The sequence below is a fragment of the Streptomyces herbicida genome, assembly GCF_032656585.1.
In the GTDB taxonomy this organism is placed as follows: Bacteria; Actinomycetota; Actinomycetes; order Streptomycetales; family Streptomycetaceae; genus Streptomyces; species Streptomyces herbicida.
In genome coordinates this window covers 1-57,671 of record NZ_JAUYWJ010000036.1, presented here as the reverse complement: position 1 = coordinate 57,671, position 57,671 = coordinate 1, and the positions used below count along the sequence as shown (strand labels likewise).

41 protein-coding genes and 15 pseudogenes (1 of these 56 running past the window's edge) are annotated in these 57,671 nt (G+C 67.8%); 28 read left to right on the top strand and 28 right to left on the bottom strand.

Going from position 1 to position 57,671, the window contains the following annotated elements:
* The 3 genes from Q8A52_RS44750 to Q8A52_RS44740 form a co-directional block, all read left to right on the top strand.
* On the top strand, positions 1–898 hold the 3' portion of the coding sequence (locus Q8A52_RS44750; protein WP_316763477.1) for an MFS transporter. The gene continues 266 nt to the left of window position 1, outside the view; 898 of the gene's 1,164 nt are visible here — the last part of the coding sequence; the start codon falls outside the window, past its left edge; the stop codon is at positions 896–898.
* A gap of 659 nt (positions 899–1,557) precedes the next feature.
* On the top strand, positions 1,558–1,761 hold the full coding sequence (locus tag Q8A52_RS44745) for a cold-shock protein (protein WP_316763475.1): 204 nt from the start codon (positions 1,558–1,560) through the stop codon (positions 1,759–1,761).
* Between the two features lie 172 nt (positions 1,762–1,933).
* Positions 1,934–3,418 (top strand): DEAD/DEAH box helicase, encoded by a 1,485-nt coding sequence (locus Q8A52_RS44740; RefSeq protein ID WP_316763472.1) that lies wholly within the window; start codon positions 1,934–1,936, stop codon positions 3,416–3,418.
* A gap of 36 nt (positions 3,419–3,454) precedes the next feature.
* Here Q8A52_RS44740 and Q8A52_RS44735 read toward each other — a convergent pair.
* A pseudogene (locus Q8A52_RS44735) lies at positions 3,455–3,752 on the bottom strand (SAM-dependent methyltransferase); the annotation flags it as partial.
* Positions 3,753–4,162: 410 nt separating this feature from the next.
* Here Q8A52_RS44735 and tnpA point away from each other — a divergent pair.
* From tnpA to Q8A52_RS44705, 5 genes and pseudogenes are all read left to right on the top strand, one after another.
* Positions 4,163–4,638 (top strand): annotated as a pseudogene (tnpA, locus tag Q8A52_RS44730) (IS200/IS605 family transposase).
* Positions 4,622–5,829: pseudogene (locus Q8A52_RS49360) on the top strand (RNA-guided endonuclease InsQ/TnpB family protein). The pseudogenes tnpA and Q8A52_RS49360 overlap by 17 nt, the downstream one beginning before the upstream one ends.
* 197 nt (positions 5,830–6,026) lie before the next feature.
* Complete coding sequence (locus Q8A52_RS44715; RefSeq protein ID WP_316763470.1) at positions 6,027–7,262, top strand: CmpA/NrtA family ABC transporter substrate-binding protein; 1,236 nt, start codon at positions 6,027–6,029, stop codon at positions 7,260–7,262.
* 170 nt (positions 7,263–7,432) lie between these two features.
* Entirely contained in the window at positions 7,433–8,155 is a 723-nt protein-coding gene (gene ntrB / locus Q8A52_RS44710) for a nitrate ABC transporter permease (protein WP_316763466.1), read from the top strand.
* Entirely contained in the window at positions 8,152–8,940 is a 789-nt protein-coding gene (locus Q8A52_RS44705) for an ABC transporter ATP-binding protein (RefSeq protein ID WP_316763464.1), read from the top strand. The genes ntrB and Q8A52_RS44705 overlap by 4 nt, the downstream gene beginning before the upstream one ends.
* A gap of 229 nt (positions 8,941–9,169) precedes the next feature.
* Here Q8A52_RS44705 and Q8A52_RS44700 read toward each other — a convergent pair.
* The 3 genes and pseudogenes from Q8A52_RS44700 to Q8A52_RS44690 form a co-directional block, all read right to left on the bottom strand.
* Positions 9,170–9,462 (bottom strand): annotated as a pseudogene (locus tag Q8A52_RS44700) (PPOX class F420-dependent oxidoreductase); the annotation flags it as partial.
* Between the two features lie 119 nt (positions 9,463–9,581).
* A complete protein-coding gene (locus tag Q8A52_RS44695) occupies positions 9,582–9,998 on the bottom strand; it encodes a DUF4345 domain-containing protein (protein WP_316763463.1) in 417 nt (138 codons plus the stop codon).
* A 40-nt stretch (positions 9,999–10,038) separates the two neighbouring features.
* Positions 10,039–10,800: an SDR family NAD(P)-dependent oxidoreductase gene (locus Q8A52_RS44690; protein ID WP_316763462.1), complete on the bottom strand. Its 762-nt coding sequence runs from the start codon at positions 10,798–10,800 to the stop codon at positions 10,039–10,041.
* 136 nt (positions 10,801–10,936) lie between these two features.
* Here Q8A52_RS44690 and Q8A52_RS44685 point away from each other — a divergent pair, with 136 nt between their 5' ends.
* Positions 10,937–11,545, top strand: a complete 609-nt coding sequence (locus Q8A52_RS44685) for a TetR/AcrR family transcriptional regulator (RefSeq protein ID WP_316763460.1) — start codon at positions 10,937–10,939, stop codon at positions 11,543–11,545.
* Positions 11,546–12,533: 988 nt separating this feature from the next.
* On the opposite strand, the gene Q8A52_RS44680 is transcribed toward Q8A52_RS44685, so the two are convergent.
* The 5 genes from Q8A52_RS44680 to Q8A52_RS44660 form a co-directional block, all read right to left on the bottom strand.
* The gene (locus tag Q8A52_RS44680; RefSeq protein ID WP_316763457.1) at positions 12,534–15,029 is read right to left on the bottom strand and encodes a SpoIIE family protein phosphatase; all 2,496 of its coding nucleotides are present in this window, start codon (positions 15,027–15,029) and stop codon (positions 12,534–12,536) included.
* 276 nt (positions 15,030–15,305) lie between these two features.
* Positions 15,306–15,434: a hypothetical protein gene (locus Q8A52_RS44675; protein WP_316763455.1), complete on the bottom strand. Its 129-nt coding sequence runs from the start codon at positions 15,432–15,434 to the stop codon at positions 15,306–15,308.
* 142 nt (positions 15,435–15,576) lie between these two features.
* Positions 15,577–16,236: a cation transporter gene (locus tag Q8A52_RS44670; RefSeq protein ID WP_316763452.1), complete on the bottom strand. Its 660-nt coding sequence runs from the start codon at positions 16,234–16,236 to the stop codon at positions 15,577–15,579.
* Positions 16,237–16,896: 660 nt separating this feature from the next.
* A complete protein-coding gene (locus Q8A52_RS44665) occupies positions 16,897–18,126 on the bottom strand; it encodes an MFS transporter (protein WP_316763449.1) in 1,230 nt (409 codons plus the stop codon).
* Between the two features lie 252 nt (positions 18,127–18,378).
* Entirely contained in the window at positions 18,379–21,378 is a 3,000-nt protein-coding gene (locus Q8A52_RS44660; protein ID WP_316763447.1) for an NACHT domain-containing protein, read from the bottom strand.
* 369 nt (positions 21,379–21,747) lie between these two features.
* On the opposite strand from Q8A52_RS44660, the pseudogene Q8A52_RS44655 reads away from it, so the two are divergent.
* A pseudogene (locus Q8A52_RS44655) lies at positions 21,748–21,977 on the top strand (DDE-type integrase/transposase/recombinase); the annotation flags it as partial.
* Positions 21,978–23,031: 1,054 nt separating this feature from the next.
* Positions 23,032–24,735 (top strand): annotated as a pseudogene (gene dnaK / locus Q8A52_RS44650) (molecular chaperone DnaK); the annotation flags it as partial.
* A gap of 632 nt (positions 24,736–25,367) precedes the next feature.
* On the opposite strand, the pseudogene Q8A52_RS44645 reads toward dnaK, so the two are convergent.
* Positions 25,368–25,526: pseudogene (locus tag Q8A52_RS44645) on the bottom strand (DDE-type integrase/transposase/recombinase); the annotation flags it as partial.
* A gap of 92 nt (positions 25,527–25,618) precedes the next feature.
* Positions 25,619–25,885 (bottom strand): annotated as a pseudogene (locus Q8A52_RS49355) (IS3 family transposase); the annotation flags it as partial.
* Positions 25,886–26,561: 676 nt separating this feature from the next.
* Here Q8A52_RS49355 and Q8A52_RS44640 point away from each other — a divergent pair.
* Entirely contained in the window at positions 26,562–28,877 is a 2,316-nt protein-coding gene (locus tag Q8A52_RS44640) for a discoidin domain-containing protein (RefSeq protein ID WP_316763445.1), read from the top strand.
* A 110-nt stretch (positions 28,878–28,987) separates the two neighbouring features.
* On the opposite strand, the pseudogene Q8A52_RS44635 reads toward Q8A52_RS44640, so the two are convergent.
* Positions 28,988–29,499, bottom strand: a pseudogene (locus tag Q8A52_RS44635) (IS5 family transposase); the annotation flags it as partial.
* 669 nt (positions 29,500–30,168) lie between these two features.
* Here Q8A52_RS44635 and Q8A52_RS44630 point away from each other — a divergent pair.
* Positions 30,169–30,948, top strand: a pseudogene (locus Q8A52_RS44630) (transposase); the annotation flags it as partial.
* A gap of 80 nt (positions 30,949–31,028) precedes the next feature.
* Here the strand turns inward: Q8A52_RS44630 and Q8A52_RS44625 are convergent.
* Positions 31,029–31,244 carry a hypothetical protein gene (locus tag Q8A52_RS44625; RefSeq protein WP_316763524.1) on the bottom strand — a complete coding sequence of 72 codons (216 nt, stop codon included), beginning with the start codon at positions 31,242–31,244 and terminating at the stop codon, positions 31,029–31,031.
* Between the two features lie 8 nt (positions 31,245–31,252).
* On the opposite strand from Q8A52_RS44625, the pseudogene Q8A52_RS44620 reads away from it, so the two are divergent.
* The 4 genes and pseudogenes from Q8A52_RS44620 to Q8A52_RS44605 all read left to right on the top strand — a co-directional run.
* Positions 31,253–31,560: pseudogene (locus tag Q8A52_RS44620) on the top strand (transposase); the annotation flags it as partial.
* A 668-nt stretch (positions 31,561–32,228) separates the two neighbouring features.
* A complete protein-coding gene (locus tag Q8A52_RS44615) occupies positions 32,229–33,239 on the top strand; it encodes a L,D-transpeptidase (RefSeq protein ID WP_316763443.1) in 1,011 nt (336 codons plus the stop codon).
* Between the two features lie 72 nt (positions 33,240–33,311).
* Complete coding sequence (locus tag Q8A52_RS44610; RefSeq protein ID WP_316763441.1) at positions 33,312–33,818, top strand: SigE family RNA polymerase sigma factor; 507 nt, start codon at positions 33,312–33,314, stop codon at positions 33,816–33,818.
* The gene (locus Q8A52_RS44605) at positions 33,811–34,533 is read left to right on the top strand and encodes a hypothetical protein (RefSeq protein ID WP_316763438.1); all 723 of its coding nucleotides are present in this window, start codon (positions 33,811–33,813) and stop codon (positions 34,531–34,533) included. The genes Q8A52_RS44610 and Q8A52_RS44605 overlap by 8 nt, the downstream gene beginning before the upstream one ends.
* A 195-nt stretch (positions 34,534–34,728) precedes the next feature.
* Here the strand turns inward: Q8A52_RS44605 and Q8A52_RS49350 are convergent, their stop codons facing one another.
* A complete protein-coding gene (locus Q8A52_RS49350; protein WP_408649364.1) occupies positions 34,729–35,595 on the bottom strand; it encodes a replication-relaxation family protein in 867 nt (288 codons plus the stop codon).
* A 47-nt stretch (positions 35,596–35,642) separates the two neighbouring features.
* Here Q8A52_RS49350 and Q8A52_RS44595 point away from each other — a divergent pair, with 47 nt between their 5' ends.
* Entirely contained in the window at positions 35,643–36,479 is an 837-nt protein-coding gene (locus Q8A52_RS44595; RefSeq protein WP_316763437.1) for a DUF6328 family protein, read from the top strand.
* A gap of 147 nt (positions 36,480–36,626) precedes the next feature.
* Here the strand turns inward: Q8A52_RS44595 and Q8A52_RS44590 are convergent, their stop codons facing one another.
* The 3 genes from Q8A52_RS44590 to Q8A52_RS44580 form a co-directional block, all read right to left on the bottom strand.
* Complete coding sequence (locus Q8A52_RS44590) at positions 36,627–36,785, bottom strand: hypothetical protein (protein WP_316763434.1); 159 nt, start codon at positions 36,783–36,785, stop codon at positions 36,627–36,629.
* Positions 36,786–37,052: 267 nt separating this feature from the next.
* Positions 37,053–37,613, bottom strand: a complete 561-nt coding sequence (locus tag Q8A52_RS44585; RefSeq protein WP_316763431.1) for a hemerythrin domain-containing protein — start codon at positions 37,611–37,613, stop codon at positions 37,053–37,055.
* A 627-nt stretch (positions 37,614–38,240) separates the two neighbouring features.
* Positions 38,241–38,561: a hypothetical protein gene (locus tag Q8A52_RS44580; protein ID WP_316763428.1), complete on the bottom strand. Its 321-nt coding sequence runs from the start codon at positions 38,559–38,561 to the stop codon at positions 38,241–38,243.
* Between the two features lie 766 nt (positions 38,562–39,327).
* Here Q8A52_RS44580 and Q8A52_RS44575 point away from each other — a divergent pair.
* The 5 genes from Q8A52_RS44575 (at position 39,328) to Q8A52_RS44555 (ending at position 42,339) form a co-directional block, all read left to right on the top strand.
* Positions 39,328–39,822, top strand: a complete 495-nt coding sequence (locus tag Q8A52_RS44575; RefSeq protein ID WP_408649362.1) for an Asp23/Gls24 family envelope stress response protein — start codon at positions 39,328–39,330, stop codon at positions 39,820–39,822.
* Between the two features lie 30 nt (positions 39,823–39,852).
* Entirely contained in the window at positions 39,853–40,044 is a 192-nt protein-coding gene (locus tag Q8A52_RS44570) for a hypothetical protein (RefSeq protein WP_316763424.1), read from the top strand.
* 564 nt (positions 40,045–40,608) lie between these two features.
* Entirely contained in the window at positions 40,609–41,103 is a 495-nt protein-coding gene (locus Q8A52_RS44565) for a DUF6286 domain-containing protein (protein WP_316763421.1), read from the top strand.
* A 31-nt stretch (positions 41,104–41,134) separates the two neighbouring features.
* Positions 41,135–41,626 carry an alkaline shock response membrane anchor protein AmaP gene (locus Q8A52_RS44560; protein ID WP_316763418.1) on the top strand — a complete coding sequence of 164 codons (492 nt, stop codon included), beginning with the start codon at positions 41,135–41,137 and terminating at the stop codon, positions 41,624–41,626.
* Between the two features lie 539 nt (positions 41,627–42,165).
* Entirely contained in the window at positions 42,166–42,339 is a 174-nt protein-coding gene (locus tag Q8A52_RS44555; RefSeq protein ID WP_316763415.1) for a hypothetical protein, read from the top strand.
* Positions 42,340–43,291: 952 nt separating this feature from the next.
* Here the strand turns inward: Q8A52_RS44555 and Q8A52_RS44545 are convergent.
* The 3 genes and pseudogenes from Q8A52_RS44545 to Q8A52_RS44535 all read right to left on the bottom strand — a co-directional run.
* Positions 43,292–43,852 (bottom strand): hypothetical protein, encoded by a 561-nt coding sequence (locus Q8A52_RS44545; RefSeq protein ID WP_316763412.1) that lies wholly within the window; start codon positions 43,850–43,852, stop codon positions 43,292–43,294.
* Positions 43,853–43,882: 30 nt separating this feature from the next.
* On the bottom strand, positions 43,883–44,443 hold the full coding sequence (locus Q8A52_RS44540) for a hypothetical protein (RefSeq protein WP_316763409.1): 561 nt from the start codon (positions 44,441–44,443) through the stop codon (positions 43,883–43,885).
* Positions 44,444–44,694: 251 nt separating this feature from the next.
* Positions 44,695–44,880, bottom strand: a pseudogene (locus Q8A52_RS44535) (HAD-IA family hydrolase); the annotation flags it as partial.
* On the opposite strand from Q8A52_RS44535, the gene Q8A52_RS44530 reads away from it, so the two are divergent.
* Entirely contained in the window at positions 44,811–45,215 is a 405-nt protein-coding gene (locus Q8A52_RS44530; protein WP_316763406.1) for a DUF6328 family protein, read from the top strand. The pseudogene Q8A52_RS44535 and the gene Q8A52_RS44530 overlap by 70 nt on opposite strands.
* Complete coding sequence (locus tag Q8A52_RS44525; protein WP_408649361.1) at positions 45,212–45,478, top strand: hypothetical protein; 267 nt, start codon at positions 45,212–45,214, stop codon at positions 45,476–45,478. The genes Q8A52_RS44530 and Q8A52_RS44525 overlap by 4 nt, the downstream gene beginning before the upstream one ends.
* A 39-nt stretch (positions 45,479–45,517) precedes the next feature.
* Here Q8A52_RS44525 and Q8A52_RS44520 read toward each other — a convergent pair.
* From Q8A52_RS44520 to Q8A52_RS44505, 4 genes and pseudogenes are all read right to left on the bottom strand, one after another.
* Positions 45,518–46,367 (bottom strand): annotated as a pseudogene (locus Q8A52_RS44520) (IS5 family transposase).
* Between the two features lie 186 nt (positions 46,368–46,553).
* The gene (locus Q8A52_RS44515; RefSeq protein WP_316763515.1) at positions 46,554–47,126 is read right to left on the bottom strand and encodes a GNAT family N-acetyltransferase; all 573 of its coding nucleotides are present in this window, start codon (positions 47,124–47,126) and stop codon (positions 46,554–46,556) included.
* Between the two features lie 678 nt (positions 47,127–47,804).
* Positions 47,805–48,878, bottom strand: a complete 1,074-nt coding sequence (locus Q8A52_RS44510; RefSeq protein WP_316763403.1) for a hypothetical protein — start codon at positions 48,876–48,878, stop codon at positions 47,805–47,807.
* Between the two features lie 608 nt (positions 48,879–49,486).
* Positions 49,487–50,218, bottom strand: coding sequence for a DUF4386 family protein (locus tag Q8A52_RS44505; RefSeq protein WP_316763401.1), 732 nt, complete (start codon positions 50,216–50,218; stop codon positions 49,487–49,489).
* A 97-nt stretch (positions 50,219–50,315) separates the two neighbouring features.
* Here Q8A52_RS44505 and Q8A52_RS44500 point away from each other — a divergent pair, with 97 nt between their 5' ends.
* Positions 50,316–51,011: a TetR/AcrR family transcriptional regulator gene (locus Q8A52_RS44500; RefSeq protein ID WP_316763397.1), complete on the top strand. Its 696-nt coding sequence runs from the start codon at positions 50,316–50,318 to the stop codon at positions 51,009–51,011.
* A gap of 522 nt (positions 51,012–51,533) precedes the next feature.
* Here the strand turns inward: Q8A52_RS44500 and Q8A52_RS44495 are convergent.
* Together Q8A52_RS44495 and Q8A52_RS44490 are read right to left on the bottom strand one after the other, a co-directional pair.
* Positions 51,534–52,185: pseudogene (locus Q8A52_RS44495) on the bottom strand (transposase); the annotation flags it as partial.
* Positions 52,186–52,192: 7 nt separating this feature from the next.
* Complete coding sequence (locus Q8A52_RS44490) at positions 52,193–53,296, bottom strand: AraC family transcriptional regulator (RefSeq protein WP_316763394.1); 1,104 nt, start codon at positions 53,294–53,296, stop codon at positions 52,193–52,195.
* A gap of 112 nt (positions 53,297–53,408) precedes the next feature.
* Here Q8A52_RS44490 and Q8A52_RS44485 point away from each other — a divergent pair, with 112 nt between their 5' ends.
* Positions 53,409–54,308 carry a sterol desaturase family protein gene (locus Q8A52_RS44485; protein ID WP_316763392.1) on the top strand — a complete coding sequence of 300 codons (900 nt, stop codon included), beginning with the start codon at positions 53,409–53,411 and terminating at the stop codon, positions 54,306–54,308.
* A 205-nt stretch (positions 54,309–54,513) separates the two neighbouring features.
* On the opposite strand, the gene Q8A52_RS44480 is transcribed toward Q8A52_RS44485, so the two are convergent.
* Positions 54,514–55,734, bottom strand: coding sequence for an RNA-guided endonuclease InsQ/TnpB family protein (locus tag Q8A52_RS44480; RefSeq protein WP_316763389.1), 1,221 nt, complete (start codon positions 55,732–55,734; stop codon positions 54,514–54,516).
* A gap of 759 nt (positions 55,735–56,493) precedes the next feature.
* Here Q8A52_RS44480 and Q8A52_RS44475 point away from each other — a divergent pair.
* Positions 56,494–56,907: a hypothetical protein gene (locus tag Q8A52_RS44475; protein WP_316763387.1), complete on the top strand. Its 414-nt coding sequence runs from the start codon at positions 56,494–56,496 to the stop codon at positions 56,905–56,907.
* Positions 56,908–56,975: 68 nt separating this feature from the next.
* Here the strand turns inward: Q8A52_RS44475 and Q8A52_RS44470 are convergent.
* A pseudogene (locus Q8A52_RS44470) lies at positions 56,976–57,498 on the bottom strand (transposase); the annotation flags it as partial.
* Between the last annotated feature and the right edge of the window lie 173 nt (positions 57,499–57,671).

Sequence of the window (57,671 nt, the reverse complement as noted above, 5' to 3'; positions counted from 1 at the left end):
ACTGCTTCTCGCACTCGCCGCGGCGCCGGACTATCCGGTCGTCCTGCTGGTCATGGTGGCCGACGGGGTGTGCGTGGGGTGTCTGAACGTAGCCATGAACGCACAGGGAACGGCACTGGAGACCCGGTACGAACGCAACGCCATGGCTCGGCTGCACGCGACGTTCAGTGCCGGCTCTCTGCTTGCGGCGCTGCTCGCCTCCGCTATGAACGCGGCAACCTCCTCCGTCGCGGGACATTTCGGCGTGGCTGCCGTGGTCCTCGTCCTGCTGGCGGCTCTGGCGCGCCCCGGTCTTCTCGAAGACGAGGCTCCCGCGGAGGAAAGGCAGAGCAAGAGCCGCACCGGATGGAGCCTTCCGTCCCGGATGACGCTCTGGATGTGCTGCGCCATGGCGTTCGGCACGGTGACCGAGGGCGCCATGAACGACTGGTCCGCCCTCTACTTGAGGGAAGTCGCCAAGGTCTCCACAGAGTTGGCGCCGATGGGCATCGCCGTGGTGTCCGGCATGATGGTGGTGGCCCGGCTCTTCGCCGACGGCTGGCGCAGCCGCTGGGGCGACGGGCGCGTCGTCCTGCTCGGCAGCGCGGTGGCCGCCGCCGGGTTGGCCTTCGCCTTGGTGAGCGGGGGAGTGGCGGCGGCCCTGATCGGATTCGCCTGCGTCGGACTGGGCTGCGCAGCCGTGACCCCCTGCGTCTACGTGGCTGCGGCGAAACAGGGCTCGCAGGCGCTGGCACTGGTCGCCGCGATGGGCACGACGGGTCTGCTGGCCGGGCCGCCACTCATCGGTTTCGTGGCGAATTCGAGCAGCCTGGTGTGGGGCCTGGCGGTGGTCGCGGCAGCGGCGGCCGTGGTCTCCCTGTCCAGCACGCAGATCCGGTGGACGCCGGTGAGCGGCTGAGCGACGGGCGGTTAACAGACGGGATGTCCGGCCGCTCCAAGCGAGCCTGGGGGCAGTGCGGAGGGACCGCGCGCGGGGACCGTCCGGTCTCGCTGCCCTCGATCGCCCCGAGCGCCCGTGCGTCGGGAAGACCTACTTGCTGCGTCACTCGGCAGGCTCGCCGGCGCGGGGAAGCGGCCACCGCTTGCGTCGACGAGACCGCACCCGACGTCCCGGATGATTGAGATTCCGAGCTTGTCTTTCGCGGAAACGACTCGGGGTAATCCGAGCCGAGCGGTGCGATTGGCTTTCCTCAGTCAACGAAAGGGGCGTGGGAGACGGGTGCTCGTCGCTGGAGAGGGTGAGCTCTCATTGGTCGCACCTCGTGTAATCTGAAAATTCACCTTCCGTATTACTCGAGCCGGCGTCGGCTGATGTACTGATCCGGTGCTGCCGTGAGACCGAGTCTTTACGTCACGGGTGAAAGCAGCACGGATGCCTGTGCCGTGCTAAAATTAGTCCTAGTTGCAGTTGTGGTTCCCGAAACTTCAAGTGCCCTGGCGGCTGTATGTCGTCGGGCGTTTTTGTATCTCCGGTGCTTATCCGGACGGGGTTCATTGTGGCAACGCAGGGGTTCACACGGTGTGAGCCCGCGGGCACTGCCCCCAAGGAGATGTGACATGGCTACTGGCACCGTCAAGTGGTTCAACCCGGAAAAGGGCTTCGGCTTCATCGAGCAGGACGGCGGCGGCCCTGATGTTTTCGCCCACTACTCGAACATCGCCGCCCAGGGCTTCCGTGAACTCCAGGAAGGCCAGAGGGTGAACTTCGACATCACGCAGGGCCAGAAGGGTCCGCAGGCGGAGAACATCACTCCCGCCTGACGTCGAAGCGTATGAGATATCCGGGGCCCCGCCTTGCGGTGGGGTCCCGGCTTACTGTTTTTGCATTCCGATGGAATTCTTTTGGTCTCACACCCGGCTCGTTCTTGCAATTCATCCGGCTCGTTCCTGTCGGGAATTCCTCGATGCGCGCCCCCGTCGAGGAAGGTTCTCCATGAGCCGTTCAGCTCGCACCAACGACCGTTTCCGTCCACGGGGCCAGAGTCGCCCCGACGCCGATCCAGGCGACACCGGGCGCCGTCCCTCCGCACCACAGGGGGAGTTCGCGCTGCCGGTCACCGTCACCCCGCCCCTCCCCGCGGCTGCGACCTTCAGTGAACTGGACATGCCGGTCGAGTTGCTGAAGATGCTCACAACTCTCGGCCTGAACGAGCCGTTCCCGATCCAGGCCGCCACGTTGCCGAACTCCCTCGCAGGGCGCGACGTCCTGGGCCGCGGGCGCACCGGATCGGGCAAGACGCTCGCCTTCGGTCTGGCGCTCCTCGTGCGCACCGCCGGGCAGCGTGCCGAGTCGCGGAAGCCGCTGGCCCTGATCCTCGTCCCCACGCGCGAGTTGGCCCAGCAGGTCGCCGATGCCCTCGCCCCGTACGCCCGGTTGCTGAAGCTGCGGCTGGCCACTGTGGTCGGCGGCATGTCGATCGGCAGGCAGGCCGGCGCACTGCGTGCCGGGGCCGAGGTGGTCGTCGCGACTCCTGGCCGCCTCGTGGACCTCATCGAGCGCAAGGACTGCCGCCTGGACCGGGTCAACATCACCGTCCTGGACGAGGCCGACCAGATGGCGGACATGGGCTTCATGCCGCAGGTCACCGAACTGCTGGACCAGGTACGTCCCGACGGCCAGCGCATGCTGTTCTCGGCCACACTGGACCGCAACATCGACCTTCTGGTCCGTCGTTACCTCCATGACCCGGTGGTCCATTCGGTCGACCCCTCGGCGGGCGCGGTCACCACGATGGAGCATCACGTGCTGCAGGTGCACGGCGCCGACAAGTTTGCCACCGCCACCGAGATCGCTGCCCGCGACGGGCGCGTGATCATGTTCCTGGACACCAAGCACGCCGTCGACCGGTTCACCAGGCACCTGCTGAGCAACGGCGTGAAGGCCGCGGCGCTGCACGGCGGCAAGTCGCAGCCCCAGCGCACCCGCACTCTGGCACACTTCAAGACCGGCGACGTCACGGCGCTTGTGGCCACCAACGTCGCAGCTCGGGGCATCCACATCGACGACCTCGATCTCGTCGTCAACGTCGACCCGCCCGGCGACCACAAGGACTACCTGCACCGCGGCGGCCGCACGGCCCGCGCCGGCGAGTCCGGCAGTGTCGTCACGCTGGTCCTCCCCAGCCAGCGCCGGGACATGGCCCGTCTCATGTCCGACGCGGGCATCAGGCCGCAGATCACGCAGGTCCGCTCCGGCGAGGCCGAGCTGAGCCGCATCACCGGCGCCCAGGCTCCATCCGGTGTCCCCGTCAGCGGCAGCGGGCCGGTCGCGGAGCGCCCCAAGCGCGGCGACGCTCCGTTCCGCGGTCTGGGCACCCGCCCCGGGCGGGCCGGCGGCGGTGGCGCGTCTCGCCGGTCTGTCGAGGCCCGACAGGTTGCCGAGGCCCGCAAGGCCGCCCGGGTCCGTCGTGGCGCATAGCTCGGCAATGGCGCCCTCGTACGCTGTGCGTCTGACTCAAGCCGGCTTGCGCCACACGAAGATGCGCTTCGTGGAGTCGTGGTTGAACGGCGCCCCGTCGCAGTCCGCGGACCCGTCGTTCCAGCTCGAGCACCGCGATCCGTGCCATCAGGTCGAGCTCCGCCGGTCATGCGTACCGGTGCCGGGAGTTGCCGCGGCGGTAGCGGCCGTCTTCGCCGTCGCGGGTGAAGTGGTGCGAGACGAGAATCGGCCCGACCAGGTCGAAGGTGTCGAAGACGAAGTGCCGCTCGGAGACGTCGAACGGCACCGCGATCTGCCCCGGCGGCAGGGATCTCCGCGTCCACGCCGCCCCAACGAGCCGTTCGCCGCGCTGAACCTTGCAGCTGCGCTCAGTCAGCCTGGGCTCGGACGTCAAGGACGGCGTCGGCTCCCGTGATCGTCAAAACACGCTGCACTGTGGTGGGAGCCGGCCGGGCGGCGGTCGTGCCGGAATGGTGGATGTGCAGCAGCAGGTTCGGGAACGACGAGTCCGACGGCGGAGACGTCCACGACGAGGATTGCGTGTTCCCGGGCGGCGTTCGCCATCGCATCGCGGCGCGGCGGCGCATGGGAACCAGTAGCGGCCCTGGCCATCGGATATCTAGCGAGGGGACCCGTGCCTTTAGGCATGGGGGAATCGCTTCTAAAAGCTGCTCTGACCTCAACTGTGCTTACGTATCTGCGCTGTTGACCTCAGCTGGATGTGTGGCGTGTGTATGGTGCTCGTGTGGCCGGACGCGGAAGGTTCGCCGGTACTCCGGTGGCGTGTACGACTTGGGCTTGCATGTGGTGTGGTGCCCGAAGTACGCCGTCGGGTTCTCGGCGGCCGGGTCGCGTTGCGGCTGCGTGAGCTGATCGAGCAGACGGCGGAAGGGGAGGGCTGGGAGATCATCGCCCTTGAGGTGATGCCTGATCACGCGCACCTGTTCGTCAAGCACGAACCGAAGGCTTCCGCCTCATACGTCGCGAACCAGTTCAAGGGCTTCACCTCCCGTGTGCTGCGCGAGGAGTTCCCGCACCTGAAGAGCCGCATGCCGACGCTGTGGTCGTCGTCGTTCTTCGTCGCCTCTCTCGGCGTGCTCAGCGCGGAGACGGTGGAGAAGTACATCAATACCCAGTGGGAACGCCCCTGGACGAAGACGCAGAAGGAGGGGGAGGGGGAGCGTGCACCGGGCGTATAAGTTTCTCCTCCGCCCCACCGTCCGCCAGGCGCGGGCCCTCGGCGAGATGCTGCGTGATCACTGCTCGCTCTACAACGGAGCGTTGCAGGAATGCCGCGACGCCTACCGGCACGCCTCCAAAACGAGCATCAGGTACGACCAGCAGTCCGCGCAGCTCAAGGAGATCCGGGCTTTCGACCCCGAACGTCAGGGACGCTGGTCCTTCTCTTCTCAGCAGGCGACCTTGCGCCGCCTCGACAAGACCTTCGCCGCGTTCATTAGGCGCGTGAAGGCTGGTGAGAAGCCCGGCTATCCCAGGTTCCGGGGCGTGAGCTGGTTCGACACCGTGGACTTCCCCAAGGACGGCGACGGCTGCTGCTGGGACTCCACCCCGCACGAGGCCGTCACCCGCGTCCGCCTCCAAGGCATCGGGCACGTCCGCGTCCACCAGCACCGGCCGGTGAAGGGCCGCATCAAGACGATCTCGGTCAAGCGTGAAGGGCGACAGTGGTATGTGATCCTCGCCTGCGACGAGGTGACCCCTGAACCGTTCCCGGCAACCGGGGCCGTGACCGGTATCGACATGGGCGTCACGCACTTCCTCACCACGTCCGAGGGCGCCCACGTCGAAAACCCCCGGCACGGCCTACGCAACGCCGAAGCCCTCGCCGACGCTCAGCGCGCCCTCACGGCGTTTTCGCGCCGGAAGAGGGAGAACCGCACCGCCGACACCGCCGGGCCGTGGAGAAGGTTGCCAAGCTGCACCGCAAGGTGCGCCGCCAGCGCACCGACCACGCCCACAAGGCCGCGCTCGCCCTGGTCCGGGACTACGACCAGATCGGGCATGAGCGCCTGAGCATCACGAACATGGTCCGCGCACCCCAGCCGAAGCCCGACCCCGAACAGCCGGGCGCGTTCCTGCCGAACGGGGCCGCTGCGAAGGCCGGGCTCAACCGAAGCATTCTTGACGCGGGTTGGGGGGTGTTCCTGGGTATCCTCGCGCGCAAGGCTGAAAGCGCCGGTCGTGTACTGATCCCGGTGGACCCCCGCAACACCTCGCGCACCTGCCCTGCATGCGGGCACGTGGACAGCGAGAACCGCGACGGCGAAAAGTTCCAGTGCACCGCGTGCGGACACAACGACCACGCCGACCGCGTGGGCGCCTGGAACGTTGCACTCAGGGCCGGGCTGGTCCTTCCCGACGTGGCCTAGCCACCGACAGGAGAAGCCCCTGGATCTATCCGGGGGAGGAGTCACGGATCCCGGTTCATGTCACCCAGCGACAGGCCATATGCCCGACTCATTTCAGACCCCTCACGTCGTCTCCACATGCTCAGGCGATGTGCGCGATTTACGCCCTTGACACACGCGCAATTTCGTTGTCTCCATGCGGCCGTACGTTCCTCGCCATGGAGAACAACCTCGGGCGCAGAGGCTTCCTTCGCCTCTCTGGAACAGCCGCCCTTACCGCCTCGCTCGGCACCGCCGCTCTCACCGCGTGCGGTTCGTCCGACAAGAAGTCCACCTCAGCCAAGTCCGGCCGCAAGGTGCGCCTTGGGTTCATCGCGCTGACCGACTGTGCGCCCCTGGTGATGGCGAAAGAGCTTGGTTACTTCGCCGAGCGCGACCTCGACGTTGAACTGATCAAGCAGGCCTCGTGGCCCGCAACTCGGGATAATCTGCTGAACGGGCAGATCGACGCCGCCCATGCTCTTTTCAGCCTCCCCCTGTCCGTCGCCTCGAAGATCGCGGGAACGGGTTCCACCGACCTCAAGATCGCCATGGTGCTCAACAACAACGGCCAGGCCATCACACTGAAAAAGGACTTCGCCGACGCCGGCTACGCGGATCTCAAGGCCGCCCGTGGCCTGCTGGAGAAGAAGTCGCCGACGCTGGCCATGACCTTCCCCGGCGGTACGCACGACACCTGGCTGCGGTACTGGCTCAAGGCCACCAAGGCCGACCTGTCGAAGGTCAAGATCGTACCGATCCCGCCGCCGCAGATGGTCGCCAATATGAAGGTCGGCAACATGGACGGCTACTGCGTTGGCGAGCCCTGGAACGCCGTTGCCGTCCAGCAGGACATCGGCTTCACCCACCTGACCACCCAGGACATCTGGCAGCACCACCCCGAGAAGGCCCTGGTCACCAACGCCACGTTCGCCTCGCAGAAGAAGGATGTTCTGGTCGACGTCATGGGGGCGGTTCTCAAGGCCGCCAAGTGGCTGGACGACCTGGACAACCGGGCCAAGGCCGCCAAGACGATCGGCTCCCCGCAGTATGTGAAGGCACCGGCGAAGGACATCGAGGGCCGGCTGCTCGGCACCTACGAACTGGGTGCCAACCTGGGCGAGAAGAAGTTCAGCGGCGACCAGATGATGTTCTTCCGCGACGGCAAGACGCCCGCACCGCGCCGCGGGCACGCGATCTGGTTCCTGAGCCAGTACCAGCGCTTCGGGCTCGTGAAGGGCGACCTGCCCTACACCAAGATCGCTGACGAGATCATTCTGCGCGACCTGTACGAGGAGGTCGCGAAGAAGGAGGGCATCGACGTGCCGGGAGACGACATGAGCCCGTTCCGCGTGAAGCTCGACGGCACGACCTTCGACCCCACGAAGCCGAAGGAGGAGGCGAAGCGGAAGTGACCCGTTCCCTGACGCCTACGGATCAGGCGGAACCGGCTGTGGCGACCGATGCCGAGCCGGGGCCGCCTGGCCCCCCTGCCCGCCGGGTGCCCGCAACGGGCGCCTGGGGCGGCCGACTCGCCGAGCTGGCCCGCGGCTCCGGATGGGCCGTGCTCGGTAGCACGGCCGTCGTGCTGCTCTGGCAGCTCGCCTCATCCCGCTCGCCCGACGTCCCGGCCCCGCTCGACGGGGCCCGGACCCTGATCGACCTGCTGTCCGATCCGTTTTACGACAACGGACCGAACGACAAGGGCGTCGGCCTCCATCTCGGCACGTCGCTGCAGCGCGTGTTCACCGGCTTCGCGCTGGCCTCCGTGGTCGGCGTGCTGGCGGGCATGCTGATCGGCGCCAGCCGCCGGGCCTGGCTCGCGTTCAACCCGGTGATCCAGGTCCTGCGCCCGGTGTCGCCGCTGGCCTGGTTTCCTATCTGGCTGGCCGTATTCAAGGATGCGTCCCAGGCCTCAGTGTTCGTGATCTTCATTACGGCGCTGTGGCCGACGCTGATCAACACCGCGGCCGGCGCCGCGCAGATTCCGCAGGACCACCGCAACGTCGCGCGGGTCTTCCGCTTCGGCCGCCTCGCCTATATGAGACATGTGCTCATACCCAACGCCCTGCCGTCGATCATCACGGGTCTGCGGCTGTCGATGGGCATTGCCTGGATGGTCATCGTTGCGGTGGAGATGCTCTCCGGCAACTCGGGCATCGGGTTCTTCGTCTGGGACTCGTACAACGCCGGGGACCTCAGCTCGGTCACGGCCGCGATCGTCCTCATCGGTCTTGTCGGACTGATCCTTGACGCGATCCTCGTACGGCTCTCGCGCAAGGTCGCCATCGAGGAGGTTCAGTCATGACGGTCGAGATCCGCGCACTGCACAAGACGTTCAAGCGGAGGGGAGGGCCCGCGCAGCACGTTCTGCGGGGTGTGGACCTGACGGTTGAAGAAGGCGAGTTCGTCTCCTTCATCGGCCACTCCGGCTGCGGCAAGTCCACGCTGCTCAACATGGTCGGCGGCCTGGTCCGCCCCGACGAAGGCGAGATCGTCGTGGACGGCAAGCCGGTCACGGGGCCGGGGCCCGAGCGGGCGATGGTCTTCCAGAACTACTCCCTGCTGCCCCGGTTGAGCCTGCTCGCCAACGTACGCGAGGCCGTCCGGGCGGCACGCCCGGACTGGTCACGTGCCAAGGCCGACGAGATGGTGGAGCGATATCTGACCGCGGTCGGGCTGTGGGAGCACCGCGACAAGCGCCCAGGTCAGGTCTCGGGTGGCATGGCCCAACGCGCCGCGGTCGCCCGCGCCTTCGCCGTGGGCCCGCGCACCCTGCTCCTGGACGAGCCGTTCGGCGCGCTGGACGCGCTCACCCGCTCCCGACTGCAGCAACAACTCGTCGAGCTGTGGGGCAACGAGTCGGAGACGGAGAAGGTGCTCATGGTCACGCACGGGCTCGACGAGGCGATTCTGCTCGCCGACCGGATCGTGGTCATGTCCAATCCGCCGCAGCCGTCGGTGCAAACGATCATCCCGGTGCCGATCCCGCGCCCTCGGGACCGCGCGACGATCAACAAGCACCCGGCATACGCCGGGATTCAGGAGGAGTTGGCAGGCCTACTGCTCGGCGACCGGACGCCTGTCGCATAGCACGGGTGTGAGGTGGTTGCAGGTGGTGGTCTCGGTCCGTGGTGACCTGACGCCTCCTCGCGGGTCGGGATCACCTCCCGTGGCCACCTCACACTCACCGTCTCGATCCCGCTGGACTGGTTTCGGGAACGGTGCTGGAGCGCAAGGTGCGCCGTGACCGTCTGATGGCATTCACCATGGCCATCCGACAGGCGGCCCCTGATGGGGGAGTAGACGGTGCGTCAACTCGTCACGGCGCGAGCCGCACGCGGATGCCCAGCGTCCGGTCCGCTCCCCGCAGCCAGCTGTTGAAGATCATGAGGCGGCCGACGATGCCGTACTTGCGAGCGATGAGTGAGCGGTAGCGGGCGCCGGTCGCCGCGTCGGTGATCTCGGCGGTGGCCGGGACCGGGTCGCCCGTCGGGTCGCCGCGCAGGTCGCAGGGGCCGACGAGGTGTTGCCGCGAGCTCGGATCCGCTTGACTTTCCCGGAGTGGGCGGGGGTCCGCACGCCCAGCGTGTCTCGGTCGCGCACCACCCACACGTCCTGTCCGGCCGCGAGCACCGCCTGGCCCAGCGAAAATCTGGTGAACCGACCCGGGCAACGCAGGGTCCAACTCGACCCACCGTCCGTCTGCCGGTCTGCCGCCCGGGATCGGTGCCTCAGGTGGCGGCCGGCACTCGCCTGGACCTGAGTGCGGTGGAGTGCGCCCAGACGATGACGATCGAGAGGACGAAATCCAGGAGGGCGGAGGCGAGGAAGACTCCCGCCGGGCTGGGCATGCCGTGCCGGGTGAAGGAGACCAGCCGCCCGATGCCACCGAGGAAGATCGGGACGGCCAGGAAGTAGACGAGTACTCCCTGCCATCGGATCGTTGCCGCCACCCAGGCGAACAGGGGAGCCCAGCCAACGTAGACACCCGCCAGGAAGCGGTGCGCGTTGTCCGCGTCCGCCGTGCCCGCTGGGCCTCCCTGCGCCATTTGCCGCAGGCCGTCGCCGAGCGCGATGGCAGCGGCCAGCAGGAGGCAAACACGGACGATGGTGTTGGCTGCTGTCACAGGGGTGCTGACCGCCATCATGGCTCCTTGCTTGTCTCGGAGTTGGGCCCGGTGTTGGTGGTTAGGCCTGCTCGGTGGGGCGTACGAGCAGTTCGGCGACGGCCACGTGCCGGGGGCGGGTGACGATGTAACCGACGGCGTCGGCGATGTCCTCGCTCTGCAGCCGCTCGATGTCGCCGAGGCCGGCGCTGAGCAGTTGCTGGACGACGTCCGAGTTGTGGGTGCGCAGTTCGGTGTCGACGCTGCCCGGCTCGACGACGGACACGCGGACGTGCTGCTTGGCCAGTTCCTGGCGCAGCGCCTCGCTGAAGCCGGTGACGCCGAACTTGGTGGCGGTGTACACGGCCATCATGGCGTAGGCGTTGCGGCCGTTCAGCGAGCTGATGTTGATGATGTCGGCGACCTGGCGCGGCCCCTCGGCGGCGGCCTTGACCAGGTGGGGGACAGCCGCGTGGGTGGTGTGCAGCAGGCCCATGAGGTTGATGTCGACCATGCGCTGCCAGTCGTTCAGGTCGGCGCCGGGGGTGGGGCCGAGCAGCATGAGGCCGGCGTTGTTGACCAGGGTGTCCAGGCGGCCCAGGCCCTCGACGGTCCGCTCCACGGCTTCCGCGGCGGCCTGGGAGGTGGTGATGTCAGCGGGCACGACCAGGGCCTTCCCGCCGGCGTTGGAGATCTCCCCAGCGAGGTCGGTGAGCCGGTCCTCGCGTCGGCCGACCAGGGCCACGGACGCGCCTTCGTGGGCAAGCTCCAGCGCGGTGGCATGGCCGATACCGCTGGACGCTCCGGTGACCAGAGCGACGGTTCCTTCAAGACGACGAGTCATCATTCAAACCTTTCGATGCGCGGCACGGCCACCTTGCTGCGGGCCGTGCGGATAGGGATAGGGGGAATACGGACCTGCTGGTCGGGCCGTACGGGGTGGAGGCCGCTCAAGGCCGAGCCAAGGGCACAATGGGGAAGTGAGCATCACTGGGCAGAAGACCACCAACACCGGACGTCACGGGACCAAGGCTGCGGGAGACCTGCCGCCTCGAGAGCGCCTCGTGCAGGCCGCGTCGCGGTTGTTCTATTACGAGGGCGTCCGCGCGATCGGCGTGGAGCGGCTGATCGCCGAGGCCGGGGTGACGAAGGCGACCTTCTACCGGCACTTCGCCTCCAAGGACGACTTGGTCGTGGCCTATCTGCTGACCAAGGACGCCTACTACAAGGAGGTGGCCGAACCGCTGGCCGCCGGGCACCCGCCCGCGGAGGCGATCGACCTGATCTTCGAGGCGATCGCCGAGCACGCCCGCGAGCGCGGCTTTCGCGGATCGCCGTTCCTGAACGCGGCCGCCGAGTACCCGGACGCCGACCATCCTGTCCGCGGCCTGGTGGCATCCCACCGGGACTGGATCCGCACTCTCTTCCGGGAGTTGCTCACCCGGGTCGGCCGCACCGACCCGGAGTCGGCCGCAGGTGCGCTGCTGATGCTGTACGACGGCGCCATGGCCGCCGGCTACCTGGACGACTCGGCGACCGCCCACAAGACCCTGCTGGACGCGGCCCGGCTGATCCGATCGGGCGGCTGATCCCATCGAGGCCGCGCGAAACACCGGCCCTGTGTCGGAGCCCGGGCGAGCCGGGGCGCGGGTTGGCTTCATGGATCTTTTCATCTCTGTTCGACGTGCACCGGGACCCACTGGCAGTTGCTTCCCTGGTTGACAAGCCCGCCCGGAAGGCAGAGATGCCGTCCGGAAGAGGTAGGAAGACCGGTCGTTCTCCCTGTCGAAGATAGCCCCACTGGCGTCCACGCGCCAGCGGGTGGCCTGTTTGTGGGATCCCTCACCGGGTGTGGACCAGGGGGCCGGAAAGAAGGCATGTCGCCCATTCGCCTCCAGAGGCCCGGAAGCGCATTGCCCGGTCGGGTCCGGCAGGACTCGCAGCGAAAGTTCTACAGCGGGTGTGCGGCGGTGGCCCGGTTTGTGGTGGGCCTGAGTTTGCCCGATTCCGCCCGCCTGGCTGACGTGCGCCCGCATCGGACCCGAGGCGGAGCGGGAGGGCAGGTGAGATTGGGTAGCCTCCGTGCCCGAAAGGCGGGGCAAGCAGGTCCGTTCAATGCCCGCCTGCTCCGCCCGCGTCGTCAGTGGGGCCCGGCGGGTCCGCGACGAAGAGCCCGCCTCGTTTTGGTCGAGGCGGGATTCGGTTCATTGCCTGCATCGATTCAGCAGGGAAGCTCTCATGGGTCAGGGTTTGCCTGGACGTTTTCCATTGCCAGAAGCATGAACTTGACCCACCGGCTCGACCATGGACTCACCGAAGCGGTAGATGGACATTCGCAAGCGCGATGTAACCATCCCAGGAGCCCCGACCACCTCGACCGCCGGAGTCGCCCGCTTCGGGGATGGGGCGGGGACGAGGAAGCGCGGTTCCTCGATGCTCGCGGCCTGGCTGGCCGCGACCACACCGCCTTCCGGCCTGACGATTTTCGGGCGACCCCCAACCGCCGTCACACGAAGATCGACGGTCACGCTGAGTACGCGACCATAAAGAAGTGAACCAGAACCCATTCTCTCTCGGTTACGAAGCCACATGATCAGATGTCACCTCAGCACCGTGACCGGAACGGTACTCGGCGAGCAGCAGGGCGATGTCGTCGGCTCGGTACGAGGAGTCCCGGGCGTTGTGCAGAAGCCGGTCGGCGAGTTCGTCCAGTGAATCCGCAGGGGCGTGGGCCAGGGATGCTCGCAGGCCGTCGATCCCCACGTTGATGTCGGCGTCGCGTCTTTCGACCAGTCCGTCGGTGTAGAGGGCGAGGACGGACCCTGGCGGGAGGTCGATCCGGGTTGCTGGATAGGCGCTTGCGCGATCCACACCGAGGAGTGGGCCGACGTTCAGTTCAAGGGCGTTGGTCGTCGCGTCGGGACGGCGAAGCAGGGGTGGGGGGTGGCCGGCCGTGACGGCGTAGGCGTGGTGGCCGTGGGGTTCGTGGTGGATGTAGCAGCAGCTGGCCAGCAGACCGGGGTCGAGGTCGATGAGGGTCCGGTTGGCGCCCGCCATCACATCGCCAGGCGTATGACCTACTGCGGCGAAGGCCCGTACGGCGCTGCGCAGCTGGGCCATGGTGGCCGCGGCGGCGATGCTGTGCCCCTCGACGTCTCCGATGACAAGACAGACCCCACTAGCGGTGGGGATGACGTCGTACCAGTCGCCACCGATGTCCATTCCGCTGGTGCCGGGCAGATAGCGCGCGACGGTGCGGATACCCGGGACAACTGGCAGCCGGTGCGGCAGGAGCGCCTGCTGCAGGCCGCGCGCGAGGGCGAACTCCGAGTCGTAGAGCCGCGCTCGTTCCAGGGCCTGGGCGATCAGCCCGGCCAGTGCGGTGAGGACGCCACGGTCCTTCTGCGTGAATCGGTGGATCTCGTCGAAGCCGAGGACGCAGGTGCCGACAGGGCGGCTGGAGGCTATCAGCGGCAGATACGCCCAAGAGCTCACTTCGCCCGTGGGGATGCCCGGGTAGCCCTGGGAGAGGTCCTGCTGCGACTCGATGAAAAGCGGAGCGCCGGAGGTCAGGGTTTCCGTACCGGGCAGGCAGGCATGCAGTGGTACGCCCTGCAGCCAGTCGAGGAAGTCTTCGTGGTGGCCGGTGTGGTAAAGCAGATCCATCGCTTTGTCGCGGACCACGTAGATCGCCAGCTGCTGGCCTCCGAAGGCTGGTAGGAGCTGGTCGGAGATGACTTCGCAGACTTCGCGGGCGGTGACCGCCTCGGTCAGCGCGCTGCCCAGCTGCAGGACGTGGTACATGACGCCCAGGCGCGCCGGTGTGGCAGCGGTTGCTGTCTCGGCCGAGGAGGCTGATGGCGTTGAGGTCGAGGGCGGATGGCCGGAGGGCACCACCCGGCCGGTTACTCCGTCCGCCTCCGGATGGAGGGAGAAGGCGAGCCACCGGTCGGGCGGTCGGCAGGCGAGGAAGGAGACCGGCGCCTGCGAGATCATCGCGGACCGGTGCCGGTACTCGACCTCGGGATCGGACAGCCACGGCAGCACGTCCGAGAGAAACTGACCCAGCAACTCGTCGCCGCGCACACCCAGCAACTGCAGGGCGCTGTGGTTGGCGTAGGTGACCCGCCCGTCGGGGGCGAGGGAGAACACCCCGTCCCGCAGCCGTTCCACCGCGGCGACGGCCGCGCTGCCGGCCTGCGCGTCGACGACCGCGCCGACCAGGTGGTTGTGTGCCCGCGCGTTGTCGGCCTTCGGTGCGAGGCCCCACAACTGGACCGTGCGGTACTCCTCGCCGTCGCCCCTGCGATTCCGTATGCGCAGGCGGCGCGCTGTGATCCGGCCCTCGGCGGCTGCCGCGCGGGCGGCCGCTCGAAGGGCGGCGCGGTCGCCGGGGTGCAAGCAGGAAGCCAGCGTTTCGGCTCGTCCGTCGAAAGCACGGGGGGCGAGACCGAAGATCGTGCAGAGCTCGTCGTCCACGGTGAAGGTGCCGGTGACGAGGTCCCAGTCGAACAGGCCGGCCCTCACGGCCGGTGCCGAGGGAGCTGGGGTCTCGACGGGAATCGTCTGTGGGTCGCACTCGACCGGATCGCCGGTACGGGCGCGGAGCTCGGCGAGGGAGGCACCGAGCCGTTTGGCGATGGTCCGCAAGTGGCGGCGCTGGGCCTTGGACAGCCCTTCGCTGCCGGGTGACGCAGCCCAGACGATCGCCAGCGCCCCGAAAGTCTCCCCACCTGCGGCTACCGGCACGGAGCAGGAGCCGAAGGCGTACGGCAGAGCGACCGCTAGCTGAGGAAACCGGCGCATCGTCTCGTCGGCGTCGGCGAGGTGGACCGTGCGCCCGGAGCAGTAGGCTGCGGCGGCCGGGATCGGACTGCTCACCGGAATGAGGTGCCAGCCACCGAGCAGAGAAGGTGGCACCCCGCACGTCGCGGCGAGCACGATCGACCGGCGGTCGCGGGAGCGGAGAAAGACGCTCCCGGCGTACGCGCCGGTGCCTCCGACGGCTTCGACGACGGCAGCAGCGAGGAGATCCTCACGCTCCGCCGTCTCGCCGGCGATCGTTTCGTGCACAGTTCCAGTGTGCGCAGGTCGGCCCACCGGCCCAAGGCGGCAACCCAGCGAGACGCATCGGTCACAGCTCGCAGGGCCCGTCGCCGCGATCCGGCTATGGCTCCGCCTGGGGTCCGCGGGACACCCCGGGCAAGATCGCAAACCGTTGACAGCACGGTGCACCTGTACGGTCCGGCCGCAAGTCGGCACTCCCATACCTGACAGCTACTGAGCGTCACCGAATGCTCAGGATCACCCGGATTTGCTCCGAGGGTGCTCATGATCCGCAGGCAGTGCTCACCGAATCGCGGATCCCACGTCGCGCACCGTCGTGCCCGAGCGGTTGAGGAGCTCGATGATGAGCTGCGTGGTCTTTGTCTCCAGCGAGCAGTCCAGCGCGTGGTTGACGTGCTGTACGCGGGTCATGGCTGTGGCTTGCGCCCGAACAGTGCCGTATGCGGCTGGCGACGTCTACTCTGGTGTAGCCGTCCCGGTGGCGTTCCCCCGTGCCACCGGGACGTCTTTCATGCGGTCCAGCCGGCCTGGCCGGCTTTCCGCGCCGGCACGGTCAATGGCCGGAGAAGATTTCCTTCACCTCGCGGATTGCGTAGTAGACGAGCACGTATCCGGCGGCTGGGTCGGCCCACCACCAGCCGAGTGCGGTGTTGAGGAGCAGCCCGAGCAGGACGGCTGCGGCGAGCAGGCCGTCGATCAGCGTCACGCGGCCCTCGGCAGTCAGCACCGGGTTGTCGAGCGCCGCTCCCGTGCGGGACTTGCCGAAAGCGAGCGCGAACATCACGGCGGCGGTGATCGCGGTCCAGCCGATGCCCAGCGGTGAGGAGCAGGGGTGAAAGGCGGTGGCCACGACCCAGGTGGATTGCATCAGCAGGTACAGGGCCAAGGCCGCGAAGCCGACACCGATCAGCCGCAGCGCGCGACGCCGGCGGGCCTTGCCGGTGCCGGACAACTCCCAGACCACCACGATGGAGGCGCCGATTTCGATCAGGGAGTCCAGGCCGAACCCGGCGAGCGCGACCGAGCGTGCCGACACGGCGGCCACAGCGAGGACCGCGATGCCGATCACGTTCCAGCCGAGTGTTACGTATTCCAGCAGGAAGCCGCGGCGGAGCAAAGCCGCGCGGGTGGCATCATGGGCGAGCACCAGTGGAGTCTCCCAGGCCGCACAGGGCTTGGTCTTGCCGAAGACGACGACGAATCCGTTGTCCATATCTCCGTACCGGTCGGTGTCCCGCTCAACCGTCGGCAGCTGCCCTCTGAGTTGACGCGGACGTCCAGGACGGACAGCCTCACACTGACATCCAGCAGTAGAGCTGATCGCCGGCGTCGCGAGCCCGCCTGGCAAGCAGGATGAGCTCTTCGGTCAGTGGCTGCATGTCTTCGACGCGTGCCCCCCCCGCAGTTGCTCCGCTTGCACCCCACCGGGCAACGATGGTCGCTACTTCGGAGTCGCGTACTCCTGCCAGAGTTTCCCCTGCCAGTGGATGGAGTTCTGATACCCCACGGTCCCGTCACCCACGGGTCGTCCTCGGCCCCGGGGCCGTTTGGGCCGGGAGCTGGGGAGGTCGGCCACACGGTCGTTTCCTTCCCCACGTCCACTCGCCACTCAACCTCATGGATGGCAGCGATCAGCTGGGCCAAAACGACGGTCGGGTCCACGCACTTGGCTTCGACTCCGTCGAACGCAGGCTGGCAACGGACCCGCCCCGGCACTACCTGGCGTAGATGACGGGACGGGGGGCCGTGAATCCGTACGGGTATCACCGCCCGCCGCAAGGTGCCGGGCAAGCCTCCCCGCCGACCGCCCGCCCCTCCTGGCGGAGGCGTGGGCGGTCATACGTCGGGTCATGGGGGCGTTGAGCTTTCGAGGTCATCGGTCGAGATTCACGTCCTTCGTCTCTGGCGTCGTCACGTACGTCAGCAACGACACCAGGCACAGCACGCAGATGTACCAGGGGAACCAGGCGCCGTGGCCGTGTTCTGTCAGTTGTTCCACCAGGTAGGGGGCTGTTCCGCCGAACAGGGCGACGACCAGCGAGTAGGGCATGCCGAGACCGACCGAACGTACCTGGGTGGGGAACAGTTCAGCCATCGCAGTGGGTGCTATGGCCGCGTAGCAGGCGAAGAGCAGCAGCCCGGTGGTCATGGCTACCAGGAGGGACCAGACGGACGACGAGTCGAGCAGAGCGAACAAAGGGACGCTCAGCAGCGCGAAGGCGGCCGCGAAAATACTCAGCAGCGGTTTGCGGCCGATCTTGTCCGACAGGATTCCCAGCAGCGGAAGCGCCACGATCATCGCAGCCTGGGCCACGACCGAGACCCAGAGCGCAGCGGCGGTGGAAATACCGTGGGTATGCTGCGAATAGGCGGGAAGATAGGCGAGGAAGGTGTAGTAGACGACTGTCGCGCCCAAGGTGAATCCGGCCACACGCCACCCGCTCAAGGGATGCCTCCGCAGCACTTCCCAGGCCGGGCGGCGCACCCGAAGGTCCTGACCTACGAGATACGGTCCGGTTTCGTTCAGGGAGCGTCGCATATACATCGCGTAGACGCCGAGAACCGCGCCCAAGGCGAACGGAATACGCCATCCCCATTCCTTCATTCCCGTTTCACCGAGCCGCGCGAGTTCCGCCTCAGCGAGGAGTGTGGCGGCCAGGTTTCCGAGTGTTCCGTTCAGATAGATGAAACTTGAGTAGAAGCCGCGGCGGCCCTGGGGCGCGACTTCGGCGAGGTAGGTCGCGGAGGTTGCCATCTCCCCGCCGGTGGACAGCCCTTGGCAGATGCGCGCAACAACCAGCAGTACTGGCGCCAGCACGCCAGCACTGTCGTACGTAGGGCAGACCGCGACGAGCAGGCTGCCGCCCGCCATGAGGAGCATGGACAGGGTGAGCGCGCTGCGGCGTCCGTGTCGGTCGGCGAAGCCGCCCAGCAGGATCCCGCCCAGCGGCCGGAAGAAGAAGCCGACCGCGAAAATCATCAGCGCGGACAACTGTGCGGCTCCGTCCTTCCCGGAGGGAAAGAAGCGGTCCGAGAAGAAGACGGAGAAGATCACATACGAGTTCCAGTCGAACCATTCCAGAGAATGTCCGACGGAGGCCACCACAAGACCGCGGCGGGACATGCGTCGGTGCCGGTCGTCAGGTATAGGACGAAGTCCAGTCGGACCGTCGCTGTACGGCACGCGGCCTCCCCGCACCCGATGATTTCCCCCCGGCATCGCGAGCCGGGTGTATTGCAGTTCTACCGTTCCGGACAGCGACCCCGCAGCCACATCGACGAAAGACGTCGACAGATCATTATCGAACACCGTTCCGGATTTGGGGTGGGAAATTGATTCGGGTGTCGGATGTGGTCAGAGCTTCGCCAGCACAATCATTTCGCCGGGAGGCCGGTCTCCGTGAGCCCGTTCCTCCAGCAGGGTCGCGCCGATCGCGATGCGGCGGAAATCCGTGCCTGCCTCCGGCGCGCCGAGGGAGTCAGCCTCGGCCGCGAGGCACAGCGCCGCGATCCGCAACTCCCCCGCGATGACGGGAGTGATCGGGGCGCGGCCGTCGAAGGCCGACAGCGCGGCCTGCTCGAACTTCCGGGTCACCACATCCGCCCAGCACAGCTCGGCAAGCCCGCCCTGCGCTGTCAGGTCGCGGCCATGGATCGTCAGGCAGGCTTCCCGCGCACGGTGCGCCAGGTCGTCCGGCGACACGCGCCAAGAGGTGCTTCCGTCCCAGGTCCGCAAAGCGAACCTGCGCGCGAACGAGTCCGTCCAGGAGTCCGGCGGCACGCCCGCACGCAGCATGCGGGTCACCGTGGACGACAGCGCGACGCCCATGCTCTGCTCGAGCGCCCGGTCGAATGCATGGTCACCGTCGGGAATCAGGCCGGGCACCCGGAGGACGGGGAGTACGAGACCGACGGCATCGGTCCGGTCGACCGCCTCTCGGGTCCGCAGCGCGTCAACCAGTGCGTGTTGCAGCCGGGCGGCAGTGGCACCGGCGCGCTCACGCTGCGCACCGCCATCGATCGCGTCCCCGAGCCCGTCGGCAAGGGCCTGTAAGGCCGTATGCCGGTCGCCGGGTTCCGGGTCCAGCGCCCGTATGTGCCGGAGTGTCTGTACGAGGTCGTGGACGTGGTCAAGCGCCTGCTCGACCGCCACCCCGGGGGCCGGGCGGAGACCGGCCGCGCCATTCAGCAACACATGTACGGTGACGAGCGCCCGGAGCAGCAGTAGTCGGACCAGGGCCGGTCGGGTGCGCCGCAGGTCGTCACCGACGCGCCCGAGCATGGTGCCCGCGTCCACTTCGTACGGATCAGGTGTGCCGGGTGCGACCCACAGCCGGGGTCGGTCCTGCTCGCTGTCGGATGCGTGCCACAGTCCTTGGGCCGGCATACTCCGTCGCACGGCGGCGGTGCCGCGCCGGACTGCCGGGTCTTGGACCTCGGGAAGGCTGGGCAGGCGATAGCCCGGGCCATCGCTCGTGATGCCGTTGAGCCAGCGTACGAAGGCGACGACCTGCCCTGCGCGGACCCCGGTGACCGGCAGTTCATTGTCCGGGCCGCCCGGAGCAGGCTCGGGAGCCCCCTCGCGTGCGACCTCGCCGTCGGGCGGCGGGGCCCCGGTGTCCGACCGGAACAGTCTGTAAAGACCCCGGGTCACCGGCCGGAGGCAGACCCGGCCGCCGCCCTGTGTCCGTACGAGGGCGCGTAGTTGGCGCGTCGCCGTGACCTCGGCCATCAGCCGCAGCCGCGCGGCACCGGTGTCGGCGCCGGACCCGTACGTGGAGGTGAGTAGTTCGTCGAGTCGGCTGCGCAGGCGCGGATCGAGATGGCTGTCCTGCTCGACACAGTCGAACGCGAGCGACAGCGCGGTGACGCTGCCCGAGGCCAGACATGCCTCGACAATGGCGTCGGCATCCGACCCGACCACGTACAGCAGCGTGGTCTCGCGCCACCACACGTCGTCGACGGTGGCGGCGAGCAGCTCGGCACGTGCGGTGTCGTGCAAGCGCGCGGCCGCAAGGTACTCCTGGAATGTGTGGTGGGCGAAGGCGTACCGGCCGCTTTCCCGTTCGATCAGTAGGCCGTGGGTGCTCACTTCGGCGAGGAACTCCTCGGGCGACAGGTCGGGGGACATCCGGCGCAGCAGAGGTTCAACCTCGGTGAGGACCGCGGGACGAGGGAGGTCTCGTACGCGCTGTTCCTGCATCGCCAGGGCGAGGTGGCGCAGAAGGATCTCCCTCCGGTCACCGCTCAGCGCGCCGGAGACGCCCTTGCTCTCCTGTCTGCGCCACAGAATGACTTCGCAGATCTCGCCGTACAGCCGCTTGCGGGTCCCGGGCAGCGCCCCGCGATGGCGGTGGACGTTGGCGATCATCGTCAGCAGCAGGGGGTTGATGGTCAGGTCGAGCAGGGCCGGGTTTTCGTTCAGCCGTTCCAGGAGGTTTTCGGCGGCCGTCCGGGCCACGCGCCGGACCGCCGTGTCCTCCGTCCTCGCGATGAATCGCTCGACCGCGAGGTACCAGCCGCGGACGAATGCCTCCACCTGCTCGTCGGTCAGGCTGCGTATTTGCAGGACGGCCGCGCCGTTGACGGGCGTCGACAGATACCCCTGCGGGCGCGAGGTGATGACGTAGTCGTTCTCCGGATACCGCGCGACTTGCCGCTGCACCCAGGAGGCCACGGCCCGCCGGTCGTCCTGGCGCGCGACCTCGTCCAGCCCGTCGAGCAGCACCACGCAGTGGCCGGCCTCCAGTTTCTGCTCGAACCAGCCAGCCGGTTCGTACACGCCTCGATCCAGCGTTTCGCGTACCAGGTCGGCGAGGGTCACCTGTGGTGAGGCCAGTACAGCGGATACATGGTCACGGAGGAAGAGCAGGATCGGGACGGGGCGGCGGCGTCCCCGGGGAGCCTGACAAATCTGCCGGGCGGTGCGGCGCAGCAGGGTGGTCTTCCCGCTGCCGGGGGCTCCGATGATCGCCAGTGCGACGGGACGACGGCTGTCGAGGAAGTCGCCCAGCGCGTGACGGTCGGTCACGTCAGGCGGGAAGTGGTCCAAGACGCTTTGCCCAGCGTCGCTGGGCGCCCGGTAGGTGAGGCTGAGGTGGATGTACACCTCGTCGAGCTCGGGCGTGTAGAAGCCGATCGTCGGCAATCCCGTCAGGTCTACATGACGGACCCTGCCGAGCAGGACGGCACGGTAACGCCGGGGGAAGCGCGACATGCGCCGCCCCAGTATCTGGTCGAGGTGGTCGGCGATCCGGAGCTGCCGTCGCTTGGCCACGTCGCCGACGATCCGCCCCCCGAAGGCGGCGAGGACGACGGCGCATTCGTATGCCACGAGCAGCACCACGGTCGTCATAGGGAGACTCTCCACGGGGGCCCGCCGCAGCCCCGCCACGATGACGGGAGGAACAACGGCTGCGGCCACGAGGCCGACGATTCTGCTCTGCACAGACGCCAACGCTCCTACAGCAAAGGGTGCTTCGCCGACCCGGCCTGCGCCGAGCCGTATCGTGTTTCATTACCGTCAGGGGGTTGGGGGTAACTCTTCCTGGGGGAGCACATTTTTGCGAGGGAACAGCATCGGGGTGGGGGCAGCTTCGTTCCAGTGAGGGAGTTATCAAGTTGAGGGGCGCGATGCGATGATCTTGGTGGAGATCGTTGTGGGAGGGGCCTGCTCGTGGACACTGCTGCACCGTCGTACAAGGGTTTCCAATTCCCGCCTGAGATGATCGCGCAACGCGGTCTGGCTGTCGGCTGCGCGGCCGCCAGCCGAAGCCCGGCGACCGGTGGCACATGGACGAGGTATTCAGCAAGGTCAACGGGAGGATGCGCTACCTGTGGCGGGCCGTCGACCAGGACGGCAACGTCCTGGACATCCTGGTCCAGAACAAGCGCAACACCCATGCCGCCAAGCGGCTTGTCCACAAGCTGCTCAAGGGCACCGAGACAGTCCCGGGCGAACACCGGAAGCGGCACGCAGCCAATCTGCGCAATGGTTTCGACCACCAGCGGGAGATCCGGTGAGTCCGGTGCGAAGTCGGCCGACCGGCCGTCGATCACTTCGTAGCCCAGGACCAGCCAGCCCTCTGCCTCCACATCCCACAGCACGGGCGGGGAGATGTGGACGAGGGCGGCATCGATTTGCCGTTCCCTGATGGGGGAGTCTCGCCGGCCGCCGGGCGGTCGCGAACGGCCTTGATGAAGAGCGGGCCCCTCTCGCACTCAACGATGGCGGTCAGATCTGAGCTGTTGCCGTGCGCGGTCCGCCGGATCGCGGCCACCGGGCCCGTGTGCTCCTGGATGAGGGGTCGGATTGCGGATTCCGGCAGGTCGGTTTCCATGTGCCCTCAGTTCCTCGGGGAGCACGAACAACCGGGGTAGCCCGGAGAGCACTCGCTTTCGTCGCCACCACCACCGCTGTCGTTGTCCGGGCCACACGGGCTGTCGGGGCCACAGCTGTAAGAGACGCTGAGATCCCACCCCCGTCGAATGGTCGCGTTGGCCTGCGCCATCTCGGGACCGCCGAGGATGGCGCCGAGCGGCGCATCCTGGACGTTGCCCACGCGAAGCCACGTCGAGAAGACGCCTGAAGCTCACGCGTCGTGTCGTCGCCGCTTTCCGATGGGTCGAAGGCGATCACGGACGCCCGGATCGGGATGCCAGTCTCCACAGCCTTGATGATGCTCGAACGCGTCCGGGCGTGGCTCGGGCGCGTCGTTACTGCGTTGTGCTTCCCGGCGTTTTCGGAGTAGTACGACGTTCCCAGTGCGCTCGGCCGCGTCGATGCTCCGCCCGGCCCGGGGCACGTTGGTGGAGGTCTTGACGATCCGGGAGTCCACGGCGCAGGCGGTCAGCTCGTTGCGTCGTCCTTCGGCCGGGCTGGTGTCCCTCTTCAAGGGGAGAGCCTGCGGTCCGTTGAAGAGCCGTGTGCGAATTGGCCGGATATGGAAACCTGATGGAGGGGAAGTTCACGCGCGGCTGTCGCCGCGGCGGCTGGGGGGAGTGCACGGTGGCTCGTGCTGTCGGGATCGACCTTGGTACGGCGCATTCTGTGGTGAGTGTTCTCGAAGGAGGTGATCCGACCGTCATCACCAACGCGGAGGGCGCCAGGTCAACGCCCTCCGTCGTCGCCTTCACGAAGAAGGGTGAGGTGCTGGTCGGTGAGGCGGCCAAGCGGCAGGCGGTGACCAACGCGGACCGCACCATCTGTTCAGTCAAGCGCCACATGGGTACCGGCTGGAAGGTGTGCATCGATGGCACGGACTTCACGACGCAGCAGATCAGCGCGTTCATCCTGCAGAAGCTGAAGCGGGACGCCGAGTCCTACCTGGGCGAGCAGGTCACCGATGCGGTGATCACCGTCCCGGCGTACTTCGGCTACTCCGAGCGGCAGGCCACCAAGGAGGCCGGCCAGATCGCGGGGCTGAACGTCGTGCGCATCATCAGCGAGCCGACCGCCGCCGCTCTCGCCTACGGCCTAGACCAGGATGATCAGATAATCATGGTCATCCACTTCGGCGGCGGCACCTTCGACGTGTCGCTGCTGGAGATCGGCGACGGCGTGGTGGAGGTGAAAGCCACCAGCGGCGACAACGAACTCGGCGGTGACGACTGGGACCAGCGCATCGTCGACCATCTGGTCAAGCGATTCGCCGACGACCACGGCATCGATCTCGCCGAGGACAGGACAGCGCTTCGGCGCCTGCGCGAGGCCGCGCAGAGGGCGAAGGTCGAGCTCTCTTCGACCGCCGAGACCACGATCGACCTGCCCTACATCGCTGCCTCTGCTCAGGGCCCGCTGCACCTGGACGAGAGGCTTACCCGGGACGGGTTCCAGCAGCTCACCGCTGATTTGCTGGAGCGCTGCAAGGCGCCGTTCCACAACGTCATCAAGGATGCCGGTATAGGGCTCGCGGAGATCGACTACGTCATCCTCGTCGGCGGCTCGACACGCATGCCCGCGGTCATCGAGCTGGTCGACGAACTGACTGGTGGAAAGGAACGCCAACGCGTCCGTTCGGACGACCCGGTCGCCGTCGGCGCAGCCCTCCAAGCCGGCATCCTCAAGGGCGAGGTCAGGGACGTCCTGCTGCTCGACGTCACCCCGTTGTCTCTCGGCATCGAGACCAGGGGCGGCATCATGACCAAGGTCATCGAGCGCAACACCACGATCGCGACGAAGCGGTCCGAGATCTTCACGACGACGCGGGACAACCAGACGGCACTGGAGATCAAGGTCTACGAGGGTGAGCACAAGCTCACGGCCTACAACAAGAAGATCGCCACGATCACACTGACTGGTCTGCCACCGGCGAAGGCCGGTGAGCTCCAGATCGAGGTCTCCTTCGACATCGACGGCAACGGCATCATGCACGTCTCCGCCAAGGACCTGCGCACCGGCAAGGCGCAACGCGTAACGGTCACCGGCGGATCCGCCCTGCCAAAGGCTGACCTTGAGCGCATGGTGCGTGAGGCCGGGCGGTACGCGGAGCGGGAGCGTCAGCGCCGTAAATCCGCCGAGATGCGCGACCGGGCCAATCAACTCGTCTACGCCACCGAGAAGTTCATTCAGGACCACGCGGACAGGGTGCCGGGCGACGTCAAGACCGAGGTCGAGGCCGCGGTCGGCGAGCTCAAGGAAGCCCTGAAGAACGGGGACGACGCGGCCGTCCGCGAGGCCACCGAGAAGGCCGCCATCACCGCGCAGAATCTCGACCGCTGAGACCTCATTGAGGCTGCGTGGACCATTGAGTGCTCCGAGCAACCCGTACCCCGACTGCTGCCAAGGAGGTGGGGCGAGGAACCTCGCGACGCCGACCAGCACTCAAGGTCCTGTCCACGAGTGATTTTGCGGACGAGATTGGAGCGGGGCTGGTAGGCGGCTTGCCCCGCTCGGCTACCTGTACTACCAGTTCACCAGCCGCTTCGACCGGCTTCTGGAACGTGGTCTACTGACCGCGTACGAACTCGCCGAACTCCTCGGCGTCAGCGTCCCCACCGTCTGGAAGTGGCCACCGGACCGGACTGCTCGAGGGCGAGAAGTACGACGACAAGAACGCCTGCCTCTACCCATACCCGGGACCCAACCCGCCCCGCGCCCAGCAAGGCGTCCGCCTCGACAGCCGCCGACCAGCAACAGCGGTCCCAAAGCGAACCCGATAGGAGAAGACGTGCAGTGTGACGACAAGGGTTTGTCGTACACGTCGCCGACCGAACCGATCGAGGCCGCGATGCCGGCTCGGTCCAGGTGCTCTGCCAGCGTGAAGGACGTGTAATGCCCGGACCCGCATCCGAGTGATGGATCAACTCGCCCGACCCTGGCCAGGTACCGGACCTGTCGCGTTGCTACAGCGCCATCTCCAGTGCGGCCAGGACCAGTTCGGTGTGTTTGGCAGTGGCCGCGGACCAGCCGACGATACGGCGGGAGAAGGTGTCCACGACGAACGCGACGTAGATGGTCCCGGCCGAGGCCGCGACATGGGTGAAGTCCGCGACCCAGGTCCGGTTCGGAGCGTCGGCGACGAAGTCGCGGTCACGAGGTCCGGAGCCCGTCCGGCGGCCGGATCGACGATCGTGGTGACGACCCTCTTGCCGCGCACGGCGCCGGTGATGCCGAGTTCGCGTATGAGGCGGTCAACGGTGCAGCGGACCACCTGGTGACCTCGTCGGTTCCGCTCGCGCCAGACCTTTCTCGCTCCATAGACACGGTAGTTGGCGTCGTAGACCTCCCTGGCCAGGATTTTCAGTCCCGTGTCGCGAACCTTGCGCGGCGACGGGAGAGCCTGGCGCTGTTTGTGGGCGCTTTGAAGAAGGAGGTCGCCGAGCTGAAGAGGGCATTCATTCGGCGTCGGCTGCGCAAGCACAAGGTCTTCGGCTATTTCACCCCGGCCGAGGCCAGGCAGCGCCACCAGCACGCCCTCGCGGCATGGAGATCGAGTGTCCAAGATCAGGGGGAACTTCACGTATCCGTATTTCGGCGGCTCCTGATTGTCCTAGTGATCGGTGGTGGACAAGCTCGTCGCGCTGACTCGCACGGCCCGTCAGCGGCACTCCCGCATGCTTCCACCGGAAGGACACCGCCCTATGAGGATCAGGTGCATAGGCGCTGTCGCACTCACCGCCAGCGGGTTACGTAATCGCGCTGAGCGCCGGCCCGACCCTGGCCGACCTCGGCTCAACCCAGGTGCGCCTACGTGCCTTCATTGGCTCGGAACGGTCTGTACGCCCTGGCAGCACACAGCCGTTGATGGTCATCTGGCTGCGCCGCAAGGCGCCTTCTCACCTTTGGAGACCATTACCGTGCCGATACCGCGTGTTCGCAGATCCGGCTTATCCCGTAGGCCATGGTGTTCCCTGATAGGTTCCCGCACTCTCATCCTCGTCGCGGTGCTGGTCGCGACCACCGCCCTGCTCCCCCTGACGGGCCTCGGCCCGGGGCCCGCAGAGGCGGACAGTTCAGGGGTGCCCGGCCCTGCCGGTGCGGGGTTCGCCCCACACCACGGGGTGGCGCCGGCATCCGCGAGGAAACCCGCTGCGCCGGTGCTGCCACGGGACGGCTGGACGGTGACCGCCGGCGACGAGGAGAGCGCCTCGGAGGACGGGCGCGCCGCGAACGTGCTGGACGGGGATACCGCCACCATCTGGCACAGCAAGTGGTCGGGCACCCCCGCTTCGCTGCCGCACAGCATCACCATCGACATGCACCGCACCGCCGTGGTGTCGGCGATCGTTTACCGGCCGCGGGCCGTCAGCCCCAACGGCCGTATCGGCAAGTACGAGATCCGGCTGAGCAACGACGGCCGGGCGTGGGGGGAGCCTGTGGCCTCCGGCACTCTCGCGGACGACGCCACGGTCAAGACGCTGTCCTTCGCCGCGCAGGGCACCCGGTATGTGCGGCTGACGGCACTGACCGAAGCGGGCGGACGGGGTCCGTGGACATCCGCGGCGGAACTCGACCTGCTCGGCGATCCCGGCTCCACTGCCGGTGTCATCGACCTGTCGCGCGAGGGATGGACCGCCACCGCAAGCGACGAGGAGAGCTCCGCGGAGGACGGACACGCCGCCAACGTACTGGACGGCGATAGCGACACCCTCTGGCACAGCAAGTGGTCGGGGACCCCCACTGCGCTGCCGCACAGCATCACCATCGACATGAAGAGGCCCCGCACGGTCTCCCAGCTCACCTATCAGCCGCGTCAGGGCTCCGCGAACGGCCGGATCGGCGCCTTCACCGTCACCACCAGTTCGGATGGCGCGTCCTTCGGCGCGCCGGTGGCGTCCGGCACCTGGGCCGATGACGACACGGTCAAGGGCGCTTCATTCATCCGGCCGGTGACGGCCCGGTACGTACGCCTGACCGCCACCACCGAGGCGGGCGGCCGCGGCCCGTGGTCCTCGGCGGCCGAAATCCGGCTGGCCGGGCCCGCGGATCCCGCCCGAGCGGGTGCGTGGGGTCCGGTGACGGGCTTTCCCCTGGTTCCGGTGGCCACGGCCGTCCTGCCGAACAACAAACTGCTCGCCTGGTCGGCGTACGGCGTCGACCGGTTCGGCGACAGCCACGGCTACACCCAGACCGCAATCATGGACCTGACGACCGGTCAGGTCTCACAGCGGCGTATCGACAACACCGGGCACGACATGTTCTGCCCGGGGATCGCCATCCTGTCCGACGGGCGCGTCCTGGTCACCGGCGGCAGCAACGCGGAGCGTGCGAGCATCTACGACCCGGCAACGGACGCCTGGACGTCGACCGCGGACATGCACATACCCCGCGGCTACCAGGCGATGACCCTGCTGTCCAACGGCGGCGCCTTTGTCCTGGGCGGTTCCTGGAGCGGCGGCGCGGGCGGCAAGAACGCCGAAGTGTGGTCGCCTGCCACGGGAACCTGGCGCACCCTGCCCGGCGTTCCCGTCGCCCCGACCATGACCGCGGACCCGGCAGGTCCCTACCGGGCGGACAACCATGAGTGGCTGCACGCCACTTCGGACGGCCGGGTGCTGCAGCTCGGCCCGAGCAGGCAGATGAACTGGATCACCACGACCGGCGCCGGGACCATCACTGCGGCCGGGACCCGTGCCGACAGCCAGGACGCCATGAACGGCAACGCGGTCGCCTACGACATCGACAAGTTGCTCACCCTCGGCGGCGCCACCGCCTACGAGAAGACCAAGGCCACGAACCGTGCCTACACCGTCGACGCGAGCGGCAGCGGACAGCCGGTGAGCGCCCGCACCGGGGACATGCGCTTCGCGCGCGCGTTCAGCAACAGCGTGGTCATGCCGGACGGGAAGGTGGCGGTGTTCGGCGGACAGTCCTACCCGGTACCCTTCAGCGACGCGACATCCGTCATGACCCCGGAGATCTGGGATCCGGCCACCGGAACGTTCACGCCCGCGGCGTCGATGGCCGTGCCGCGCAACTACCACAGCGTCGCCAATCTGCTGCCCGACGGCCGGATCTTCTCCGGCGGCGGGGGCCTGTGCGGGGACTGCGCCACGAACCACCTGGACGGCGCGATCTTCACCCCGCCGTATCTCCTCAACGCGGACGGCAGCCAAAGGCCCCGCCCGGCCATCACCGGTCAGGTGCCCGCCCGGACCGGAAACGGCACCCGCTTGTCGGTGACCACCGACAAGCCGGTCACCGCCTTCGCCCTCGTACGCGCCAGCGCGGCGACCCACTCCACCGACAACGACCAGCGCCGCGTGCCCCTGAAGTTCCAGGCCACGGCCGCTACCTCGTACCAGGTCGACATCCCGGCCGACCCGGGCGTCGCCCTTCCAGGGACCTACATGCTGTTCGCACTCGACGCTCAGGGCGTGCCGAGCAAGGCCCGGATGCTGACGATCGACTGAGACCGAGACCCCGGCCGGGCAACCCCCCGCCCGGCCGGGACACCATGCGCCCCCATCATTCCGCACCGGTGAGGATTTCTGGGCCGTCCACGGCCTGTGTGATGTTGTGATCAACCAGTTGTCTTCGGAAGGTCGTTGATCCAGATCATCGAGGCACGGAGGTGGAGGCCGGCAAGGTAGCTCTTGGGTGTCTTGTCGTATCGAGTCGCGATGCCCCGCCAGGCCTTCAGCTTGTTGATCAGGCGCTCGACGGTGTTCCATTCTTTGTGGAGATCGGCGTCGTGGCGTGTGGGGCGGCCGCCTCGGCTGCCCTTCTTCTTCCGGTTGGCGGCCTGGTCCTTCTTCTCCGGGATGACTGCCTTGATGCTGCGTTTGCGCAGTAGGAGCGACTAGCGCGGGAGGAGCGGGCCTTGTCCGCGGCGACAGCGTCGGGCCGGGTTCGGGGCCGGCCGACGGGAAGGCGGATGCACACCTTCTGCAGCACTGGGACGAACTGCGGGCTGTCGGCGGCCTGCCGTGCGGTCAGCACGAGGGCCAACGGACGGCACTTGCGGTCTGCAGCGAGATGAATCCTGCTCGTCAGTCCACCGCGAGATCTGCAGAGCAGGGCTTGGTTCAAGCGGACGGGGAGACGATGCAGGCCGTTCTTGCGTCCCCCGAGATCCGATGTGCGCCGGGTTCTTTGCCCGGCACCCACGCCTGGCCGGCGGGTCGGCATCGTCATTGCGACCGGATCCAGCAACTGGCTGTGAGTCGTCTGTGGTCGAGTCGGCGGGGTTGTTGGACTGGTCGGGCTGGTAGCCGGTGTACTGAGAGTCGTCCGCAGCCGAGGACGTGGGGTCGCCGGACTGATCGGTGTACTGGGTGTCGTCCGGGGCGGAGGGTCTGGAGTCGTCGGACTGGTAATCGCCCGCACTGGTGGACTGTGAATCGGCAGCCTCGGCCGCCGACGCACCCGCGACGAACAACGCAGCGGCCGGCAGGCCGCCCGCCGCGACGGACCCGAGCCCCGTGGGGCCCTTCGCGGCGGGCCTTCTGTGCCTGCCGTTCCCGAAAGTCTTCCGATGCTTGCCCATCGCGAAAGTCCCTTCTAGATGAGGTGAGTTGTCGTCGGCATGCTCGACTGGGGCCGAAGTCGACTGGCGCTGGCGGTTCCCGCGTCACCCGGTCACGGCCGCGCAGACGGGCGAGGGATGACCATGCCCTCCCCCAGCCGGGATGTGCAGCCGCCACCTGAGTCCCAGGTACGGTCCGAGCTGGCTGGGCCCTCATCGCACCGGGAGGCGGCGGCATGGCCCATCTTCTCGGCACCGCACATTGCAGCGAACCTAAGGACCGCAACCGTGAGCTGGCTATCAGTAGGCAACGGAACACGGATACCTGCTTAATGTGCAGAGGCTTCACGGCAGGCGCTTGTATGGTTGCCGTGACCAGTCCGGCCAGTGGCAGGAAAGGCCAAGGTCGACATACATGCAGATGCAGTTTCACTACGTGCGGCCGACGGATTTTGAGCTGGGCAATATGGTCACCGAGGCCGCCGGCGCCTCGCGGTGAGCAGTCGCTCGGACGCACAACTTGGCACCACCAGCAGTTCCGGATGCTGGTGATCTTCGCTCGGTCGGGTGAAGCGGCCGTATTCGGCGTTCGGTTGTGGTGGACCTCTGGACTGCTATCCACAGCGGGACAGGTTCGGCGGTCGGGGGGCCGCGATGGCAATGAGGTCTGTGCAGGGTCGGATGATCCCGCCGCTGACAGCGCGGATGGCGCGGGCGAGCAACTGCGAGGCACAACGGCGATGTGGGTGCGGGACCGGCTGGATGGCCTGTTCACCGACGAGGACTTCGCCGACTGGTATCCATCCGATAGGCGCAGAGGGCTTTCGCCCGCCCAGCTGGCGCTGGTGTCGGTGCTGCAGTACGCGGAGAACCTCACTGACCGGCAGGCCGCCGAGGCCGTGCGCTGCCAACTGGACTGGAAGTATTGCCTGGGCCTGGAACTGGACGATCCGGGCTTCGGCCACTCGGTGCTCAGCGAGTTCCGTGACCGGATGACCGACGGGGCCCGGGCCGACCGTCTGCTGGCCGCGATGGTCGACCGGCTGGTGGCCGCGGGCCTGGTCAAGCGGCGCGGCCGGCTACGCACCGACTCCGCTCACGTGCTCGCCGCGGTGAGCTGGTCGCCGAGACCCTGCGCCGGGCCCTGGAGGAACTTGCCGTTCACGCCGAGAGCTGGCTGGCCAGGCTGGTCACACCGCAGTGGGCCGACCGTTCCGGCCGGCCGGTGCGCTACGACCGGCTGCCCCGGGGCGGGGAGGCGCTGCTCGCCCAGGTGCTGCAGGTCGGCGCCGACGGCATGCACATCCTGCACGTTCCCCTCAGCACCCGGACGCCGAGATCCTGGTGAGCTTCCCTGGCTCGGCATCCAGCTCGCCGCCCGGATCCTGGCTGAGATCGGGGACGACCACACTCGCTTCGCCGACTCCCGCGGCCTGAAGGCATACGCCGGCTCCTCGCCCATCACCAGGGCCTCCGGCAAGAAGTCGGCCATTACACGGCGGTGGGTGAAGAACGACCGGCTCAACCACGCTGGCTGCCTCTGGGCCTTCGCCTTCCGGGCATCCACTGGAGCCAACGCCCACCACCGGCGGCGACGCGAGCACGGAGACTGGCACGCCGCCGCCCAGCCCCCTCTTCGCCTTCCCGCGCCACTCGCCCTGATCCCACTGGCGCACGACCCACTTCCCTTCAAGGCAACGTGCCTGTTCCTGGCGGAGTTCGGCTCCGGATTCGGCGTGATGCTCCTAGACATCGCAGGCGCATCACTCACTGCGGCGCTGATACCCGACACGCTACGGTCCCGCGTGGCAGGAGCCAGCCGCCTGTCAACTACGGCATCCGCCCCATCGGGGCACTGGCAGGAGGGATGGCTGGGCGCAACCGTCGGCCTGCGCCCCACCTGCGGATCGCGACCCTCGGCGCACTGCTCGGCCTGGCCACCAGTGTTGATATTGCTCTGTCCGACCATCAGCAGAGGATCAAGAACCCTAACTGAGGCTGCCGAGCAGCCGGTCCACCAGGCTCCGGGTAATCGGATGCTGGGAGCGATGCCGAAGCTCGCTCGTAGAGAGAGCCGTGCGATGAGCTGGTCGAGTGGCGGGAGGCTTCTCATCGCAGGCCGCAGTCCGGTCCGGGATGAGTTCGCGGGGCCGTGAGGACTGTGCCCTGTGGATCGGACAACGGGCCCGTGACGGTCCGGTCTTCTTCGTTCCTGAAAAAGGGTTCCGGTCCGATGCAACCTGGCCGCAGGCCCGTGCGTATAGGAGGCGATACCGCATCTCAACTGGGGGATTTCATGCACTTGGACCGTTCGGCCGGTCGGACCGCCGGCCGTGTCGGCGCCGCTGTCGCGGCTTGTACCGCCCTGCTCTCGGCCGTCGGCTGCTCGACGGACGCGGGTACCGGCGTCCGGACGAGCGGCGACGCACCGGATGCCCGGGCTTCCGCCACGGCGGCCGCGAAGGCCGCAGGCGCGAACAACGACGGGTCGGCCAAGGCGTCCGTGCGCCCGGCTCCGTCGGTGCCGGAGCCCGCCGAGCTCGCGCAGGCGCGGGTGCACATATCCGACGGGCAGACGGTGGGCGTGGGCATGCCGATATCCGTCACCTTCTCCCGGCCGGTTCCCGCCGCCGATCGCAAGGCCGTGGAGAGCTGGCTGCGGGTGCAGACGTCGTCCGGCACGAGGGGCGCGTGGAGCTGGGTGAAGGACCACAACCTCCTGGACGGGCAGCGTGTCGACTTCCGTCCCGACACCACCTACTGGCAGCCCGGCACCAAGGTCACCCTCCGCGTCGGCTCGCACGGCGTCCGCCAGTTCACCATCGGCAGGTCGCTGGTCGCCACGGTCGACGCGAAGACGCACACGATGACCGTCCGCACCGGCGGGAAGACGACGAGTATCCCGGTCACCACAGGAGCGCCGGGGACGGACACCTGGAACGGGACGATGGTCGTGATGGACAAGGCGTCGAAGGTGCACATGGACTCCCGCACCGTGGGTCTCGGTGACGCTTACAACGGCGACTACTACTGGGCCGTGCACCTGACGACGTCCGGGACCTACGTGCACCAGAATCCGCACGCGGACACAGCGGCGGGGCACAGCAACGTCACCCATGGCTGTGTCGGCCTTGCCACCGACGGCACCGCCCGGCGCTTCTACGACCAGGTGATGGTCGGTGACGTCATCCGGGTCACCGGGGCGAACAAGGACACCGTCGCCGTCGGCAACGGTTACGGCGACTGGAACCTGATCTGGAAGCAGTGGCTCGAGCACAGCTTCGTCGGAGAGACCACGACCGCGTAACCTCCCACCGCATACCCCCCAACCGCACCGGCACAGCGCGCGCTCAGCGCTGTGAGAAGAGAGCACGACAAGGTGACCGAAGGCGAATTCGACCTCTTCTTCACGGCTGCCTACCCGCGTCTGGTCGGCCAGTTGTACGCCCTGACGGGCGACTGGGCCGAAGCCCAGGACGTGGTCCAGGAGGCGTTCGTACGCGCCTGGGACCGGCGTTCGTCCGTCCTGACGGGTGACCGGGATCCGGAGGCATGGATCCGCACGGTGGCGCACCGTCTGGCGATGAGCCGTTGGCGGCGGGCGCGCCGCTGGTGGGAGCTGGTCCGGGGCGAGCCCGCGCCGCGGCCGGAGCCTGAACCGAGCACCGACCATGTGGCGCTGGTCGCCGCTCTGCGGCGCCTGCCCGAAGCCCAGCGGACCGCGATCGTGCTGCATCACCTGTGCGATCTGAGCGTGGAGCAGATAGCCGCCGAGGCCGGCGCGGCCGTCGGCACCATCAAGGCACGCCTGTCACGCGGCCGTACGGCACTGGCCGCCCACCTGGTGAGTGACAAATCCCATCCGACGGAGGAAGCCCGTGCCTGACCAGCAGCCACCGCATCCCCTGACCGGGGCGGAGCTGTCCGCCCGACTCCACGGCCTGGTCGCGCACAACGCGGCACTGGCCCTGACCACGGGAGCACAGGTCAGGAGCCGGGCGGTGCGCCGCCGCCGCACCCGACACGCTGCGCTGTCCGCCACCGCGATGGCGGCGGCGGCCCTCATCGCCGTCACCACTGGCGCCCTCGGTTCCTCGGCCAAACCGACCGCACCTCCCGCGACGTCCGTGTCCCACACCCCCACACCCGTCCCGCCCCCGACGCCCGTCCAGCGGGTGACGGTCGACCTGAACTCCAACCTACTGACCATCGAGGGGAAGGATTACGGCATTGTGGGGCCGATGGACATCTGCCCGATCGGCGAAAAGTCGGTCACGGTCACCGCCAAGTACCCCATCCTGACGATGCCTTCCAGCACGGTCGGCAAGGGCGGGGATGCGAAGGTCAGGCGGTGGGCGGTCACCTTCACCGACCGCAATCACCACGAGCGGCTGTTGATGTGGGCGATGGACTCCGACGGTTTCAACAGCGTCGGCCGCCGCACCAACCCTGGCTCTATCGGCCTCGGACCCGCAACCGGCAAGGAGGTCTACGACGTCATAAGGCCCGGCGCGCGGGTGGAGATCAAGGGCTGGCAGGCCGCGAACGCACAACCGGACTCCGTGTGTTCCGACCGCCGGCCGATCACCGGTAACCGCTGATGCCGAACCGTCGGCGGTGTGCGAAGGCCGCCGCCCTCGGGGTGAGTCGGCCGCCCACACCTCTGGCTGCCGCGCCCGGGAGTTCGCGGGGCAAGCCAGACCCTGGTCTGCAAGCCGCTGCGCCCGCGCCCTGTTCGACCGAGCGTTGCACGAAATCCGGCAGGCGGTGACGGCCTCACCGCCAGCAGGTGGATCTCACGTTCGCCGAGGCTGACGGTCGCGCTCCATCGGGATCCGAGATCGGGAGCCACCGGCGCTTCGACGTCGTCCACGTCGTCCACAGCCTCGCTGTTTCACCGGCAGTCGGCGGTATTCGACGGTCTCCCTTCCACACTCATGCGGTGCCCTCCACCTCGACGTTGCTCCGCCACCGCCCCGCCTTTGTGCGGCATGCCGCTGAGCAGTGCCGGCGTGAGCGGCGGCTGCCCTCGGGGAGCGGGCTGCCGCACTGGCTGCATCTGCGGACGCTCTTTCTTGCCACGTATCCAGGGTCCTCCCGGCAGTACTCCACGACCAGGAGGAGGGCAGTGTCGTGCGCTGTCTACGGGTGCCGGGGCAGGCTCCAGGGGACCGGCGGCCGAGGGCGTGGATGGAGTGCCACACGCGTGCGGAGGGGCCGCCCTGGAGCAGGTCGACCAACGGCGCCGCCAGGACGGTGAAATAGGCGGTGAGTTTCGCGGCCAGGCGCTCCGGTCCCATGGTGGCTCGGTCGACTTCCACGAAGGCCCGCAGCATGGCGCCGCCGTCGCTGGAGTCGCGGTAGTACAGGAGGGCGTCGGGGATGACGGCCTCGCCGCTGCCGGAGTGGTAGACCTCAGGGAACCCAGGTCCGCGCAGTTGCGCCCGGCTGGCGCCCTGGTCCTCATGGTGCGCCGACTCGTCCGGCGCGGAGCGCCGAGGCCCAGCCGACGCGGACAAGCCGCAACGGACGCCGTTATTCGGGTGGTGGCTGCCCGCTGCCGCGGCTGGCTGCGGGCCCGCAGGCGCTCGGCGGTGGTCCTCAGCGGTGTGCAGTACGTCTGGCCGGGGGCGACCGCAAGGAGTCGGTGGGCGCCGACACACGCCTTCGGGAAGTGGCACGACGGGCTGGCAGCGCGGACAGTGACATCGTGCCGAAGGAGCCACAACCACTACCGCCGACGCCGCGGAATGAAACGCCCGAGGAGCGGGCCGACCGCAATATGGTCGAGCTCCTCCAGGAACTGCGTGTCCTCCAGACTGGCGTGCAGATTCTCTTCGCTTTCCTGCTCGGGGTGGCGTTCACCAGCCGCTTTCCGCAGCTCACTGCGTTCCAGCGGGACACCTATGTCGTCACGCTGCTGCTGACCGTCATCACTTCTGCCGTCCTTGCCACCCCGGTGGCCTTGCACCGCGGCCTGTTCCAGCGCGGCGTGAAGCCGCGCATTGTTGCCCTGTCGTCCCTGTACGCGGAAGTCGGCCTCGCTTTTCTCGCGCTGGCCCTCAACGGCGCTGTTCTCCTGCTGATGGATCTCGTGCTCGGCCGTATCGCGGCCATCACCATCACGACCGCTACCACGGTGATGTTCGCCGGCCTGTGGTTCTTGGTGCCGTGGCCCTACGACGTATGTGACCAATTTGCTGCCCGCATTGCGGGGGGCGTGGCGAAGGCCAAGGCCTCCGCGTGGTTCAGGGCCAAGCGGTTCTCGAAAGTGTCGAGGGCATGCCGGGTAGCCCTCCGGACGGGTGCAGATGCGTCGGGTGGGTACTGGGGGAACTCGATACCCAGAACCGAATGCCGACGTGAGCGCGTACGTGTAGATGCCCGATCCACAGCGACCAGAGCAGCGGCGCAGCCACAAAGGCGGTGCCACGCCGCAGCGCAGCGCCGAGCTCAAGGCACGTCAGGCAGAAGCAAAGGGCGGGCACGCCCACGGTACGGACAGGGGCAACAAGGGCGGGGGAGAGGGCGGCGGGGTGCTCGATGACCATGCGGCAGTTGGAGAACGTCCTTGGCCGCTGACAGCAGGGGCTCTGGCCCGGGCGGATAACTTACGGTCTGAAAGGTCCCTCCGGGCGAGGGCCGGATGTTCAGGCGAGTGACCAATATCGGGCGGGGAGGCTGAGGGACACGTTCAGGGTTTCCACACTTCGGGCCCTCCTCCGTGCCACTCGATGAGCGGGTGTTCGGCTACGGCCACCTCGTCCAGAGACTTAAGCCCGGCCTGGCCCAGTAGCAGCATCAGGTCGTGCAGGCAGTACGCGGTGCCCAGGATCTCCGCGTCCACCTGCACTCGGCGTCCACCCGACTCGTCGGGTGGTGCACCATCACTCGACGTTCATCCGCGACGTTCATCCGCGACGTTCATCCACCCTGCCACCCTCACCCGCCACGACAGTGCCCGCACCCCGATGTGAGGGGCGCATGCACGGCTGCCCAGCTCGTGGCCGGATCGGTGTGGGTGGCCGCCACATCCGGGGCCATGACCGGTGTCACTGCGCTCGCCGGGCCGGGTGCCCGGGGCCGGCGGGCGTTGCCGGCCGGCCCTGGATACCGGGCGTCAGGATTTTCCGCGGCCGGTGATGAAGTCGCGGGCCCGGTCGACCAGGCCGACGCCCGGGGCGAGGAGTTTGTTCGCGGGCGGGGTGTGGGGGGCGGCGGGGTGCGGGCGGGTCGGGGCCATGGTCTTGGCGCGGCGGATCTTGTCCCCGAGATCGTCGAGCATTTCGTAGGAGCAGGCCTGGCGCAGCGCTGGGAAGAGGTTGTTCTCCTCGTCCTGGACGTGGGTGGACACCTCTTCCATGAGCTGGTGCAGCAGCGGACTCATCTGGGGGTCGTTGGTGTCCGTCCTTTCCAGCTGCTTGAGGATCTTCTCGACCCGGGCGTGATCTGCGAGTTCCTTGTCCGCGAGCCGGTCGCCGCCCTCGATGTGCTCGCGGACGGCCGGGTACAGGTACTGCTCCTCGGCGACCGAGTGGCGCACCAGCTCGATGGTGACCTCGTCCACGAGATCACGCAGTTGCTGGGCCCCGTCGGGCATCGACTCGATCCGGCTGAAGATCTCCTCGACCTGCCGGTGGTCGGCCATCAACTCATCGATCACATTTCCGCCATGCCCCATCACGTGTCCGCCTCTCGCTGGTTCTTGTCGGGGCCGGGTGCGTCCCGCTCCGAAAGACAGTCATCCCCCCACCGGGCTGGCCGAGTGAACCCTGAGGCGTGCGACTCACCCGATCGGAGGGGACCGTGCGTGTGACGCCGGGCCGGACCCGGATTTCCCTCAAGGGGCGGGGCCCGGCTGAGTGGGCTCCGAGACCGTCGGGCCCGGCCCAGCGCCCGATGCGCACCGTGATCTGGACGCGGCCGGCAGTTGCTCCCAGGAGCCGCGGCGGCGGCCGCCGCCGGGGAGGTGGTGCCGGCACACTGGTCTGGCGCAACGAACGCATGGCCGGGTGCGTGACCTGGGGCCGTGGGGTGCGTTGTACGGGCGATGCGCGCACGCCCCCAGCCCGACCGCGGGACGCGCGCACGCGTCAGACGGCCCCGATCCCGCCCGGCATCGGGGCCGTCTGCTGTCCCTGTTCCGGACGGTGATCGGTGGCTGTTCCGCACTTTCCGGTGACGGCGCGCAGGGCAGCAGGGTGGTGCGCCTGCCGCGGATCGGTGCCGGATACCCGGTTTAGGGCGGCAGTTGTAGCAGATGAAACGTCCACTCTTCGGAGCTCGCGCGTATATGGGCTGGACCTTTTCAGAGGTCGGCCTCGAGCCCAGGAACAGCGGCTGGCGTTGCCGCACCGGCGGTGTCGGAGCCGCCGACTCGGGGCGTGTCTCGCCGGTCAGGATCGTCAGCCCTGGGCCGTTCTGCTGCGGTGACGATGACGGCGACGGTCACCGGGCCGGGGGCGTCGGCTGTCGCCGCGGTGGTCACGGCCGCGCGGACGGCGCGGGCGACGTCGAGGCAGCGATAGGTCTCGTCGGTCGCAAGCTCGATCTGGACGTGTCTGCCCGGGGGTTCGCTGCGGTCCGTGATGCGGACGGGGTGAGCGGGGTTCTTCCTGGCGTGGGGCATGGGTGGTGTTGAAACGGTGGCCAGGCGGGTCACGCCGGGTACGGCCACCGCCGCGTCGGCCAGCCGTGCGTGCAGTGCTCGTACCTTTCCCTGGCCCGGTGGCGGCTTCGGGGGGCCTGGAGCTGCGACGTGGGATTCCGCGGTTCCGGCATCTGTGATGGGGGAGGGGTGCTGTGGCGTGGTCCCGGCTGCCGGGGCTGGGTCGTCCAGGAGGCCGGTTACGTGCAGGTCGATCGCGGCGGTCATCAGTCCTAGGCGTTCGTGGGCCGCGGTGAACAGCGCCTGCCGCAGCTGCTCCGCTGAGTCTGGCAGGGGCCGGCCGGCTGGTGCCGAGAATTCCGTTTCGATGCGCAGGGGTCCCGGCGGCAGTGCGGTCCAGGGCGCTGGAACGGAAGGCTCCGCCGCTGTTTCCGGGTCGGCCAGACGCACGCGCACCGTTCCCAGCGGAGCTCCGGATACTTCGTGGGCCGCGCGGCTGAGCACCTCGCCGACCGCGCTCTCGGTGATCCAGGCACCGTCCTTGGGCCCGCCGAGCGGGAGGAGGCGGCCACGGCCGATCCGCTGTCGCACAGTCGGCGCCCACCTGTCCGACGCCATCGGAAATCACCCCTTCCATATCGCGTGTGTCCAGAGCGCCGGTAACGCCTCTCATGTGGCCGCTCACACCATCCGTTGAGGAGGAGAGCTACGCGCCGGACTTTCCTGATTGCCGACTAATCGAGCTTAACCGGGGGAGTCGGATAAATAGTTCTTACAGGTCGAAGAGGTGACGGATATGGCCGAGATGGAAGAGCAGAACCAGCGCGCGCCATTCGGCGTGAAGGTCGCGGAGGAAACCGCCAAGAAGAATGTCGCGGCGGGCCGCGGCGAGCCCGGTGCGCGGGGCCGGACCACCATCGCCGACGGCGTCGTGGAGAAGATAGCCGGGATAGCGGCCCGCGATGTGGTCGGTGTGCACGCGATGGGCAGCGGCATCTCCAGGGCCTTCGGTGCCGCGCGGGAGCGCGTGCCCGGTACCAGCAAGTCCGTCTCCCGCGGCGTCAAGGTCGAAGTCGGCGAGACGCAGACGGCGATCGATCTGGAAATCGTCATCGACTACGGCGTCTCGGTCGCGGACGTGGCGGCTGCCGTGCGCGAGAGCGTGATCTCCGCCGTCGAGTGGATGACGGGCCTGGAAGTCGTGGAAGTCAACATCGCGGTCAGTGACGTGAGACTCCCCGACGAAGAGGACGAAGAGGAAGAGCAGCCACGGCTGCGGTAGCCGGCCTGGTGAATCACGAAGGAGTGCACGATGAGCATGGCCGTGGTGGGGTTGCTTGCTGGTATGGGGCTCGGCTTCGCCGGCTATTTCGGCGGCTTCGGGGCTTTTCTCCTGGTGGCGGCGCTCGGCGCCGTGGGGTTCGCTGCTGGAGGGCTTGCGGAGGGTGACTTTCAGCTCGGGCACTTCGTCCGGAGCCGTGATCGTGTCGACCGGCGGCGGTGAACCGTGCCGCAGCCAGAGATCGTCCCCTCGGCGGTACCCAGAGGCGCTCGCGGTGCGACCCGCGTTGCCGATCGAGTCGTCGCGAAGATCGCTTCGCAGTCGGCGCGTGAGGCACTGGGCGGAGCTGGCGAGTCGGCGCCGTCCGTCCCTCCCGGCTGCTCGAAGCCACACGCGAGCGTGTCGGTGCGCCCTGCGCCCGAGCGGGAGCATGTGCTTGGCCAGGCGCGGGTGTACATCGTGGTGGAGCTGGGATATCCGTCCGATATCGGTGCCCAGTGCGGCGCTGTCCGTCGCGCGGTCAGCGAGCAAGTGAGCCGACTGGCGGGTGTGAAGGTTCAAGAAGTCGTGGTGATGGTTGAGCGTCTGTATTCGGCACACACGCGGGGTGTGGTGACCGGGAGGACCAGATGAGCGAACAGCAGCCGGAGGCTGCCACCCAGTGAGTGGCGACCAGCGACACCGAGCAGCTTTCCCCCACCCTGGCCGACAGGCCCGGCAAGGTCCGGGCCAGGCGCACCTGCCCCCGGTAGGCAGCACGTGCGCCGGTTCTGGTCTGCGGGGCGCGTGCCCGCCGCGATCGTGGCCCTGCTCGCAGCCGCGGTCACCGGCCTCCTCCTGTGTGACGTGGTGGCCGTCCCGGCCGGGCGGCCGGCGATGAGCTGGCGGCGCAGTCTCGCCGACGAACTGGCGACCCGCCCCCTCGACGACGGCTGGATGATCGGCGGTGCAGCGCCGGCGATGGCCGTCGGCCTGTGGCTGCTGATCCTTGCGGTGACCCCGGGACTACGGTGGCTGCTGCCGATGCAGCCGCCCGGTGATGCGCTCGGTGCCGACATTCGAGCCGGGCTCAGCCGCTCCGCCGTCGCACTCGTGCTGCGCGACCGGGCCATGGAGGTGCCGGGCGTCCAGTCGGCCCGGATCGATGTGGGCCGCCACAAGATCAGAGCAAGGATCCGGTCCCACTTCCGCGATCTCGAAGACGTGGTCCGGGCAGACCTGGAATCGGCAGTGGCAAACGGCGTACAGAACTCGGGCTCGCCCGCCCGCCCTGTCCCTTGACGTCCGACGACCGAAGAAGAGGTGACAGCCCATGATCAGGACGGTCAACCGGGTGCTGCTGGCGCTGATCGGGGCCGGCCTGTTCGCGCTGGGCGCTGCGGTGTTGCTCGGCGGGCTTGACCTCCAGCGGCGGTGGAACTTGCAAGTGCCCATCTGGTGGCCCTTGCGGGGGCCCCACGATGTGGTGCTCGGGGTGGAGGGGAGGACTCGGTTCCGGGACCACCTGTGGTGGTGGCCCGTCGTCATTGCCGTGCTGGCCCTACTGCTGATCCTCCTGCTGTGGTGGCTGCTGACCCAACTGCGCAGACACCGCCTTGCGATGACCCTCGTGGACAGTGGCGACGGAGAAGGAGCCCGGCTGCGGGGAGGAGCGCTGGAGTCTGTCCTGTCCGCCGAGGCTGAAGCCATGGACGGCCTCGCCCAGGCCCACGACACTCCTTTCCGGCTTCTCCTGCAGATGCGTCGTCCACCATGTCCACCCGCACCTGTCCCTGCGTGCCGCGTTGCCGCGGTCGATCTTTGACGGCGAGGGCGGGCCGGGGCGCCGCACTGGCGATCACGACCGGCGTGAGGGGGCGGGCGGCTCCAGGTGCGATTCCCCCGGGGCCACCCGCCCCCACCCTCCGTCGGGGTCGTCTTTGGCGAACCGCTCCGCCTGGGCGAGGGCCTGGGGCCTCACGGCGTAACGGTGTGAATTGTCCGCTGACGTGCCTGAATATCGACAGCGGGTCCAGCCTCACTGAGTCCCGCTCTCCACCTCTCAGGTAGGCGCGGTGGGGCAGTGGGCCACCGCCAACTTGTTCTCGCAGGTCAATCCACCTAGTGGGGCTGTGAGACAGCACAGACCCCGACCACCGCGTGGCAGGGGTACCTGCGGCTAGGGCCCATCTGCCCGGCGAAGGCGTGCCGCCTGGCCCTGGCCGGCCAGCCGCTGCGGTGCCGGCCCTGCCGCAACCCTCCAGACCTACAGGACTCGGCCGTCCCCGATCGGCGCGTCCGGCAGGTGGTTTTGCCTCATGTCTCAAGGGCACGTGGCTAGAGAGACTGTGCGGAGGTACTGAGATGAGTGCCGGAGAGAAAGTCAAGGCAAAAGCCGAAGAGGTCGTTGGAAAGACCGTGCGGAAGGCAGCCCACGCGGTGCACAAAGATACGCTCGCAGCAAAGGGCGCCGCCCTCGAAGCACGGGGCAAGATGCGGGGCGAGAAAGAGAAGACCAAGGACTCCTTCAAGCGCTGACAATGTGATGTTGGGTGCGCCTGGTCGCGTGGCACTGAACCGGTTTACAGGGTAGTGACCATCTGGCGAGCCGGAGTGCCAGGAGGCGCAGTAGAGGAGCGTGCGAGCCAGCTTCGGCTCTCCCAGGGGGCTGCAACATTGGGAGCGTCTTCCCTGTCTCTCCCCTGCGAGGGACGACGCCTGCGAACACCTGGCCCGCATCTCCGACGTCCCCATCGACGCCGAGGGGGTCCTGCATTGCGGCTGCCTGCTCAGCCTGGCGTACTCCATGATCTTGGAAGCCTGTGCCTGTCACGTTCCCAGAACCCCGTTGAACTGAAGGTTCCTCGACCAACCCCTGCCCTTCTGTGCTGAAAGGGCGGGGGCTTGCGGTGGGGGCACGTTCGCAGGTTGCGATCCCCGACAGGGAGGGTGCGGTAGTCGCAGTGGTCGGCGAAGCCGACCGCCTTCGGATGCAGTGGCACCGCCTCGCCGGGGGCGACGTGACGGCGCACGACGGTCTTGGTCCAGTCGTAGACGATCGACATCGGCACCCCGCCGAAATGGGCAAATCCGCGGCGGTGGCAGTCGAAGAAGGTCTGCAGGTCCTGGCTCGTGGTGAAGCAGCAGACCGGGTCGCGCGAGTACGACAGCGCCAGGTGGAACGAGTAGACCTTCGGGATGCCCAGGTGCGCGAGGATTTTGCCCTCATCACCAGAGCTGACCTGGGCTTGAGCCCGGGAACCACCGCGAAGCGACGGTGCATGCCCGCAAACTCTCCTGGCTCGATGCCCAGTTCAGCGGGCCACCTCCGTCAGACTGACCGGCCCAGACTCCACCGGGGCACAGAATCACCGCAGTTCCAGTCAGCGCTGCGCCCAAGACCACCGCGTCACTTGTGGTACGACTGCCGATTTCGCATGACCGGAATGACCTGGTGTCCGTGCCCTCTCGAGAGGCTGAGCAGCCCGTTTCAGGTGCTGAGCAGCCGGTTGAAGAAGGAGCGGTAGCGACGCAGAGCCCTGCGCAGCTCCTCCGTGTCCACCTGCTTGCCCTGCCCCCATTGGTCTTCCAGGTCTTTTTTGTGCTGAGCGAACGTGGTGGCCAGGGTCTGCATGACGTCTGCGACGAGTGTGTCGGCGTCGTGCACGGCTTCGCGGGGGTCGTCCACGAATTTGTTCTGTATTTCCTGCCAGCGGTTGCGGAAGTCCCGGTCCTCGCCTTGGGTGAGGAGCTGTGGAGCTTCATCGACAGAGCTATCGGATGTGTCCGGCATGCCCGGGGCATCTGTGGTGCCGGGTGAGCCGGTTGTGTCGGCCGTGGCGTCGGAGTCACTGGGGGTAGACCCTTCGCGTTCATTGTCGGCCGGGCTCTGCGTCTTGGTCGTTGCCGTGCTCTCACCGGGGTAGATCGGGGCTCCTGAGGAGACTTCCTCGGTTTCTTGCGGTGACCCGGTGGTGGCGGCTCCTGAAGGTTGCGCGAGGTCTTCGGTGGTCAGGCCGCCGGTGCGGCGTGCTTCGTCGTTGCCGTGCATTGTGTTCCTCCTTGCCGAGTCCGGGCGGTGTCAGGAGCGGGCAGGGTCGGCCCGGCCGCCGTCGGAGAGCAGCTCTTCGAACAGGGCGCGGTAGTGGATCATGGCACCGCGTAGCTCTTCGGTCGTGGCTTGGCTGCGGTTGCTGAGAGACTCCACCTTGTGCGCGGCACGGTAGTGTTCGAGGGTGCGCCCGTGTTCCACCGAGAGGTCCCTCATCTGCTGATCGAATCCCTCGGTGGGGTATCCGCGGTCGTGCATCAGCGCAGTCACCAGCCGGTCTGCGTCGTGCACCGCGTTCTCTGGCTGGTCCACGAACTCCTCTTGGACGCTGTTCCACTCCCGCGTGTAGCGGTCATGTGAGACCGGGGGCAGCGGCTTGATGTCCAGCGCATCGTGCCGCTTTTCACGCTCTTTGAGTTCGCGTTCGGCTGTGCGCCGGTTGTCCGATTGCTCGACGGTCCGTTCGTACTCCGGGCCAAAGCGTTCACGGAGGTGACGGCGTCGCCGCATCATGAGTGAGACCGCCAGAGCGGCCAGGGCGAGCACCACCACGATCGGGATGATGATCGCCAGCAGCGTTCCCGTGGACATAGGTACGTCCTCCTCTGCGAGTAGTGATACGCGCCGCCCGAGTTCCCACTCGTCCGCTAATCACCTGTTTCCATGGCCATCAGATGTCAGGCGGCCGAGCGCCGCAGCGCCCAGAGTGGAATCGCGCCACGTTCCGGCGGTCACCACCGGGGGAGGGCCGTCGGGTGTGAGGAGGCTTTCCCGCGAAGTACGGAGCGGGACGACGAAGCACGCGGACGGCGCGTGCAGTCAACGAGGGAGCTCACGCCCTACACCGTCTTCCCGGCGCGCAGCCCGGACCGCACTCCGGACGGGGCGTCCGCGATGACCAGGCAGTCTCCCGCCGCGGCACCGAGAAGCTCGACGGCCTGCAGATACGGGACGGGAGATGGCTTGCCCTCCGCGACAGCGCCCGCGTCCACGATCACGCCCGGCAGTGGCGAGACCGTCCGCTGAAAACTTCACCCCTCGCTTTCCGCAGCTCACTGCGTTCCAGCGTGACATCTATGTCGTCACGCTGCTGCTGACCGTCGTCACGTCTGCCGTCCTGGCTATCCCGCTGGCCTTGCACCGCAGCCTGTTCCGGCGCGGCGTGAAGCCTCGCATCGTTGCCTTGTCCTCCCTGTACGCGGAAGTCGGCCTCGCATGTCTCGCGCTGGCCCTCAACGGCGCTGTTCTCCTGCTGATGGATCTTGTGGTGGGCGGCATCGCCGCCATCGCTGTTACGACCGCTAGTGCTGCGATGTTCGTCGTCCTGTGGTTCTTGGTGCCGTGGGTACTACGACGTATATGACCAATTTGCTGTCCGGCACTGGCAGCAGGCTGGGAGGCGTGATGAGCGCACCGGTCGTCGTGCACCGACCCTCCCACACGGGCGGGCGGAGAGTCACCGTGCACATCCACGGCCACGACAAGATTCTCGGCACCGCCTACAGCGACCAGGACCTGGTGGTTTTCCTCGAAGCCGCGGGCATCACGGACCCGGATGTCCTCCTGGACGACCCGCGGTGTGTCGAATGGCGCGGCGGTGCCGCCCATGCGTGGAGCGCCGGCTGACCTCACCAGCAGGCCAGCTGGGCCTGGCCGCGGCGGCCCTCACGCGGTGGGCCCGTGCCGCCATCCACGCGCAGAGGGCCTCGAGGTGGCTCGGACCAACCAGGTGCTCGCCTGCGTCAACCGGCTGCTTGCCAGCGGGGACGCCGCCTGGGACGCCGCCGGGCAGACAAACGGACTCGGGGCTGCTGACACATACACGCTCATCTGCATCAGCCAGCCGTAGGTCCGCTCGACCGCCCACCGCTTCGGTATCGGGGTGAATCCCCTGGTCCCGGGGTGCGCGCGACGATTTCCATGTCGATGCCGAGAGTGGCGGCATGTTCGACAAAGTGCTGGCGGTAGCCGCCGTGGACCCACACCTTGCGGATGCCGGGATGGCCGGCGGTAACCCGGTCGAGCAGTTGGGTGCCGGCCACGGAGTCCTGGACAGTGGCCGCGGTGACCAGCCGCCAGGAGGAGGCCGATCGTGTCGGTCACGATGCTCCGCTTCCGGCCCACGATCCTCTTGCCCGCGTCTACGCCCTGACTCGTGGCGGGAACGCTGGTGGAGGTCTTCACGCTCTGCGCGTCGATCACGCAGGCCGACGGCTCCGCGTTCCGCCCCTCCTTTCGCCGCACCAACTCCCGCAGCAGACCGTTGAGCTGAGCAAACACCCCTTCCTTTTGCCACTTGGCGAAGTAGCCGTAGACCGTCTCCCAGGGCGGGAAATCGCGCGGCAGGTAGCGCCACTGCACCCCAGTGCGGTCCACATAGAGGATCGCGTTCATGATCTCGCGCATTTCGTGCTCGGGCGGACGCCCGAAGTCCAGGGCCCGGCCGCAGCGCTCGAAACCAGGCCGCCAGGACCGGCTCGATCAACTCCCAGCGAGCATCGGACAGATCACTCAGGGCTCCATCGCACCGACAACCTCACTGGTATCGGATGCCTGCAACCCGCAATCCAGGTGATACGGGAATGGTTGAGGTGAAAACGACCTCTGATCAGAGGGCGATATGTAACTCTTTGTCTGTGTGGATGAGGTGCAGTGATCAGGTGCTTGGGGTTAGCCGATACCGGGTGCCGAGCGACGGAACTCAGTGGGCGGGAGCCGGCTCGGACGACGGCCGCCACTCCCGCCTGATCAGCCCGTAGACCCACGAGTCAGAGACCTCGCCGTTGACGACGCAGTCTTCCCGCAACGTCCCTTCCCGCACGAAGCCGAGCTTCTCGAGCACGCGGGCAGATGCCACGTTGCGCGTATCGGTCTCAGCTTGGACGCGATTTAGGTCCAGCGTGTCGAATGCCCACCGCAGCAAAGCGCGCGCGGCCTCGGTCGCGTAGCCGTAGCCCCACGCCGCATCGTCGAAGCAGTAGCCAAGCGACGCGCTGCGGTAGTCCGGATTCCACCTGTTCAGGCTGCACCAGCCGATGAACGCCCCGTCGGAGACACGATCTACGGCCAGCCGCGACCCGGTGCCTTCCTGCGCCATCTGCCGGCAAGCCGTGATGAACTGCTCGGCGCGCACGGGTTCGCTCCACGGTGGCGCGTCCCAGTAGCGCAGCACATAGGCGCTGCTGTGCAGTGCGAACAGGTCGTTCGCATCCGCGTCTTCGAAGGCACGCAGTTGAAGGCGAGCGGTGTGCAACGACGGGGTGGGCAGCGACATGCTCATGTTCCCTCCCCTGATCGGTGGCCGATCAATAAGACATCCGATGCGGGTCACTCGCAACGGGTTTTCTCGACGGGTGGGATAACGACGTGTCCGCTCACAATGCCTACTGGGCAGTTTCCCCTCGATCGTATGCCTGAGCCCGCTGTGTCGGCTTGAGTACGGCATGGTGTGGGCAGCACCCGGCAAGTTGCGGCGGACTTTGCCGCTGATCGTCGGTGGGCTGCGCCCCAGCTCGGCGGCGATCGCCCGGATGGTGGCCTCCTCCAGTAGCCGGTCGACTGTGTGGATGCGGTCGGCCTCGCGGAGATAGCGCGTGGGGTCGCTCGGTTCATCGATGGGTGCCGCGTTGATTGATGGATATGCCTTGATCCGACCCGAGGCACCTCGTCCGTTGCGCCATCGTTCGCCTACGACGCCCAGGTGAACGTGGAACTCGTCTCCGCGCACCTCATCGTCACGCAGCCCGGGGAGATAGCCGACTACGTAAAGGCGTTCGCCGAGCTGTCCGCCATCGCTGTCTACGGAGCACAGACCAGGACGCTGATCACCACAGCCGTCGACGCGCTGAACCGGTTGCGCACAGGGCCGGTTGAGGCGTGCAGAGGATTCTGGTGCGCAGGGGTGGCGTCCCCCGGCGAACGGGTGAGGGCCGCCGCCCTGCGAGCGATTCGTTCAGGAGCGTGTCAAGGGGTCGAGCACTCGGTGGAGGGTTTCGTTGCTGATCCTGCTGTAGATGGTGCCCTCCGAGAGCAGGATCGACCCGGGACATGCCATGTCGTCCCCGTCGATCTGGCGAGACGCGACCTTGTGGTGAGTGCGCAGTTCATAGATGTTCACGACATAGTGGGCGGTCTCGATGTAGAGGGTTCGGTCCGGCATCCGTCCGGCGTTGGAGATGGTTCCCAACCCGTTGTTGTAGGCGTAGTCGCACTTGGTGTTAGTGGTGCGACCGAAGTCGTTGTCACGTCGTACACAGGCGATCAACTGCACCATGTCGGACGTTTGGGGGTTGATGGCTGATGACGCGGAGGCGGTCTCGGCGAGCGGGTAGCGGTAGTAGTCGCCGTCCGTTTCCTGGTAGATGACAAGCGGACGGGGAAGCGAGCTGCCGTAGGTGGCTGCGCTGTCGTAGGCAACGCCAGGAGTCCCGCAGGCCGCGCCCAGTTTGTCGACGCTGGGCAGCGTGTCCTCGTGCCGGGGAAGGAACTGCCACTTCGCCAGCCAGCCGAGGACGCCCGCCAGTACGATCGCGGCTGCAGCGACGCGGACACCTCGCCAGTGGTTGCGCGGGGCCGGAGCACGGGTCACGAGGGCGCGGACCAGATCGCCGCGTCCGCTGACCGTGCCGATCGCAATCTCCGCACCCTCGCCCTCACCCTCGACGACCAGCACGCCGGACGTCTCGGGACCGGGCATGGTGGGTGCCTCCCGCCACTCCCGTACATCGGCCCAGACAACGGCGCGTACTGGGCGGTACTCGTGTGCGACGACAAGTCCGCCCTCGCACACCGCGATCCACTGCCGGCCCCCCGGGAGCCTCGACGGTACGGCAGAGGCGTAGATGAACAATCCGGCAGGTATGAGCAGGGCGAGAAGGACCGCCGCGACGGGATTGCGGACCAGCACCAGGACAAGGCAGAGGCCGCCCAGGGCTGCCGTCCACAACGGCGAGAATGGTCGTGTCCACAGGGGGAGCCGGGAGCGGTGCACCCGCCGCACGGCGCCGAGTCCGTTGCCGCTCGCCACTTCCTGCAGTCGCCCGCGCCTCGCCGACCCGAATCGCCGCTCCTTCGGTCTGTCGCTCCCCTTGTCGTTTTGCGCCTGGCTCTGAGACCCCGTGTCTGTCACGCTGTGTCCTTCCCGGAGCGCCGGACCCGGGTGATGGTCCGGCCAAGTCGATCGAGAGCAGGCCCGTCATCGACGGACCGTCAAGGCAGGTCACTGTAGCTCGGCGCAGAACCGAAGCGAGCACAAACTGCGTGCGGGTCAAGGGACTTCGGCCCCTGCAGCCGCCCAGCGCTCTCGGACTGTCACGTTCCAGTCCTAATACCACCATCGCCGCTCATGGCGCTGCCACGGCATCATGTGTGCCAGGCGGCACTACATCCAACGCGTGCGACCGCTCTTTCTTCGAGGCGTATGCCGAGTCGCGTGATACTGCCGATACCGGCACGCCTCCGGCAGCCGGGGGTGTTCCTGCACCGGCATCTCTCTGAGCTCGGGGGCAGTTGAGCACGGGTTTCCTTAGTCGCAACCGGGATTACCCACACGCGGCACGACGGATCCGATCTTGAGTATGCTCTCTGTCCTGCCCCCGGCCAACACCTTGTGGGCCGACCTGGTCCGGGGACGTCTCAGGCCCTTGCGGCCGTTCCTCCATGGTCCCGCACTTCGCTCTGGATCCGGCGTGAGCGCAGCATCCCGATTCCCAGCACGATCAGCCACAGGCTCCAGAGCACGTATCCGGCGAAATTCGCCTGGTCGGCGCCGGGTATGCCGAAGGGCACGAGAAGACCTGCGAGGATCAGCGGTACGCAGGCCAGGGCCAGGGCGGCGACCGGGCGCGCGATGAGAAAGCGGCGACGCAGTGCTGTCACGATCAGTACGGTCCAGGCGGCAGTCAGCAGATAGCCGAGGGTTTCGCCGACGATCTGCCCCAGCACGCTGTTCAGCTTTGCGAACAGTTCCACCGCGTCGGCCCGTGCGGCGGCCGAGCCGTCGGGGTCGGCGACGCGGTCGGCCAGCGGCGGGACGAGCAGCGGCCAGCGCAGCAGTCCGGCCACCTGCACGGCTGCGGCGGCCACGCCTGTGACTGCCGCGGCGGCTGCCGTACGCCCGCCCCCGGCCATCCGTGCGGTGCGCAGGGCGATCGGTGCGAGCGTGGCTGCGCCCAGCGCGAGCAGGGTGAACAGGGCGCCGATCACCAAGGTGTGGGTGTGAAAGCGCAGCAGCACTGCCTCGTCCGGCTGCTGGAGCACGTGAGGGTAGTCGAAGGCCCCGCTCAGCAGCGCAAACGCGACATTGACCAGCACGGCTCCACCGACGAGCAGCGCCCCGGTGACGGCATGGGCGGACCTCGCGGGCATGATGCACCCCTCTCTCTTATCTCTGTACGCCGTACAGATTGGACGGCGTACAGAGATTCTGGACGGCGTACAGTGATCGGGTCAAGAGGAGGTAGGGATGACGACGGCCCAGCGCGGACGGCCCGGCCCGCGGCGCAACCTGACCGACGGCGCGATCGTGGAAGCGGCCCTCCAACTGCTCGACCGGCGTGGCGCCGACGCGGTGTCGATCCGGGGCATCGCCGCCGAACTCGGGGTCGCACCCAACGCGCTCTACACGTACTTTCCCGACAAGGCAGCCGTCCTGCGGGCCGTGGCAGACCGCCTCATCGGGGAGTACGACTTGGGCGCACTGGCGGATCCGGCCCGGCCCTGGCGGCAGCGCCTGCACGATCTCGCCCTGAGTCTGCGGTCCCGGCTCCTGGACCACCCGGGTGCCACCGCCATGCTCCTAGGTGCCCCCATGGACGGCCCCCGGGCACTGGCCCTCGGAGAGGCGCTGCTCGCACTTCTCGTCGAGGCCGGCCTCGACGAACGCGACAGCGCCCGCGCTTCCTACCTGCTGATCGTCTACGTCCTCGGCTCGATCGCGCTGGAGGCCGCGGAAGTCGAACCCACCCGCCCCGCCCCGCCCGAGGCCCAGCGTGTCGCGGCCCGTAGGGCAGCCTTCGACGCCGTCCCCGCGGAGGCGTACCCGCTCACGGCGGCCAGCGCCGACGTGATGTCGCGTTACATCACCACGGAACAGTTCCGCTGGGGTCTGGACCGGGTCGTCGACGGCTTTGCCGGCCCGGTCGGCCCAGCGCAGGAGTAGCCCATCGCACGGCACGGAACTCGGCAAGCGCGAGGGCGGGAGGTCGACTTGAAGGCCGGACCACGGCGCATGGTGGCCCATCAGCCGTCTCAGAGGCTGGCCGTGAGCAGTGGCCTGTCAGTGCCTGAGGATGCATCGGATCGCTAGGAGCGCCGACACGGGAGGGCCGTTTCGTTGCCGTGACCTCGGGCGGACGCGTGTGGGACCTGGCCGGGGCGAATGGATCGGAGTGCGGCCGCAGCAGGGGCGCCGACCCACCCCTGTGGGACATGGCCACGGCGAACGGCTGGGGCCTGCCGTTGACCGGACACACCAGCCAGGTCCGGGCAGGGGCCAGGCAATGCTCACACGGCCGGACTCGCTCTGAGATCGGTATCAATTCCCCTGCCGTTGGCCAGGGTTCGGGGAATGCTCGCCGCCTTGCCGGAAGAGGGAGCGCCAACGTGGTGCTCCTCGCCGACCAGACCGCAGCTGATGGGACCGGAAGTTCGTCGCCCGGATCCAGGCCGTGATCAACACGCTGGGGCGGCCAACGGGGCCGCGGACCCGTATCTTCCCCAGCACGGGGACGAACTGCGGACTGTCCGCGGCCTGGCCCGCGGTCACCACGAACGCCAGCGGGCGGCACCTGCGGTCGGCGGCGAGGTGAACCCTGCTGGTTTGCCCGCCCCTGGCGCGTCAGGAGGGCGGCCTTCAGTCGGAGTTTTCGCCGACGTCGGATGCGTCGTCGCGCCTCCCGCCCGTGATCGGTCTCGGTGTCCTGTCCGTCCTGTCCTTCGAGGCTGCCCCCTTCGACCGGGCCTTTGCTGCCTCGGCGGCAGCCTTCTCCAGTGTGGTGGTGGAGTCGAAGCTGACCAGGGACAGATCCACCTCACCCCGCTGCGCAGCCTCCGCGATCAGGCCCTCCAGCAGGGCCTCGAAGACGCCGGCATCGCGCCGCTGGCGGCAGCGGTTGGGGACGGTCGACGAGGCACCGAACCCCTGCGGCATCCCGCCACCGTCCGCCGGTCCTGAACCGCCAGATCGCACCCTCGAACTGCTGCCGCAGCCGCTCGGGATAGGGGCCGTACTCGCCGATCGGCACATACGGCCCGATGAACTCCCACTCCCTGTCCGTCAGTGGCACTCGCGTCGCAGGAGAAGATCTACCGCTGTAGCCCCTTGCCCGTGGGATACCGCCCTCACCGGTGCGGAGGTGGCGCGGCCGGGCGGTCCCGAGGTTCATCGCCCGGTTGGGGAGCACGGTCGTGACCTGCCGCGTCCGCTTCCGCGCGCAGACCGGCGCTGCCCGCCCTGTTCGGGCCAGTCATGTCGGAGCGCTCGCGATCGTTGCTCGCAGCCTGCCGGTATGCCGACGGGGGCATGCCCGTCCACCTTCGAACGGCACGCGTGAACGCAGCCGGGGTGGCGAAACCCACCCGCGCTGCGATGGCGGTCATGGGCAGTCCGGCCGGTTCTGGTTCCGCCAGCAGGGCCAGCGCCTGCTCTCGCCGCTCTTCCTCGACCAGGGCGGAGAAGGAGAACCCCTCCTCCTGGAGCCGCAACTGGAGTGTGCGGCGGCCTACCGCCATCGTCCGCGCCACATCCGCGAGCCGGGGCGGGTCGGCCGCTCCCGAACCCTTCTGCAGAACCGCCCGCACCTTCGACGACCACGGCATGCGGTTCAACGAGAGCTGCCGTTGCGCATAGGGAGCGAGCATCGCCAGCACCACCGGATCGGCATGCCGCACCCGCGCGCGCAGCGCGCCCACCCCGAAGACGCAGGCATCCGTCGGCTGCCCGAATGCCACCGGGCCCAGCGCTCGGCGGTATGCCTGCGGCCGGGTCGGCTCGGGCCTCCTCAGCAGCACCCGGTCCGGCGCCACGCTCTCCCCGGCGAGCCGGCGAGCGATGGTACACAGCATCGCGAAACAGGCGTCCACGGTGTCCGGGTGCGCCGCGCCACCGTCTAGGTCCCGCAGACTCACCGAAACCGAGGCGGCCCCATCGCCGGCGGGGCACCGTCGGACGACCAGCTCGTTGTGGCCGATGAGGGGGTGGAAGCGCCCCAGGCTGTCCAACATCGCGTCGACGTCCGGGCTGTTGGCGAGGATCGGCGCCAGCACTCCTCCGAGCGCGGTGGTATCGGACGACGCCGCGAACGCCAGCCCGGGGTGCTCCACGCCGATCTGTCCCAGGGCCTCCCACAGCGGTACGAGCCAGTCCGCCCGCGCATGGTCATCTGTCGGGGAAAGGTCCGGATCGGCGCCCTGCCTGAGCGCGTACGCCCGTAGTTCCGTCTCCATCAGGGCGGTGCCGCCTGTGCTTTCGGTGTCCTGGACTGCGGATGCGCGAGAAGGCAAGTGGGGTACGCCCACGGGAAAGCCCGCCTCTCGGTTCGGCTGCGAAGTTGGCTGCATGGAACTCAAAATCCCGGTACGGCCGGGTCTGACCTACGGTACCTACCCCTTGCTCGCGACAGTAACGGCCGTAGTGGTCTGGGCCGCCGTCACCCATCGTCTGGCGATGTCGCAGGACGCCGTCCTCGCTCTGCTGACCATCGGCACCGTCGCCGCAGCCTTCACCGTGGAGCGCGTCAACCCGCTCCTGGACCGCTGGCGGATGACCCGGGACAGCCTCGTCGGCCGCGACCTGCCGTTCATCGGCCTGGCGTTCGTGGTCGAGCAGGTGGCGACGATGGGCGTTTCCCTGGTCGCGGCCCGCTTCGTCCCGGACGGCGGCTTCGGACCGGTCGCGCGCCTGCCGCTCCTCGTCCAGGCATTGGTCGTGCTGCTCGCCCTGGACCTGCTCTGGTATGGCTACCACCGGGCCGCGCACACCCTCCCACGACTGTGGCGGGCCCACGGAGTGCACCACGCGCCGTCCCAGCTCTACGTGCTCATGCACCCGGTCTTTCACCCGATCGACCTGGTGGTCTCCCGGTTCGTGATCTCCCTGCTGGTGTTCCGGTTCAGCGGCGCCGGCCCTGATGCTGCGTTCCTGGCCCTGGTGGTACTGAATCTTCAGCAGACGATCAGCCACGTCAATTCCGATATCCGCACCGGGCCGCTCAACTATCTCCTGATCGGCGCCGAGACCCACCGCTGGCACCATGGCGCGGGAGAGCGAGTCAACTACAGCTCGGTGCTGGCGGTCTGGGACATCGTCTTCCGCACCTTCGTCTACGAACCTGACCGAGTGCCCGAACGTCTCGGGCTCGACGACCCCGCTGCCTACCCCGACCCGCGCCGATTCCACGCCACCCTCGCCTGGCCGTTCCGCCGAGCACGCACCATGAACCCCAGCCCGGCCGAGTGACCCCCCCGTTTCGGTTCCCCCTTCTCTCTTTCCCCTTGTCGTCAAAGAGGTCCAGCTCGAAGGCGCGTTTCCTTCGCCATTCGCTCGGCTGCTTGCGGCACCAGACGGCTTCGAGCAGCTGGACACGAGCCCATGCCTGTTGAAACCTCCCCTCCCTGAAGGGAGGGGATTCTTCACCCTCCAGGGCTGATCGGGGATTTCTAGCTCACGCTGCCAGGCCAGGCAGCGCCTGGTCTGGTCTTCCGCGATCAGCACTAGCCGGGTTGAGACCAGCCCGGACCAGCATCACGCGGGCGGAGTTCTTGTCTCGGGGCGAGACGGCTCCGCACGCGGTGCAGGCGTACGTTCGTTCTGAGAGAGGTAGTGCGTGCTTGGTTCTCGCTCCGCACTGCGCACAGTCCATCGTGGTGTGCGCGGGGTGCACGAGGCGGACGTCCCGCCCGTGCTTGCGGCCCATCTCGATCAGGGCCGCCTTCGTCGCCGAGATGGCGGCGTCGGCGGCTTTGCGGGCCATGGTGGTCTTGGCGAGGAACTTCGGGCGGAAGTCCTCCACTGCCAAAGCGTCGTGGTCGCGGACAGCCTTCTTGCCCCACTTGCGGGCCGTGTCCAGGCGTTGCCGGGCCACCTTCTTGTGCAGCTTCGCCCTCTGCCGCTTCGCTTCGCGGTAGCCCTTCGATCCGGCCTGTCCGCGCTTCGGCTTGCGCCGTGCCATCATCCGCTGATAGCGGGCGAGTTTCTGCACGGCCGTCTTCCCGTGCTGGGCGTGGGGAAGGTCGTGGTCGTCGCTGGTGGTGGTCGCACTCTCCCTGACGCCCCAGTCGATACCGATCACACGCCCGGTTTCCGGAAGCGGTTCGACAATCGCGGGGACGACGAAGGAGGCGTACCACGCCCCGGTGCTGTCCTGGTAGACGCGGACGCTGGACGGGTCGGCCTCAAGGTCCCGCGACCACACAACGCTCAGCACGATGCCCCCGGCCAGGTGCAGACGGCCGTCTTTGAGGCGGAACCCGCGCCGGGTGTAGCTGAGGCTCGGGCGCGCCTCGCGCTTCTTCTTCCAGCGCGGCATACCCGCCCGGCGTGCCAGGGGCAGCCGGTCCTTGATGTCCTTGTGCGCCTTGGCGCGGGATTTGCCGAAGTCGCGTATCAACTGCTGTTGCGGAACGCTGGAGCCCTCACGCAGCCACGCCGTGCGCTTGCGGGCCTCGGTCAGCATCTTGTCGAGCTGGGCCGGGCCGCACGTCTGCTTCTCGCCGGTGGCCTTGTTGTGCAGATGTGTCGCCTTGGACTTGGCGACGGACTCGTTCCAGATCCACCGGCACCGGTCCCATTCCGCCTCAAGTGCGGTGCGGGCGGTGGACGACACGCGCAGCCGGAAGGTCCACCGGGCGTACCCGGCATCCTCCGTCTTCGCTTCGGTCGTCATGAACATCAACCTATCTGGGAGGACTGACAATTGAGAACAATCGATCTTGGCGGGGTTCCTCACCCCGTCTTGGCGTGGACGCCATTTCGCCCTGACGGCGAAACGGCTACCTCTGCCCTGCTCCGCAGGAGTCCGATTCCTCCCCGCCCCAAAGGACGGAGCATCCTCGGAGGAACCCGGTGAACCGATCTGGGCCGCGTCGCCCGCGAGCCCCGAGCCCTGACTATGGTGTCGTTTCAACCCCCGATGGACCACGCTGAGCGCTCGCCATGCCGAACACGTGGAAGGAGGGTGGCGACCGTCCGGGACGACCCTTGCGGTGCTTTGCATGGTGCCATCGTCTGACAGGATGGTGTGATGAGGACTAGTTTCGGACCCCTGCCTGTGCCCCCGGCTCATGGGCCCGACTTTGAGGAAGATTTCACCGCTCCGCAGCTCAGGGAAGATCGCTGGGTCGATCACTATCTTCCGCACTGGACGTCACCCGAGCGGTCTCAGGCACGCTATGACATGGACGATTCCGGGCTGCGGCTCCGTATCGACGCTGACCAGCTCGATTGGCGAGAGGAAGACGCTCCGCTTCGCGTGTCCAACCTGCAAACCGGGGTCTTTTCCGGTCCAGCGGGCTCTCGGCGAGGAACACACCGGCATCGTTCGGATGGACTCGTTGTCCGCACGGAGACACCAGAGCGTTTGCTGTGGGCGCCCACCGCTGGACGTGTGGATGTGACCGTGAGCGCGAGTGTGAATGAGGGGTGCATGCTCGCGGCGTGGCTTGTGGGGACGGAGCATCTGTCCGAGAAAGACAGCGGCGAGATCTGCATCTTCGAGATCGACGCCGAGGCTGTCGGCGAGGGGAAGACTCACGCCCGGTGCGGAGTGAAAGCGCATTCAGACGCGCGGCTGGCAACCGACATGACGGAAGTTGTCCTTCCCTTGGATGCGTCGAAGCCCCACACCTGGACAGCCATCTGGGGACCATCAGGAACGCTCATCGGCTGCGAGGGCGCTGTCGTGAAACGGATGCCTCAGTCTCCCGGCTACCCGCTCTTCTTGATGATCGACCTCTTCGAGATCGGCCCTCGCTCGGGGTCCGACACCTCCTACCCGAAGACTGCTCACATCCACCGCGTGCTTGGGTGGGATGCCGTTTCAGCGTCTGACAGGAAGTAGCTTGGCGAAGAGGATGGCCCCGATCCGCCCTCGTCACCGGCTCAAGCTGTGGAGGCCGGTTTCTTCTACCAGCCCGGGGTGGGCATCTTCCGGGTAAGCCGCTCGGTCATGAGGGTGATGAGTGCCCGGTTCAGATGGGCTTCGCTGTGCTGCGGGAGGCGCTCGTAGTCCCTCGCGTTGCCGCGGGCGTTCATGATCCCCCCAGGGTACGTTCGACTCGCGAGCCTCGCGGGAGGACGACGAACCCTTTGACTCCCTTGGGGCGGGAGACGGTCTTGAGAGTGATGTGGAGACAGTCCTCGGCCCAGGTCAGGAGCTGGCCAGCGTAGACGGAGTCGGCCCAGACCTGGGTGATCTCCGGGTGAATGAGGCGAAGGCGCCAGAGCAGTTCGCAGGCGGCATCCCGGTCCTGCATGTCGGCGGGCGTCACCATGATCATCACGGCGAGCCCTTCGTGTCCACCGCAACATGTCTCTTCCGACAGTTGATCAGCTTTGCGGGATCGAAGCCACGCGTCGCCTTGCTCACGATGGACGCGCCCTTGACTAACTGCGAGTCGACGATCAGCGTGACCGGATGGGGACGTCGTCCCCAGGCCAGCGCGGAGACGACGGCGGAGCTCAGGGATGTAGAACCCTTGACGTGCTCCCTGGCCTAAAGTCCAGGGATTCCGGTCTGGGTCGGCTGACCCTTCCGGGGGCTTCCTGCTTCACCGCGCTGTGCCGGGACTTTCGTCCTGGTCTTACCGGCGCTCCACGAGGCGT

Bases quoted from the DNA above. Each gene is read 5' to 3' on its own strand.
- Q8A52_RS44745 (WP_316763475.1), top strand. From the start codon at position 1,558: ATGGCTACTGGCACCGTCAAGTGGTTCAACCCGGAAAAGGGCTTCGGC.
- Q8A52_RS44740 (WP_316763472.1), top strand. From the start codon at position 1,934: ATGAGCCGTTCAGCTCGCACCAACGACCGTTTCCGTCCACGGGGCCAG.
- Q8A52_RS44715 (WP_316763470.1), top strand. From the start codon at position 6,027: ATGGAGAACAACCTCGGGCGCAGAGGCTTCCTTCGCCTCTCTGGAACA.
- Q8A52_RS44705 (WP_316763464.1), top strand. From the start codon at position 8,152: ATGACGGTCGAGATCCGCGCACTGCACAAGACGTTCAAGCGGAGGGGA.
- Q8A52_RS44695 (WP_316763463.1), bottom strand. From the start codon at position 9,998: ATGATGGCGGTCAGCACCCCTGTGACAGCAGCCAACACCATCGTCCGT.
- Q8A52_RS44690 (WP_316763462.1), bottom strand. From the start codon at position 10,800: ATGACTCGTCGTCTTGAAGGAACCGTCGCTCTGGTCACCGGAGCGTCC.
- Q8A52_RS44675 (WP_316763455.1), bottom strand. From the start codon at position 15,434: ATGACCCGCGTACAGCACGTCAACCACGCGCTGGACTGCTCGCTGGAG.
- Q8A52_RS44670 (WP_316763452.1), bottom strand. From the start codon at position 16,236: ATGGACAACGGATTCGTCGTCGTCTTCGGCAAGACCAAGCCCTGTGCG.
- Q8A52_RS44660 (WP_316763447.1), bottom strand. From the start codon at position 21,378: ATGACGACCGTGGTGCTGCTCGTGGCATACGAATGCGCCGTCGTCCTC.
- Q8A52_RS44615 (WP_316763443.1), top strand. From the start codon at position 32,229: ATGCACTTGGACCGTTCGGCCGGTCGGACCGCCGGCCGTGTCGGCGCC.
- Q8A52_RS44585 (WP_316763431.1), bottom strand. From the start codon at position 37,613: ATGGGGCATGGCGGAAATGTGATCGATGAGTTGATGGCCGACCACCGG.
- Q8A52_RS44580 (WP_316763428.1), bottom strand. From the start codon at position 38,561: ATGCCCCACGCCAGGAAGAACCCCGCTCACCCCGTCCGCATCACGGAC.
- Q8A52_RS44570 (WP_316763424.1), top strand. From the start codon at position 39,853: ATGAGCATGGCCGTGGTGGGGTTGCTTGCTGGTATGGGGCTCGGCTTC.
- Q8A52_RS44560 (WP_316763418.1), top strand. From the start codon at position 41,135: ATGATCAGGACGGTCAACCGGGTGCTGCTGGCGCTGATCGGGGCCGGC.
- Q8A52_RS44555 (WP_316763415.1), top strand. From the start codon at position 42,166: ATGAGTGCCGGAGAGAAAGTCAAGGCAAAAGCCGAAGAGGTCGTTGGA.
- Q8A52_RS44545 (WP_316763412.1), bottom strand. From the start codon at position 43,852: ATGCACGGCAACGACGAAGCACGCCGCACCGGCGGCCTGACCACCGAA.
- Q8A52_RS44540 (WP_316763409.1), bottom strand. From the start codon at position 44,443: ATGTCCACGGGAACGCTGCTGGCGATCATCATCCCGATCGTGGTGGTG.
- Q8A52_RS44530 (WP_316763406.1), top strand. From the start codon at position 44,811: ATGGCTTGCCCTCCGCGACAGCGCCCGCGTCCACGATCACGCCCGGCA.
- Q8A52_RS44525 (WP_408649361.1), top strand. From the start codon at position 45,212: ATGACCAATTTGCTGTCCGGCACTGGCAGCAGGCTGGGAGGCGTGATG.
- Q8A52_RS44515 (WP_316763515.1), bottom strand. From the start codon at position 47,126: ATGTCGCTGCCCACCCCGTCGTTGCACACCGCTCGCCTTCAACTGCGT.
- Q8A52_RS44505 (WP_316763401.1), bottom strand. From the start codon at position 50,218: ATGCCCGCGAGGTCCGCCCATGCCGTCACCGGGGCGCTGCTCGTCGGT.
- Q8A52_RS44500 (WP_316763397.1), top strand. From the start codon at position 50,316: ATGACGACGGCCCAGCGCGGACGGCCCGGCCCGCGGCGCAACCTGACC.
- Q8A52_RS44490 (WP_316763394.1), bottom strand. From the start codon at position 53,296: ATGGAGACGGAACTACGGGCGTACGCGCTCAGGCAGGGCGCCGATCCG.
- Q8A52_RS44485 (WP_316763392.1), top strand. From the start codon at position 53,409: ATGGAACTCAAAATCCCGGTACGGCCGGGTCTGACCTACGGTACCTAC.
- Q8A52_RS44480 (WP_316763389.1), bottom strand. From the start codon at position 55,734: ATGACGACCGAAGCGAAGACGGAGGATGCCGGGTACGCCCGGTGGACC.
- Q8A52_RS44475 (WP_316763387.1), top strand. From the start codon at position 56,494: ATGCTCGCGGCGTGGCTTGTGGGGACGGAGCATCTGTCCGAGAAAGAC.